The sequence below is a fragment of the Pseudomonas sp. A125 genome (assembly GCF_055409485.1).
On the sequence record NZ_JBUZVP010000005.1, the window covers coordinates 225,853 to 283,523 of the forward strand.

General features: G+C 61.6%; 38 protein-coding genes and 2 pseudogenes (2 of these 40 only partly in view). 30 read left to right on the forward strand and 10 right to left on the reverse strand.

Annotated features, from left to right (window positions below; all coding sequences use genetic code 11):
- The 11 genes from ACZRN6_RS09350 to ACZRN6_RS09400 all read left to right on the forward strand — a co-directional run.
- Positions 1–225: the final stretch of an acyl-CoA dehydrogenase family protein gene (locus ACZRN6_RS09350; RefSeq protein ID WP_464007788.1), read on the forward strand. 1,008 nt of this gene lie to the left of the window's left edge; 225 of the gene's 1,233 nt are visible here — the last part of the coding sequence; the start codon falls outside the window, past its left edge; the stop codon is at positions 223–225.
- Between the two features lie 84 nt (positions 226–309).
- Complete coding sequence (locus ACZRN6_RS09355) at positions 310–2,076, forward strand: ABC transporter ATP-binding protein (protein ID WP_464007789.1); 1,767 nt, start codon at positions 310–312, stop codon at positions 2,074–2,076.
- On the forward strand, positions 2,069–3,916 hold the full coding sequence (locus tag ACZRN6_RS09360; RefSeq protein WP_464007790.1) for an ABC transporter ATP-binding protein: 1,848 nt from the start codon (positions 2,069–2,071) through the stop codon (positions 3,914–3,916). Before ACZRN6_RS09355 ends, ACZRN6_RS09360 begins: the two co-directional genes overlap by 8 nt.
- A gap of 964 nt (positions 3,917–4,880) precedes the next feature.
- Complete coding sequence (locus ACZRN6_RS09365) at positions 4,881–6,032, forward strand: LLM class flavin-dependent oxidoreductase (protein ID WP_464007791.1); 1,152 nt, start codon at positions 4,881–4,883, stop codon at positions 6,030–6,032.
- 20 nt (positions 6,033–6,052) lie between these two features.
- Positions 6,053–7,102, forward strand: a complete 1,050-nt coding sequence (locus ACZRN6_RS09370) for an ABC transporter substrate-binding protein (RefSeq protein ID WP_464007792.1) — start codon at positions 6,053–6,055, stop codon at positions 7,100–7,102.
- 126 nt (positions 7,103–7,228) lie between these two features.
- Complete coding sequence (locus tag ACZRN6_RS09375) at positions 7,229–8,287, forward strand: ABC transporter substrate-binding protein (protein ID WP_322145537.1); 1,059 nt, start codon at positions 7,229–7,231, stop codon at positions 8,285–8,287.
- A gap of 319 nt (positions 8,288–8,606) precedes the next feature.
- Entirely contained in the window at positions 8,607–10,871 is a 2,265-nt protein-coding gene (locus tag ACZRN6_RS09380; protein WP_464007793.1) for a TonB-dependent receptor, read from the forward strand.
- 215 nt (positions 10,872–11,086) lie between these two features.
- Positions 11,087–13,549: a TonB-dependent receptor plug domain-containing protein gene (locus ACZRN6_RS09385; protein WP_464007794.1), complete on the forward strand. Its 2,463-nt coding sequence runs from the start codon at positions 11,087–11,089 to the stop codon at positions 13,547–13,549.
- Positions 13,550–13,808: 259 nt separating this feature from the next.
- Positions 13,809–14,570 carry an ABC transporter permease gene (locus ACZRN6_RS09390; protein WP_322145540.1) on the forward strand — a complete coding sequence of 254 codons (762 nt, stop codon included), beginning with the start codon at positions 13,809–13,811 and terminating at the stop codon, positions 14,568–14,570.
- Positions 14,571–14,579: 9 nt separating this feature from the next.
- Positions 14,580–15,338, forward strand: a complete 759-nt coding sequence (locus ACZRN6_RS09395) for an ABC transporter permease (protein ID WP_464007795.1) — start codon at positions 14,580–14,582, stop codon at positions 15,336–15,338.
- A gap of 11 nt (positions 15,339–15,349) precedes the next feature.
- Positions 15,350–16,138, forward strand: coding sequence for an ABC transporter ATP-binding protein (locus tag ACZRN6_RS09400; protein ID WP_322145542.1), 789 nt, complete (start codon positions 15,350–15,352; stop codon positions 16,136–16,138).
- Between the two features lie 261 nt (positions 16,139–16,399).
- Here ACZRN6_RS09400 and ACZRN6_RS09405 read toward each other — a convergent pair.
- Positions 16,400–16,711 (reverse strand): annotated as a pseudogene (locus tag ACZRN6_RS09405) (helix-turn-helix domain-containing protein); the annotation flags it as partial.
- 398 nt (positions 16,712–17,109) lie between these two features.
- Here ACZRN6_RS09405 and ACZRN6_RS09410 point away from each other — a divergent pair.
- On the forward strand, positions 17,110–18,360 hold the full coding sequence (locus tag ACZRN6_RS09410; protein WP_101269586.1) for a ribonucleotide-diphosphate reductase subunit beta: 1,251 nt from the start codon (positions 17,110–17,112) through the stop codon (positions 18,358–18,360).
- Between the two features lie 52 nt (positions 18,361–18,412).
- On the forward strand, positions 18,413–18,907 hold the full coding sequence (locus tag ACZRN6_RS09415; RefSeq protein WP_322145543.1) for a DUF1289 domain-containing protein: 495 nt from the start codon (positions 18,413–18,415) through the stop codon (positions 18,905–18,907).
- Between the two features lie 117 nt (positions 18,908–19,024).
- Here ACZRN6_RS09415 and mdeB read toward each other — a convergent pair whose 3' ends face one another.
- Positions 19,025–21,703, reverse strand: a complete 2,679-nt coding sequence (mdeB, locus tag ACZRN6_RS09420) for an alpha-ketoglutarate dehydrogenase (RefSeq protein WP_464007796.1) — start codon at positions 21,701–21,703, stop codon at positions 19,025–19,027.
- A 191-nt stretch (positions 21,704–21,894) separates the two neighbouring features.
- Here mdeB and ACZRN6_RS09425 point away from each other — a divergent pair, with 191 nt between their 5' ends.
- The 3 genes from ACZRN6_RS09425 (at position 21,895) to ACZRN6_RS09435 (ending at position 24,658) form a co-directional block, all read left to right on the forward strand.
- Positions 21,895–22,821 (forward strand): class I SAM-dependent methyltransferase, encoded by a 927-nt coding sequence (locus tag ACZRN6_RS09425; protein ID WP_464007842.1) that lies wholly within the window; start codon positions 21,895–21,897, stop codon positions 22,819–22,821.
- A gap of 149 nt (positions 22,822–22,970) precedes the next feature.
- A complete protein-coding gene (gene pcsA, locus ACZRN6_RS09430) occupies positions 22,971–23,687 on the forward strand; it encodes a phosphatidylcholine synthase (protein ID WP_322145545.1) in 717 nt (238 codons plus the stop codon).
- 191 nt (positions 23,688–23,878) lie between these two features.
- The gene (locus tag ACZRN6_RS09435; protein ID WP_464007797.1) at positions 23,879–24,658 is read left to right on the forward strand and encodes a TSUP family transporter; all 780 of its coding nucleotides are present in this window, start codon (positions 23,879–23,881) and stop codon (positions 24,656–24,658) included.
- Here the strand turns inward: ACZRN6_RS09435 and nudC are convergent.
- The 4 genes from nudC to ACZRN6_RS09455 form a co-directional block, all read right to left on the reverse strand.
- Positions 24,626–25,459: an NAD(+) diphosphatase gene (nudC, locus tag ACZRN6_RS09440; protein WP_464007798.1), complete on the reverse strand. Its 834-nt coding sequence runs from the start codon at positions 25,457–25,459 to the stop codon at positions 24,626–24,628. The two genes, ACZRN6_RS09435 and nudC, sit on opposite strands and share 33 nt — an antisense overlap.
- Positions 25,460–25,465: 6 nt before the next feature.
- Positions 25,466–26,278, reverse strand: a complete 813-nt coding sequence (locus ACZRN6_RS09445; protein ID WP_322145548.1) for a crotonase/enoyl-CoA hydratase family protein — start codon at positions 26,276–26,278, stop codon at positions 25,466–25,468.
- 223 nt (positions 26,279–26,501) lie between these two features.
- Positions 26,502–27,797: an ATP-binding protein gene (locus ACZRN6_RS09450; RefSeq protein ID WP_322145549.1), complete on the reverse strand. Its 1,296-nt coding sequence runs from the start codon at positions 27,795–27,797 to the stop codon at positions 26,502–26,504.
- 3 nt (positions 27,798–27,800) lie between these two features.
- Entirely contained in the window at positions 27,801–28,502 is a 702-nt protein-coding gene (locus ACZRN6_RS09455; RefSeq protein ID WP_323570975.1) for a response regulator transcription factor, read from the reverse strand.
- Positions 28,503–28,851: 349 nt separating this feature from the next.
- Between ACZRN6_RS09455 and ACZRN6_RS09460 the strand changes: the two genes are divergently transcribed.
- From ACZRN6_RS09460 to ACZRN6_RS09495, 8 genes are all read left to right on the forward strand, one after another.
- Positions 28,852–30,009, forward strand: coding sequence for an efflux RND transporter periplasmic adaptor subunit (locus tag ACZRN6_RS09460; RefSeq protein ID WP_464007799.1), 1,158 nt, complete (start codon positions 28,852–28,854; stop codon positions 30,007–30,009).
- Between the two features lie 17 nt (positions 30,010–30,026).
- Complete coding sequence (locus ACZRN6_RS09465) at positions 30,027–33,125, forward strand: efflux RND transporter permease subunit (RefSeq protein ID WP_464007800.1); 3,099 nt, start codon at positions 30,027–30,029, stop codon at positions 33,123–33,125.
- A 145-nt stretch (positions 33,126–33,270) separates the two neighbouring features.
- Positions 33,271–34,428: an efflux RND transporter periplasmic adaptor subunit gene (locus ACZRN6_RS09470; protein ID WP_464007801.1), complete on the forward strand. Its 1,158-nt coding sequence runs from the start codon at positions 33,271–33,273 to the stop codon at positions 34,426–34,428.
- Between the two features lie 14 nt (positions 34,429–34,442).
- Positions 34,443–37,538 carry a multidrug efflux RND transporter permease subunit gene (locus ACZRN6_RS09475; protein WP_464007802.1) on the forward strand — a complete coding sequence of 1,032 codons (3,096 nt, stop codon included), beginning with the start codon at positions 34,443–34,445 and terminating at the stop codon, positions 37,536–37,538.
- A 40-nt stretch (positions 37,539–37,578) separates the two neighbouring features.
- A complete protein-coding gene (locus tag ACZRN6_RS09480) occupies positions 37,579–38,220 on the forward strand; it encodes a DUF1345 domain-containing protein (protein WP_464007803.1) in 642 nt (213 codons plus the stop codon).
- Between the two features lie 82 nt (positions 38,221–38,302).
- Entirely contained in the window at positions 38,303–39,142 is an 840-nt protein-coding gene (locus ACZRN6_RS09485) for an AraC family transcriptional regulator (RefSeq protein WP_464007804.1), read from the forward strand.
- A gap of 54 nt (positions 39,143–39,196) precedes the next feature.
- Complete coding sequence (locus ACZRN6_RS09490; RefSeq protein ID WP_464007805.1) at positions 39,197–39,796, forward strand: LysE family translocator; 600 nt, start codon at positions 39,197–39,199, stop codon at positions 39,794–39,796.
- A gap of 125 nt (positions 39,797–39,921) precedes the next feature.
- Positions 39,922–43,758 carry an Ig-like domain-containing protein gene (locus ACZRN6_RS09495; protein WP_464007806.1) on the forward strand — a complete coding sequence of 1,279 codons (3,837 nt, stop codon included), beginning with the start codon at positions 39,922–39,924 and terminating at the stop codon, positions 43,756–43,758.
- A gap of 98 nt (positions 43,759–43,856) precedes the next feature.
- On the opposite strand, the gene ACZRN6_RS09500 is transcribed toward ACZRN6_RS09495, so the two are convergent.
- The 3 genes from ACZRN6_RS09500 to ACZRN6_RS09510 all read right to left on the reverse strand — a co-directional run bounded on the left by ACZRN6_RS09500 (position 43,857) and on the right by ACZRN6_RS09510 (position 50,519).
- On the reverse strand, positions 43,857–46,124 hold the full coding sequence (locus ACZRN6_RS09500; RefSeq protein WP_464007807.1) for an autotransporter outer membrane beta-barrel domain-containing protein: 2,268 nt from the start codon (positions 46,122–46,124) through the stop codon (positions 43,857–43,859).
- A 230-nt stretch (positions 46,125–46,354) separates the two neighbouring features.
- Positions 46,355–48,388: a hypothetical protein gene (locus ACZRN6_RS09505; RefSeq protein WP_464007808.1), complete on the reverse strand. Its 2,034-nt coding sequence runs from the start codon at positions 48,386–48,388 to the stop codon at positions 46,355–46,357.
- Positions 48,389–48,530: 142 nt separating this feature from the next.
- Positions 48,531–50,519, reverse strand: a complete 1,989-nt coding sequence (locus ACZRN6_RS09510) for a hypothetical protein (protein WP_464007809.1) — start codon at positions 50,517–50,519, stop codon at positions 48,531–48,533.
- A 276-nt stretch (positions 50,520–50,795) separates the two neighbouring features.
- Here ACZRN6_RS09510 and ACZRN6_RS09515 point away from each other — a divergent pair, with 276 nt between their 5' ends.
- The 6 genes and pseudogenes from ACZRN6_RS09515 (at position 50,796) to ACZRN6_RS09540 (ending at position 56,076) form a co-directional block, all read left to right on the forward strand.
- Complete coding sequence (locus ACZRN6_RS09515) at positions 50,796–51,809, forward strand: LacI family DNA-binding transcriptional regulator (protein WP_464007810.1); 1,014 nt, start codon at positions 50,796–50,798, stop codon at positions 51,807–51,809.
- A gap of 145 nt (positions 51,810–51,954) precedes the next feature.
- Complete coding sequence (locus ACZRN6_RS09520) at positions 51,955–52,737, forward strand: sugar phosphate isomerase/epimerase family protein (RefSeq protein ID WP_464007811.1); 783 nt, start codon at positions 51,955–51,957, stop codon at positions 52,735–52,737.
- Positions 52,730–53,698 carry a sugar kinase gene (locus ACZRN6_RS09525; protein ID WP_464007812.1) on the forward strand — a complete coding sequence of 323 codons (969 nt, stop codon included), beginning with the start codon at positions 52,730–52,732 and terminating at the stop codon, positions 53,696–53,698. Before ACZRN6_RS09520 ends, ACZRN6_RS09525 begins: the two co-directional genes overlap by 8 nt.
- Positions 53,646–53,759: pseudogene (locus ACZRN6_RS09530) on the forward strand (outer membrane lipoprotein carrier protein LolA); the annotation flags it as partial. The gene ACZRN6_RS09525 and the pseudogene ACZRN6_RS09530, both read left to right, overlap by 53 nt.
- Before the next feature lie 44 nt (positions 53,760–53,803).
- Positions 53,804–55,099 (forward strand): MFS transporter, encoded by a 1,296-nt coding sequence (locus ACZRN6_RS09535; protein WP_177088049.1) that lies wholly within the window; start codon positions 53,804–53,806, stop codon positions 55,097–55,099.
- Positions 55,099–56,076: an NAD(P)-dependent oxidoreductase gene (locus ACZRN6_RS09540; protein WP_464007813.1), complete on the forward strand. Its 978-nt coding sequence runs from the start codon at positions 55,099–55,101 to the stop codon at positions 56,074–56,076. The genes ACZRN6_RS09535 and ACZRN6_RS09540 overlap by 1 nt, the downstream gene beginning before the upstream one ends.
- 109 nt (positions 56,077–56,185) lie before the next feature.
- Here the strand turns inward: ACZRN6_RS09540 and ACZRN6_RS09545 are convergent, their stop codons facing one another.
- Positions 56,186–57,671 carry the 3' portion of a methyl-accepting chemotaxis protein gene (locus tag ACZRN6_RS09545; RefSeq protein ID WP_322145567.1) on the reverse strand. 140 nt of this gene lie beyond the right edge of the window, so the window shows 1,486 of its 1,626 coding nt (coding positions 141–1,626); its start codon lies off the right edge, out of view — the gene reads right to left on this strand; its stop codon occupies positions 56,186–56,188.

Genomic DNA, 57,671 nt, shown 5'->3' on the forward strand with positions numbered 1-57,671 from the left:
TCGTTGAAGATCTCCAGCGATATCTTCTCGTTGCTGGGGGCCAGTTCATCGTTGAGCAAATGGAACCTGGACCGGTTCTGGCGCAACGCGCGGGTGCACACCACCCATGACCCGATTCGCTGGCGTTTGCACCACGTGGGCAATTACTACCTGAACGGGATTGATCCGGGTGAGTACACAGCGATCCTCAACGCCAAAGAAACCCAGGGCGCCACCACCCGCTAGGCCAGCCCAATACATGCCCGTGGCGAGGGCGCTTGCGCCTTCGCCGCAGTTTGGGAACGATCAATAACCCCCATTGAGCTTTTCATGATCGAAAGACACCCTCTTCTGCGCAGCCTGGCGATCTACCGCGAAATGCCCTGGCGTTTCGCTCTGGTCGCCGGGCTGTTCGTGGCCATCAACCTCGGCCTGGTCTGGCAACAATGGCTGATCGGCCATGCCGTCAACGATGTGAGCGCCGGCCGCGCGGTGATCCGCCAGGCTGACGGCAGCCTCGACGCCAGCCTGGGCTGGCACTGGTTATGGCTGATGCTCGCCGTGGCCGTGGGCCGTGGCGTACTGCAATACGCGGCCAGCGTGTTGTCCCTGGTCCTCAGCCAGGAACTGCTGACACGCCTGCGCGAACGCATCCTCGCCCAGGTGCAAAGCCTGCACCTGGGCTATCACTGGCAGCACGGCATGGGCGAGATGATCACCCGCACCACCCGTGACGCCGACAAGGTACGGGACGCGCTGATCACCTTCTGGCGCCAGGTGGTGGAAACCCCGCTGGTAGTGCTGGCCACCGTTGGCCTGTTGAGCTGGTACAACCCGTGGCTGGGGCTGGTACCGCTGCTGCTGACCGTCACCGGGCTGTGGATTTTCGTACTGCAGACCGAACGCCTGGTTGAACTCGACCGCAACGTCGGCGCGGCCTACGACCGAGTCAACCAGGACCTTAGCGAAGGTATCGGTGGCGTGCGGGTGATCAAGTCCTTTGCCCTTGAGCAACGCCGTGTCCAGGGTTTTGCCGAACAGGTCGCAGTGTTCGCCGGGCTGGCCCGCCAGGCCCTGGCCTATTCCAGCTCACGCATTCCGTTGCCCCAGGCAGTGGTCGCCCTGGGCCATGTGTGGATCCTGGTCTACGGCGCCCACCTGGTGGCCGCCGGCCAACTGGGCATTGGTGAGCTGGTGACCTCGTTGCTGATCGCCACCACCCTGGTATTTCGTATCGAAGGCATTGGCCGGGTAATGCAGACCTTCGCCGATGCCCGGGCCAGCGCCGAACGCATCTGGCAACTGCTGGATGCCCCGGCGGGCATCCGCAGTGGCAGCGCCACCCTGCCCGCTTCGCCCCTGGGGCTGCGCCTGGAACACGTCAGCGTCAGCACGCCCGGGGGTGGCCGCGACATTCTGCACGACTGCTCGCTGGCCCTGGAGCCCGGCGAAATCGTCGCGCTGGTGGGCGCCACCGGCACCGGGAAAAGTCTGCTGGCCAGCCTGCTACCGCGTCTCACCGATGTGAGCGCCGGGCGCCTGTTACTCGGCAATGACGACGCGGGTTGGCAAGACATTCGCAACCTTGACCTCGGCACGCTGCGCCAACGGGTGCACGTGGTGCCGCAAGAGAGCTTTCTGTTTGCCGGCAGCCTCGCCGCCAACCTGCGCCTGACCGCACCCGACGCCACCGAGGAACAACTGCACGACGCCCTGCGCTTCGCCGCCGCCGACGACATCCTGCAGCGCCTGCCCCACGGCCTCGCCACACCGCTGGGTGATCGCGGCGTGACCTTATCCGGCGGCCAGCGCCAGCGCCTGTGCCTGGCCCGGGCGTTGCTCGGCAAACCAGACATCCTGTGCCTGGATGACGCCACCAGTGCCCTCGACGCCATCAGCGAACGCCACGTGCTGAACAACCTGCGGGAACTGCATGGCACCACGGTGCTGGTGATCTCCAGCAAGTTGTCGACCATCCTCCTGGCCGACCGGGTGCTGATGCTGGCGAACGGCAAAATCGCCGCCGCCGGGCCACACGCCGAGCTGCAACACAGCAACCCACACTACCGCGACCTGCTGGGGATCGACCATGGCTAATCCAATCGCCGGCAAAGCCTTGAGCGATATCGAAATTGAAGAAATGCTCGCAAAAAGGGCCCTCGATCGCAGCATGTTCAAGCGTTTGCTACCGCTGCTCAGGCCAATCCGCCGCTCGATTTTAGCGGTTATTGGCCTTGAATTATTGCTTGTATTCACAGTGTTTTTGCGGCCCTTGTTCGTGCGTGAACTGCTGGACCGGGGCTTGATTCAGCAGGCCGATCACTGGCTGCTGGACGAGCGCCTGGTGCTGTGGCTGGGCCTCGGGTTGGCCGCCAGTTGGCTGGTGCGGTTCCTGTTGGCTGGCGTCTCGCAGTTTGTCGCAGGAAGCGCGGCGATCCGCGTGCTCAATGCGCTGCGGGTGCAGGTGTTTGCGCATGTTCAAGGCTTGAGCGTGAGCTACTTCGACCAGACCCGCGCCGGGCGGATTATTTCCCGGGTTGACCGCGACGTGGATGCCCTCGAACCCCTGGTAATCCAGGGCCCGCCGGAACTGCTCGGGGCCTTGCTGCGCTGTGGCCTGGCGTCGGTGATGCTGTGGCGCATCGACCCGCGCTTTTTCCTCAGCCTGGTGGCCACCGTACCGCTGCTGGTGCTGGCCACGTGGAGTTTCAAGCGGATCTCCCAACGCAACTGGGCCAGCGTTGCGGAAAACCGCAGCCGCTTCACCGCGCACCTGGTGGAAAGCGTCAGTGGCGCGCGGATGCTGCAGCAGTGTGCCCAGGAGGCGCCGAACCTGCTGCGTTATCGCGGGCTGCTGGATGATTTCAACCATGCGTTGATTCGCGGCAGCCTGCGCTCGGGGTGGTTTGCGCCCTTTACCGCGCTGCTGAGTTCTGCGGGAATCGCCTTATTGCTGCTGGTAGGTGGCTATGGGCTGGCGGCGGGAGAGGTATCGGTCGGCCAGGTGGCGGAGAGTTTGTTCTACGTGTTTTTGTTCCTGGGGCCGTTGCAGGAGCTGTCGGACTTGTTTGAGCGTTACGCCACCGGCTCGGCGTCGGCGCAGCGGATTTTTCTGTTGCTCGATACCCAGGCGCAGATCACCGACAGCCCAACGCCGCGCCATCTGGGACGGGCACGGGGCGAGGTGCGGTTTGAGCAGGTGGATTTCAGCTATGTGCCAAGTGCGCAGGCGCCGGTGATCAATGGACTGGATTTGCATATTCCGGCGGGAGAGGTGTTGGCGATTGTGGGCCCGTCGGGGCATGGCAAAAGCACGCTGGTGCAGTTGCTGACGCGGTTTTACGAGGTGCAGTCGGGTGCGGTGCGGCTCGATGGTATCGATGTGCGTGAACTGACTCAGCATGCGTTGCGGCGCAATGTCGCAGTGGTGTTGCAGGACAATGTGTTGTTCAGCGGGAGCATTCTGGACAACTTGCGGCTGGCGGCGCCGTTGGCGCAAGACCCGACGCTGATCGCGGCGGCCCGGGAGCTGGGGGCGGATGAGGTGTTGGAGCGGTTGCCGCATCAGTACCACACGGAGGTTGGGCCGTTGGGGGCGCATTTGAGCCATGGGCAGCGGCAGCTTGTTTGCCTGGTGCGGGCGTATTTGGCGGACCCGGCGGTGCTGGTGCTGGATGAGGCGACTTCGGCGGTGGATATTCACACGGAGCGGCGCATTCAGCGGGCGTTGCGCAGGCTGTGCGAAGGCCGGACGGCGATCATCATTGCCCATCGGTTGGCGACAATCCGGGATGCGGACCGGATTGCTGTGGTGAGGCATGGGCAGGTCGTTGAGCTTGGAGCGCATGATGCGTTGATCGAGCGTGGGGGGGCTTATGCGGCGTTGTATCAGACGTATTTGCGGAGTGCCCGGGCGGGGGATTTGGTTGTCGGGTGATTGGGGGGGGCATATCCGTTGCTGCGGTCAGGGCCGCTATTGGTTCCGCTCTTACAGCGGCTCACTTTTGAAAAGCGCAAAAGTAAGCAAAACGCTCTTGCCCCACCACTCGGCACCTCGCCTAGGCTCGGTGTGCCCTCAGCTCCGGCATTACTCCGCGGGCCGCCGCGACGGGGCGTCCCTGCCCCGTCGCGGCTAAACCGGCGTCCTGCCGGTTTACCCGCTCCGTAATACCTGCGTTCGGCCAGCGTGGTTTAACGGGGCGCCTAAGATCAAGATCAAGATCAAAAGCAAGATCAAGAACACAGCGGCCTGAAAGCCGACCTGAGTGTTAGAAGCAACAGAAAAATCAAAAGCGGCACGGTCAAAAGTAGGAGCTGGCTTGCCGGCGATGGCATCACCTCGGTTTACCTGCAAGACCGAGTTGTCTGCATCGCCGGCAAGCCAGCTCCTACAGAAAAGCGCTTTGCTTTTAACACTCAGGTCGGCTTTCAGGCCGCCGTGCTCTTGCTTTTGATCTTGTTCTTGATCTGACTGCCCCACTCAGTCCGAGGCCGAACGCAGGTATTGCGGAGCGGGTAAACCGGCAGGACGCCGGTTTAGCCGCGCCGGGCCATGGATGGCCCGTCGCGGCGGCCCGCTTCGCGGTGCCGGAGTGAGGGAACGCCGAGCCACAGCGAGGCGCCGACAGGCGGGGCAGAGCGCTTTGGTTACTTTGCCGCTTTTGCAAAGTGACTCGCTGTAAGAGCGAAACCAATAGCGGCCCTGACCGCAACAACGGATATGTACACAAAGTGCTTCACCTACAGCACCCACTGCTGACCCAGTGTTGCTACAGACGCACCCCCCACCCCAAAAAAACCAAAAAAACCCGCCACCGTTGGCCCAAGCCCCCATGGCATGCCCGTTGCAATCCCATTATCAAAAGGTCCCCGCACCTAACGTGACTAAACCCGGAGCCCCCATGACCACTGAATTTTTCTGGCGCCTGCCACTGGGCACCGACGGCCCGCAACTCACCACCGACAATCACAACCGCGGCAACCCGGACCACCGCCCCGGCAACATCGCCCCCGGCCGCCTGCCCAACGGCCAACCCGACGACTTCACCTACATCGATTACATCGCCCAGGTCGCCAAGGCCGCCGAACTCGCCGGCTTCGAAGGCGCCCTGCTGCCCACCGGCCCCGAACCCTGGATCGTCGCCGCGGCCCTGGCCCGCGAAACCCGGCGCATCAAGTTCCTGATCGCTTTCCAGGCCACCTGGACCCTGCCCGCCTACGCCGCCCAACAAGCCGCAATCCTGCAAAACCTCAGCCGTGGTCGCGTAGAGTGGAACATCATTACCGGCGGCAATCCGGCCAGCCAACGCGCCAACGGCGACTTCCTCGAACACGACCTGCGCTACAAACGCACCGGCGAATTCCTCGACATCATCCAAGGCCTCTGGGAACACGAAAAATTCTCCTACGACGGTGATATCTACCAACTGGAAAACGGCACCCTGCCCCACGGCCTGCACCACGAACGCAAGCCCGGTGTGTATTTCTCCGGCTTCTCCGACGCCGCCCTCGACGTCGCCGCCAAACACGCCGACGTCTACCTGAACTGGGCCGAGCCCATCGACAAGCTCAAGCCACACATCGAGCGCGTGCGTGAGCTGGCCGACAAGCAAGGCCGTACCGTACGCTTCGGCCTGCGGGTAGACCTGTTTGCCCGGGAGACCGAGGAGCAAGCCTGGAAAGACCTGCGCCGCCAGTTCGACAAGCTCGAAGGCAAGAGCAGCCAGGTCGCCAAGGGGTTTACCAGCGGCTCGGACTCGGTCGGCGGCGCACGCCAGACCGCTTACCACCAGAACGTCGACCGTTTCGACGACCTGATCATCGGCCCCAACCTCTGGGCCGGCTTTGCCAAGGCCAAGCCCGGGCCCACCGTGGGCCTGGTCGGCAGCCACCAGAATATCGCCGAGCGCTTGGTGGAATACCGCGACGCCGGCTTCTCGACCTTTATCCTCGCCGGCAACCCCCACCTGGAAGAAGCCCTGCGCATTGGCCAGGAAGTCCTGCCTCTGGTGCACCAGCGCCCGGCCATCCAACCTTTGAAAGCCAGCGCCTGAACGCTGTGGGAGAACCCCTGATGACCCAACCCCTCGATACGCTCTGGTACACCCGCTGCCCCGTGCCCACAGGCCTGGGCATTGCAGTACAAAAAGGCTGGCTGCAAGACACCGTCGGCGCCCTCGGCACCGAGGTGCAGTCGCTGCGTGAGTCCGATGACAAGGCGGTACGCGAATCGCACTTTGATCACACCCTGCGCAATTCGGTGCGCCATGGCGGGAATATCCCGGCGATCTGGGCCCGTGCCCAGGGCCGGGAAACCCGGGTGATCGGGCTGTCGTGGGCAGATGAAGTGCAACTGATCCTGACCCGCCAGGACAGCGGCATCAAAACCGTCAAGGACCTCAAGGGCCGTACCTTCGGCCTGCCGGACTGGGCGGGCGCACAGATCGACTTCACCCGCGCCCAGGCCCTGCGCGGGCTGGAAAACGCGCTGTCGCTGGAAGGCCTGAAAGTCGGCGACGTAAGGCTCAAGAACTTCCGCTACGGCGGCACCTTCAGCGATACCCCGGTGCGCAATATCGCCGGCACGCCAGTCACGCAAAAAGCCAGCGAACGCAACCTGGAACTGATCGGCCTGCTGCGCGGTGAAGTCGATGCGATCTTTCTGAAAGGTGCCCACGCCGCCCAGCAGGCCCATGACTTCGGCCTGCACACGGTGATCGACACCGGCTCCCACCCGGACCCGCTGATCCGCAGCAACAACGGCACGCCGCGCACCCTGGCAGTGGACCTGAACCTGCTGGAAAACCACTTTGACGTGGCCAGCGGGATTCTCGATTCGGTGCTGCGCGCCGAACAATGGGCCCACACCCACCCGGAGGAAACCCGGCGCTACCTGGCCCAGGAAACCAACAGCAGTGAGTATTGGGTCACCGCCGCCTATGGCAACGACGCCCACTTGCGCCTGCGCACCAGGCTCGATGAACAGGCGATTGCCGCACTGCAGGACTTCACGCATTTCCTGCACCGCTGGCGCTTTATCCCGAACAGTTTTGATGTGCGTGAATGGATTGATGCACGGCCGCTGGAAGCACTCTTGAACGGCAAAACCGCGCTGGCAGGCTAACCCGTGTAGGAGCCGGCTTGCCGGCGATGACGGCCTTGAATGCGGCAATGACCTTTAGGGCCTCATCGCCGGCAAGCCGTGCTCCTACAAAGGTTTCCTATTTCATGGATTTGAACGAAGACCCTTATGAGCAAACCACTCGATACTCTCTGGTACACCCACAGCCCGGTTCCCACCGGCCTCGGCATTGCGGTGCAGTCCGGTCGCCTGGCGGAGGCTTTCCTGCCTTTTGGCACCAATATCCAGTCGTTGCGCGAGTCCACGGAGCGCGAAGTTCGCGAGGCGCATTACGACCACCACCTGAAAAACTCGGTGCGCCACGGCGGTAACATCCCGGCGATCTGGGCCTACGCCAGCGGCGTGGAAACCCGGGTGCTGGGGCTGTCGTGGAGCGACGAGGTGCAGTTGATCCTGACCACCGCCGAAAGCGGTGTGCGCAGCGTGCGCGACTTGAAAAACCGGCGCTTCGGCCTGCCGAAATGGGCCAACGTGCAGATCGACTTCACCCGCGCCCAGGCCCTGCGTGGCCTGGAAAACGCGCTCAAGCTCGAAGGCCTGGAAGTCTCCGACGTGGAGCTGGTGGACTACCCCTACGGCGGCACCTACAGCGACAACCAGGTGCAATACGTCTACAGCGCCCCGGCGAGCCTCGGAGTGAGCCGCTTCAGCCGGCGCAATAACGAACTGATCGGCCTGCTGCGCGGCGACATCGACGCGATCTTCCTCAAGGGTGCCCACGCGGTGCACCTGGCCAACGAGTTTGGCTTGCATGTGGTGGTAGACACCGGCTCGCATCCGGACCCGCTGATCCGCTCCAACAACGGCACGCCGCGCACCCTGACGGTAGACATCAACCTGTTGCAGGAGCACTTCGACGCCAGCGTGAAAATCGTCGACACCGTGCTGCGCACCGAGCAATGGGCCTGGGCCAATCCGGATGAGACCCGGCGCTTCCTGGCCCAGGAGCTCAACACCAGCGAGTACTGGGTGACCGCCGCCTACGGCGAGGATGCCCATCGCCGGCTGCGTACCACACTGGACTCGCGTTCCATCGACGCCTTGCAGGACTTCACCGATTTCCTGCATCGCTGGAACTTCATTCCACGGCGCTTCGATGTACGCGACTGGATTGATTTCAGCGTGCTGGAAAAGGTCATCGGCTCCACCTCTCGCGTAGCTGTTTGACCTCCCCCACGTAGCAGCTGTCGAGCTCCGGCGAGGCTGCGTAAACGGTGCATCTGACACACCGCAAACGCAGCCTCGCCGGAGCTCGACAGCTGCTACGGCAACACCTCCCCTGCTGCTCCAGCAGCACCTGCCACGCACTTTCTGCTGAATCCTCCACAGGTCTGTTCAAAGGCCTTTCGCGGCCTTGAAAATCTCGTTGTTAAAATTATTTATTGTTATATTTTTCAATAGCTTATGATCATGTATCTTGATTGAAATGGCCTTGGCACGATCTCTGCTCTAGCCCCTTCAAGGAAACTTTTCCGGGGGAGATTTCATGCACATGCTTAATCCGATCACCAAGGGCCTGTGGCTCGCTTTACTGCTGGCAGGCGGCACCGCCAGCGAAACTCTGTTGGCCGCCGACGCTGCCGAAAACGACGCCAGCAAAACCGAACCGTCGCTGAAGACCGTGACCGTGACCGCACAACACCGGGAAGAAACCCTGCAAGAGGTTCCGGTGGCGGTATCTGCAGTCCAGGGCACTAGCATCATTGCCGACGGCGTGCGCTCGATGGGCGATATCACCACCTTCATTCCCAACGCTTCGGCGAAGAACCCCGACGGCGACGGTCGACCACGCTGGTACATCCGTGGCCTGGGCACCGGCGACACCGGCGCCGCCACCGTGTACCCGGTGGGCATCTATGCCGATGACGTGTACCTGAACGCACCAATCGCCGGTGGCGGCCCGCTGTTCGACCTTGAACGCATCGAGATCCTGCGCGGCCCCCAGGGCACGCTGTATGGCAAGAACACCACCGCGGGCGCGGTAAACATTATCTCGAAGAAACCGACCTTCGACACCGATGGCTACGGCACCATCGGCTTTGGCAGCAAGAACGAGCGCATCGTCAACGGCGCTATCGGCGGCACCCTGGTCCCGGAAAAACTCGCGGCACGCATCTCGCTGTACTCCGAGGAGCGCGACGGTTTCCAGAAAAACCTGATCGACGATCACACCTACGGCGACGTCAACAAAAAGGCCGTGCGCCTGCAATTCTTCGCCCAGCTCAACCCGGACCTGGACGCGCTGTGGAAGATCCACAGCCGCGAGTTCAAGGGTGACGGCGCCAACGGTGCGCTGACCCTGGGGCGCTACTACAACGCAGGCTACACGCGCCCCGCCGGGCGCAACATTGCGCTGAACGTGGACGACGACTCCAAGCTCAACCATGACGGCACATCACTGACCCTCAACTGGCACTTAGGCGACTACACCCTGACGTCCATCAGCGCCTACGATTACATTCGCGGCCAATCCAGCGGTGATGCCGACTACACGCCTTACGAGGTCAACGGCACCGCCACCGCCGACAACAAATACACCCAGTACTCCCAGGAAATCCGCCTGGCCTCGCCCCAGCAGGAAACCCTGCGCTGGCTGGCCGGCGCGCACTATTTCCATGAAGACCTGGACAGCAGCGCCGGACGCTTTATCGCCCCGGGGCCCACACCCAATGGCACCGGCTCGAACCAAATCAACGGCGCCACAGACCTGCGTGACCTGGGCTACAACCACACCACCGACAGCTATGCGCTGTTCGGCAACCTGACGTACGACCTCACCGATAACTTCAGCGTCACCGGTGGCCTGCGCTGGACCCAGGAAAAGAAAGATATCGACCTCAACCTCACCCAGTTGACCCGCGCCACCGCCAACGGCCCGCTGATTCCCTTGGCTGGCGTGGGCACCAATGGCAATCGCCAGGAAGACAAGACCTGGGAAGCCTGGACTTATGACCTGACCCCGGAATACCGGATCAACGACAACGTGCGGGTGTTCTTCCGTTATGCCCACGGCTTCCGCTCGGGCGGCTTCAACACCGGGCTGTCCACCAGCCTGTCGCAGCTGACCACGGTGGACCCGGAACAACTCGACGCCTACGAATTCGGCGTCAAGTCCGAGTGGTTCAACCACCGCCTGACGGCCAACGCGAACATCTTCTACTACGACTACTCGGACATTCAGGTCAACCTGCTGACCGTCAACAATGGCGTATTGACTACCGCGTTGACCAACGGCGCCAAGGGCAAGGTCAAGGGCGCCGAGCTGGAACTGGAAGGCCAACCCACCGACTACCTGCACCTGCGGGCGGCGATTTCGTTCCTTGATAGCCAGTACACCGACTTCAAGAACACCAACCCCAACACCGGTGCGGTCACCGGTGACTACAGCGGCAACAGCTTCGTGCGCTCGCCGCGCAACGTGGTGTCGCTGGGTGGCGACTACACCATCCCGCTGGAGATCGGCGGCAAGCTGGTGGCCGGTGCCGACGTGAGTTTCCGCGACAAGGAATACTTCCTCGCCGACCGCCAGAGCAGCGCCGACAAGGACTTGAGCCAACCGCACTACACCTTGGCCAACAGCCGCCTGACCTGGTACAGCGCCGACGAAAAACTCAGCGTCACCGGGTTTGTGAACAACCTCACCGACCGCCGCTACCAGGTGCATGGCCGGCCGAACGGCGGGCTGGGTCAGTACGTGATCACTTACGGCGACCCACGCACCGTGGGGTTGAGCGTGACCAGCCGCTTCTAACCCAACCCCCCAGCCTCGTACCGGACGCTATTCGCTAAACAACGGAGATCAAATGTGGGAGCTGGCTTGCCTGCGATAGCGCTGGGTCAGCCGACCACTGTATTGACTGGGCCGACGTCATCGCAGGCAAGCCTGCTCCCACATTTGATCTTCATTGCTCGACCAGTAGCGCCGGGCTCAGGGCAGCCAACACTATTCTTCGAAAGGACCTTTCTATGTTCCAACGTACTCCGTTGGCCGGCGCCATCGCGCTGGTCATGGGCAGCCTTGCCGTGCCCGCTGTAGCCGCCGAGACGCAGCCCACTGCCAAGACCGACAAGCTCGACACCGTAGTGGTACTCGGCACCCGCCGCAGCGACGTCACCGCCCTGCAAAGCGCCGCACCGGTGGATGTTTTGACCGGGGAGCAGTTGCAGCAAACCGGTGCTGCCGATTTGTCCGGCGCACTGACGGCACTGTCGCCATCGTTCAGCTTCCCGCAGTCGCCCCAGGGTGCCTTCGCCGGGTCCATCGCCCAGGGCGCTTCGCTGCGCGGCCTGGCTTCCGACCAGGTGCTGGTGCTGGTGGATGGCAAACGTCGCCACACCAGCGCCAACATCACCCGCCAAAGCCTGGCCAATGGTCGGGGCGCGGCAGCGGTGGACTTGAGTCTGATCCCGTTGAGTGCGATCGACCACGTGGAGATCCTGCGTGACGGCGCTGCCGCCCAGTACGGGTCCGACGCCATCGCCGGGGTGATCAACATCGTGCTCAAGCAGAAGGACGACGGCGGCAACGTCGGCTATCGCTTCGGTGGCTACAACAAGGGCGATGGCCTGCAGCGCAAATACAGCGGCTGGAAAGGCTTCGAGTTGCCTAATGACGGGTTCCTGACCTTGAGCTTCGATGCCGGCAGCCAGGACCCGGCCAGCGACACCAACCCCGACAACCGGATCTTTTATCGCGGCGATACCAGCGTCAACACGCCTCGCGAGCAGAACAACCGTTATCGCACCTGGAACTGGGGCTCCAACAGTGTCTCCGACCAGTACAACTTCCTGGCCAACAGTGAAATGGGGATTGGCGAAGGGCTGACCGCCTATGGTTTTGCCACTTATTCCCACAAGAACACCGACTCCACCGGGTTCTTCGACCCGCCCACCGCGCTGTATAACAACTACGGCAGCGTTTCGTTGCAGCGCTACCCGGACGGCCGCTTGCCGGTCACCCGCTATACCCTGGAAGACTATGCCGCCACCGGTGGCCTGCGTTACGAAAACGAGCAACTGGGCAAGTTCGACCTGGCGCTGAACCACGGCACCAACATCGTCAAGTCCACCGACTACAACGCGATCAACCCCAGTTGGGGGGCCACCAGCCCATCGACGATCTACACCGGCGAGCGCAAGAACGACCAGACCAACCTGACCCTGGACTGGGTACGCGACTTCCCCACCGACTTGCTGTTCAAACCGCTGACCGTCTCGGCGGGCCTGGCCTGGCGCCAGGAGAATTACCAGTTAAGCGCAGGCGCGCCAGCGGCCTCGCAAAACGGCCCGCTGTTCAACACCGTTGACCCGGTGACCGGGCGCCGGCTCTCCGGGTACTACTCAGGGATCACGCCGGTCGACGCGGCCTCGCAGCAACGCAAGGTGCTGGGCGCCTATGTGGATGTCGAAGGTCAGGTCACCGAGAAGTTCCAGGCTGGTGTCGCGGTGCGTACCGAGCACTATTCGGACTTTGGCGACACCACCAACGGCAAGCTGTCGCTGCGCTACGATTTCACCCCGCAGATCGCCGCACGGGCCAGCGCCAGCACCGGCTATCGTGCACCGTCTCTGGCCCAGAGTGGCATGTCGTCGTTCAGTGTGCAGGTGGTGGAGCAGCCGCCGGGCAGCGGCAACTACGTCGAGGTGCAACAGCGCACCCTGCGCGCCAACAGCCCGGAGGCCCAGGCCCTGGGTGGCACGCAGCTCAAGCCCGAGGAGTCGACCAACTACTCGCTGGGCCTGGTGTGGCAGCCGCTGGACAACGCGTCGATGACGGTGGATGCCTACCGCATCAACATCAACAACCGCATCACGCTGTCCGACCAGTTGCCGGCCTCGGTGGTCTCGCCGATCTTCGCCGGAACGCCTTACGCCAACATCCAGAGCGCGGCGTTCTACACCAACATCGCCGACACCCGCACCGACGGCATCGAGCTGACCGGCAACTACAAACTGAACCTGCAGCAATGGGGCCGTGTGAACTTCAACGCCGGTTATGCGCGCAACCGCACACAAATCACCGACCTGCGCAACGTCGGCAACATCGCCGGCAACCAGATCATCGGCCGCACCACCCAAGGCTTGATTGAGCACGGTACGCCAGACTACAAACTGACCCTCAGCGCCAACTGGGCCTATGAACAATGGGGCGTCACCGTGGCCCAGCGCCGTTATGGCGAATGGAAAAGCCTCAACGCCGCCAACCCGAACCTCGACCAGACCTTCAGCCCGCAATGGGTGACCGACCTGGACGTGTCCTACCTCCTCGGCAAGGGCATCAAGCTTTCCGCCGGCGCGACCAACCTGTTCAACACCCACCCGGACAAGGCCTCCGGTGCGCAGCTGTATGGCGTGCCGATCTACTCGATCACCAGCCCGGAGGGTGCGCAGGGTGCGTTCTACTACACCAGTGTGAGCTACGACTTCTGAGATGATGCTGATGGGGTGTTGCTGGAGCAGCAGCCCATTGTTGGCCAGGCATCATTCAGGCATTCGGATGTACACCCAGCCATTGTGGGAGCTGGCTTGCCTGCGATGACGGTGGATCAGCCAGCCTCAATGTTTACTGGCCCACCGTCATCGCAGGCAAGCCAGCCCCCACATTTGGCCTTCATTGTTCTCCCCTGTTGTGTTCACTGGCACATGTCTTGCGATAGCCCTCGGGTACTTCGCTGAAATAAGACTCGCCATGCGCCCTTACCGATTACTCACCGCCCTGACCTGGCTCATCTCGCCGCTGGCCCTGCTCGCCACCTGGACGCTGGTGGCGCACCTCGGGATCTTCCCGCGCAACTTGCTGGTACCGCCGGCCCAGGTCCTGCAAACCTTTGAAGAACTGCTCGCCAGCGGCGAACTCGCTGAACACCTGGGCAACAGCCTGTCCCGGCTCGGGCTGGGCTTTGGCATCGGCTCACTGTGCGGGCTGGCCTTTGGCGTACTGATGGCCCTGTCGAAAACCGTCGAGGTGTATTGCGCCCCGCTGTTCCACACCTTGCGCCAGATCCCCAGCATCGCGCTGATCCCGATGTTCGTGCTGCTGTTCGGCATTGATGAAACCTTCAAGATCATCATCGTCGCCAAGACCGCATTTTTCCCGGTGGCCCTGGCCGCCAGCGAAGGGGTCAAGGGCATTCCCCGCAGCTACTTCGAAGTGGCCGACGTGTACCGCCTGCGCTGGCCGACCTTTGTCTGGCGCATCGCCCTGCCCGCTGCCGCGCCGCCGATCATCACCGGTTTTCGGATCAGCCTGACCCGCGCCTGGGTGGTGCTGGTGGCCACCGAGCTATTGGCGGCCGACAGCGGCCTGGGGCAGATGATCGAGATGGCCCGGCAGATGCTGCGCATCGACGTGGTGATGGTGGGCGTGGTGGTCACCGGGGTGATTGGTTTTGCCCTCGACTTTGGTTTTCGTTCACTCGAACAGCGGCTGTTTCGCTGGCAAACCCGCTAGGAGCCCGGCATGACTCTCTTGAAAAAATCCCGCGGCCTGTTGCTGCCATTGCTGTTGGTCATCGCCTGGGAATACGCCTCGCGCCAGGACGCGGCCGGCGCCTACGCCTTCGTGCCGCTGTCGGCGATCGGCTCGGCGTTGCTGGAAATGCTCGGCAACGGCGAGTTGCTGGTCAACCTGCTGGCCAGCCTGGCCCGCACCAGTGGCGGCCTGGCCCTGGGCATCCTGTTCGGCGTGGTGCTGGGGGTGCTGATGGCGCTGTCCGGCGTGGCCAACCGCTTGATCGGCCCATTGTTCCATTCGATCCGCCAGGTGCCGATGCTGGGCTGGATTCCGCTGATCGCCATGTGGTTCGGCAATGGCGAGTTTTCCAAGGTGCTGATCGTCAGCCTCGCGGCCTTTTATCCGATGGTGCTCAACACCTTCCAGGGCTTCAGCCATGTGGAGCGGCGTTATCGTGAAGTCGGCCAGGTGCTGGTACTCAGCCCGGTGCAGCAGTTCGTGCATGTGCTGTTGCCGGCGGCACTGCCAAGCATTGCGACCGGCGTACTGCATGCCCTCGCCTTCGCCTGGGTCACGGCGATCGGTAGCGAGCTGTTCCTGTCCTCCGGCGCCGGCCTGGGCAACCTGATGATGAACGCCGAAGCCGGCTCGCGCATGGAAGTGATCGTGCTCAGCGTGCTGTGCATCGGCCTGCTGGGCTATCTGATGAACCTGCTGTTTACCCGCCTCAGCCGCCACGTGCTGCGCTGGCGCTCTATTCGTTGAAGGCCATGAACATGAACGCAATTGCCCACCACGCCCTCCACACCGCCGTGCAGACCGGCGCCCTGCAGATTCGCGGCCTGAACAAGGCCTATCGGATCGAAGGCAAGCCGCTGCCGGTGTTGCACAACATCAACCTCGACGTGCGGCCAGGGGAGTTTGTCAGCATCGTCGGCGCCAGCGGCTGCGGCAAATCCACCTTGCTGCGCCTGATTGTGGGGCTGGAGGCCGAGTACGAAGGCGATATCCTGCTGGACGGCCAGCGCATCGCCGCCACCAGCCTGGAGCGCGGCATTGTGTTCCAGGACCACCGCCTGTTCCCATGGATGACGGTCAGCCAAAACATCGCCCTGGCCCTGAAAAACCACAAGTTGGCGCAGGCCGAGAAAGACCGGCAGGTGGCCGAGCACATCGCCCTGGTCAACCTCACAGGCTTTGAAAACGCCTACCCCCACCAGCTCTCCGGCGGCATGGCGCAACGTGCGGCGATCGCCCGGGCGCTGATCAACAAACCCAAGGTGCTGCTGCTCGACGAGCCACTGGGCGCCCTCGATGCCCTGACCCGGGTGCACTTGCAGCGGGAGTTGCAACGGATCTGGGTGCAACAGCGCTGCACGGTGATCATGGTGACCCACGACATTGAAGAGGCGCTGTACCTGGGTGACCGGGTGATCGTGATGGACGCGCACCCGGGGCGAATCAAACATGAAATCCACGTGGACTTGCCGCACCCCAGGGAGCGCAGTTCGTCGGTATTGCAGGGCTACAAGCAGCAGTTGCTGGAAGAGTTGGTCGGGCACTGAAGACGATGGGCATGCAAGTCCTTACACTTTGTATGGTTCTGGATATTTTATCCAGACAGCAAATGCAGCGCGCTTGTGCCCGGTTCACTTTCAGAGGTCCTTTCCATGCAACATCTTGGCAATCACACTTTCCCGAGTTACCTGGCCCGGGCCATCGTGTCGGCTGCGGCGTGGCCACGGCGGTGATTGGCCACGGCGGCGCCGATAAACAATCTGCTCCCCTTCCCTCCCTCGTCGAAGCCGTGGCGCGCTCGACGTAGGTCATTTGGCGTAGGTGTAGACCGCCGCCCGCGAGACCCCAAGGTGCGAGGCAACTGTTTCCATGGCGCGCCGGACGTCCATCACGCCTGCTTCTTTGAGCTCTTGCATCAGCAAGCGCCGGTCGGCGGCCTTGAGGGCACGCGGGGTGGTCGCCAGGCGTGCGGCGAACTGGTCGATGCGCGCACGAATGGCGTCGGCACCGGACGGGTCGAGAGACTCGGCGGGCCGGTCGCCGCTGACCGAGCCGAACTGTTCCAGCATGCCCTGCAGGCCACGGAACAACGAGAGATCGACGTTCATGCACAAGGCCGCTTGTTCGGGAGTGTGTTTTTTCATTCAGACAAAATATCCAGTACTGGATAGACCGTCAATTTACCTTTTGGAGTGTGCACGATGGATGGCCATGAGTCGGGATCGTGGGACTCAGTCGCACAAGCGCGACTTTGGTTATGGGGAGCTGGTTGGCGAATATTTAGCGCTAGCGCTGGCAGCGGCCAGGCCCTGCGACAACCGGCGCAGTCTTGTGCGTTGACCATCTTTGTTACACACCATATAGTGTGCCCACAAACAAAACAGACCACTACATAGTGTGCAGAATCGATATTTACCGACCACACTACGCGCAATAGTTCAATGCCGAGTAGCCTGCAAATTACATATTTTTGGACGGGTTCACAGGCCGTCAGAACAGACCAGGAAGGAGTATTTCAATGCTGAGTTGGGATGAAGTCGACAACGAAGACACCGGTGCAGCGGTGATCAGAGGCGCCAACGCCGGGCACGCCACCGAAGCCAACATGGACCGCCTCGACGGTGCCGGCGCTGCTGCCGCGCTCGAAGCCCGCAACGTGACCGCCAACGACTCGGCCGCGATCATCCGCGCCAAGGCTGCGCTGGACAAACTCGACGTTGCCGAAGGCCTCGCCGAGCTGGAAGGCTCCGCCGCCCGCGTCGCCGTTGACGAAAAGCGCATGATCAACTGCCGCGCCGACCTCAACCAACTTGTGCCTTTCAAGTACGACTGGGCCTGGCAGAAATACCTCGACGGCTGCGCCAACCACTGGATGCCGCAAGAGGTCAACATGACCGCCGACATCGCGCTGTGGAAAAACCCGGAAGGCCTGACCGACGACGAGCGCCGCATCGTGATGCGCAACCTCGGCTTCTTCTCCACTGCAGATTCGTTGGTCGCGAACAACCTGGTACTGGCCGTGTACCGCCTGATCACCAACCCGGAGTGCCGCCAGTACATCCTGCGCCAGGCCTTCGAAGAAGCGATCCACACCCACGCCTACCAGTACTGCATCGAATCGCTGGCCATGGATGAAGGCGAGATCTTCAACATGTACCACGAGATTCCATCGGTCGCCAAAAAGGCTGCGTGGGGCTTGAAGTACACCCGCTCGATCTCCGATCCGAAGTTCGAAACCGGCACCGTCGAAACCGACAAAGAACTGCTGCGCAACCTGGTCGCTTACTACTGCGTATTGGAAGGCATCTTCTTCTACTGCGGCTTCACCCAGATCCTGTCCATGGGCCGTCGCAACAAAATGACCGGCGTGGCGGAGCAGTTCCAGTACATCCTGCGGGATGAGTCGATGCACCTGAACTTCGGCATCGACGTGATCAACCAGATCAAAATCGAAAACCCGCATTTGTGGGATGCCGAGATGAAGGAAGAAGCGACCCAGATGATCCTGCAAGGGACTCAGCTGGAGATTGAATACGCTCGCGACACCATGCCGCGCGGTGTACTCGGCATGAATGCAGCGATGATGGAGGATTACCTCAAGTTCATCGCTAACCGTCGCCTGTCGCAGATTGGCTTGAAAGAAGAATACCCGGGCACCACCAACCCGTTCCCGTGGATGAGCGAGATCATGGACCTGAAGAAAGAGAAGAACTTCTTCGAGACCCGTGTGATCGAGTACCAGACCGGCGGCGCGTTGAGCTGGGATTGATTTAAAGCGGCCCCTTCGGGGGCCGTGTTGTTTTACCTGTCGATGCTTTTTTATGCCCAATCAAACCATCAAGACCCCCTGCGTCGGCCTGTGCTCCACCGTTTACGGGGACCTGGTCTGCCGGGGCTGCAAGCGTTATCACCATGAGGTGATTCAGTGGAACGGCTACAACGCTGAAGAAAAACAGGCGGTGTGGCTGCGCCTGGAACAACTGCTGGTGCAGGTGATGACCAGCAAGCTGCAGGTGCTGGACCCGCAACGCCTGCGCCAGCAACTGGAAGACCGCAAGATCCGCTTTGTGCCCCACCAGTCGCCGTATTGCTGGGCGTATCAATTGATCGCCCGGGGCGCGCGGGTGATGTCGAAGCTGGATGCGTATGGGTTGGCGCTGCTGCCGGAGTTTCGGGAGCGTCATCTGACGGATTTGCGCGATGCGATTGATCGGGAGTTTTTCCTGTTGTCCGAGGCGCATTACGAGCGGTACATCGCGCCGGGGTTTCTGCGGGAATCGTTTGGGGCGCCGTTGATAGCCAGTACCTTGGGATAAACACCGACTAATGTGGCGAGGGAGCTTGCTCCCGCTGGAGTGCGCAGCGCTCCCTGGATTTTGGGGCCGCTTCGCAGCCCAGCGGGAGCAAGCTCCCTCGCCACAGTTTTTGTTGTGTCAGCACACCCAGGACGCATCCCGCTCGGTCTGCAACGCGTACCGCTCTATCGCCTCTTGGCAAACCTGCCTGTCCAGACTCCCCTGCTCCACCAACGCCGTCAGCGCCGCCAGCACAATGTGATACCGGTCCACTTCAAAGAAATCGCGCAACGCCGCCCGGGTATCGCTGCGACCAAAACCATCCGTTCCCAGCACGGTATACGCCGAATCCACGTATGACCCAATCATCTGCGGCACCGCCCGCACATAGTCAGAGACCGCCACCACCGGCGCGCCCTTGGGCAAGCACTCCGCCAGGTGACTGCGCCGCGCCGGCTGTTGCGGGTGCAGGCGATTCCAACGTTCCACCTCCCGGGCCTCCCGCGCCAGTTCGCTGAAGCTGGTGACACTGAACACCTCACTCGCCACCTGCCAATCATCCGCCAGCAATTGCGCAGCCGCCTGGGCTTCGCGCACCAGCGTGCCGGAGCCCAGTAAGCGCACCTTGCCGTCGGGCTGCCCACTCAGCCGGTACAGGCCTTTGATGATCGCCGCTTCGACACCTTCCGGCAGGCTGGGCTGCGGGTAGTTTTCGTTCATCAGGGTGACGTAGTAGAACTCGTCTACATCGTGTACCAGCATCTGGCGCATGCCGTGGTCGAGGATCACCGCAAACTCGCCGGCAAACGCCGGGTCGTAGGCACGGCAATTGGGCACCGTGGCAGCCATCAAGTGGCTGCTGCCGTCCTGGTGCTGCAAGCCTTCGCCACCGAGGGTGGTGCGCCCGGCCGTCGCGCCCAGCAAAAAGCCCCTGGCACGCTGGTCGGCAGCCGCCCAGATCAGGTCGCCCACGCGCTGGAAACCGAACATCGAGTAATAGATGTAGAACGGCAGCATCCGCAGGCCATGCACCGAGTAACTGGTGGCCGCCGCGACCCAGGAACTGATGGCGCTGGCTTCGCTGATGCCTTCTTCCAGGATCTGCCCGTCGGTAGCCTCGCGGTAGCTGAGGATCGAGCCGATGTCTTCCGGCTCGTAACGCTGGCCGACACTGGAATAGATGCCGATCTGCTTGAACAGGTTGGCCATGCCGAAGGTGCGCGCTTCATCCGCGACGATGGGCACGATGCGCGGGCCAAGCGCCTTGTCTTTGAGCAGGTTGGTGAGCATGCGTACAAAGGCCATGGTGGTGGACATTTCCTTGCCGTCAGCCTGAGTGGCAAACGCGGCGTAGCCCGACACGGGCGGCACGCTCACGGCAGGCGCCTGCTGGCCACGGCTTGGCACATACCCGCCGAGGTCGGCGCGGCGTTTGTGCAGGTAGCGCATTTCGAGGCTGTCTGGCGCCGGTTTGTAGAAGCTCAGGGACTCGGTCTGCTCATCCGACAGCGGCAATTGGAAGCGATTGCGGAAGGCGATCAAGGCCTCGCGGTCGAGTTTCTTCTGCTGGTGGGTGGTCATCTTGCCCTGCCCGGCCTCGCCCATGCCGAAGCCCTTTTTGGTCTGGGCCAGGATCACCGTCGGCTTGCCGCTGACCCGGCGTGCGGCGTGATAGGCGGCGTGGATCTTGACCATGTCGTGCCCGCCACGCTTGAGCCGGTCGATCTGCTCGTCGCTCATGCCCTCGACCAGTTTGGACAACGCCTCGCTTTGGCCGAAGAAATGTTCGCGGTTATAGGCGCCGTCCTTGGCGGCGAAGGTCTGGAACTGCCCGTCCACGGTCTGCGACAAGGTGCGTACCAGTTCGCCGTCGGTATCCTTGGCCAGCAAGGCGTCCCAGTCCGAACCCCAGACCAGCTTGATCACGTTCCAGCCGGCGCCGGTGAACAAGGCTTCCAGTTCGTCGATAATTCGCCCGTTGCCACGCACCGGGCCGTCGAGCCGTTGCAGGTTACAGTTGACCACCCAGGTCAGGTTATCCAGGCCTTCACGGGCGGCCAGGGTCAGGGCCGACATGCTTTCCGGCTCGTCCATCTCGCCGTCACCGAACACGCCCCATACGTGGCGGTCGGTGGTGTTTTGCAGGCCGCGATGCTGCAGGTAGCGCATGAACCGCGCCTGGAAAATCGAGCTAATGGGGCCAATGCCCATGGAGCCGGTGGGAAACTGCCAGAAGTCTGGCATCAACCACGGATGGGGGTAGCTGGACAGGCCACGCGCGCCCGCCTTGCCGGCACCGATTTCCTGGCGATAGTGGGCCAGGTCGGCCTCGCTCAGGCGGCCTTCAAGGAAGGCTCGGGCATAGATACCGGGGGCCGAGTGCGGTTGGTAGAACACCAGGTCGCCACCCAAGCTGTCATTACGGGCACGAAAGAAGTGGTTGAAGCCCACTTCAAACAAATCCGCCGCGCTGGCGTAGCTGGCAATATGGCCGCCCAACTCCCCATACGCCTGGTTGGCGCGTACCACCATCGCCAGGGCGTTCCAGCGCACCACCGAGGCCAGCCGCTCTTCGGTGGCCAGGTCGCCGGGGAACGGCGGTTGCTGGGCCACGGTGATGCTATTGATGTAGGGCGTTCCGTGGCTGGGTTTCCAGGCAATGTGCGGTGCGCCCCCAGCATCGGCCAGCATGTCGAGGATCTCCCGCGCCCGCGCCGGCCCGGCGTTGGCCACCAGCGAGGCCAGGGCATCGCGCCATTCGGCCAGTTCTTCCTGGTCGATCGCTGTCTGACTCACTGCACTCGCGAAACCGTTCATGGGCACCTCCGGGCTTTTTTTCCAGTTTATGTCGGCACCAAGGGATTTTTTGACTGTTGTACGCCGCACCGACAATCCTTTTGAGCACAAATCACTGCCAATCGACAAATTAGGAGCACGTTGTGCTTCAACTCCCGGAAAGCCTGCAATTGTGTTTAAAATGCCGCCCGCTCAATGACCGACGTTGCCCGATGAACCCTGACGCACTCGCCACCCTGCACGCCCATCTGCTGACCGCCCTGCAAACCGCCCCCGCTGAAACCCGGCGCCTGTTTCATGGGCGCGGCCGCTGCTGGCCGGGCCTGGAGCAACTGACGGTGGACTGGCTGCAAGGCGTGGTGCTGGTCTCGCTGTTCAAGGAGCCCGAGGCCGCGGAACTTGAAGCCTTGAAGCAGATGCTGGCGCAGATCGACTGGCTGTCATACGGCGCCCATACCGTGGCGCTGCAACACCGTTACCTGCCGCAAAGCACCACCGAATGGCTGTTGGGCGAGGCTGTCGACGAACTGACCATCACCGAAGGCGGCCTGCGCTACCTCATCGACCTGGGTAAAAAGCAGAACAGCGGGCTGTTCCTCGACATGCGCTACGGCCGCCACTGGGTACGCGAACAGGCCCGAGGCCAGCGGGTACTGAACCTGTTTGCCTACACCTGCGGTTTTTCGGTAGCCGCCATCGACGGCGGCGCCGAGCATGTGGTGAACCTGGACATGGCCCGTGGCGCGTTGAGCCGCGGCCGCGACAATCACCGCCTCAATGGCCATGACCTGAGCAAGGTGACCTTCCTCGGCCACGACCTGTTCAAGTCCTGGGCCAAGGTCATCAACAGCGGCCCGTATGACCTGGTGATCATCGACCCGCCGTCGTTCCAGAAAGGCAGCTTTTTGCTGACCAAGGACTACCAGCGGGTGCTGCGTCGCCTGCCGGATTTGCTTACGGCCCAAGGCACAGTGCTGGCATGCATGAACGACCCGGCATTCGGCGAAGACTTCCTGATCGACGGCGTAACCCGCGAGGCGCCTGGCCTGCACTTTGAGCAGCGGCTGGAAAACCCGCCGGAATTTCCCGACATCGATCCGCAAAGCGGTTTGAAGGCACTGGTGTTTCGCCAAGGCTGATGCCGAAACGTCCTACGCTTGCTACGCTTAACCTACGCCGGGTGGTGAACCTTATCCCACCCTTCCCGGTCGATACCTGCACACTTTGGCCAGATTCGACGGTGTTACCCCGTCGGCTGCCCTGTTTCACCTTTTTGGAGAGCGCCCCTGTGATATCGACCCTGCATGTTGCCCGCCTCAAGGCCTGGGGCGCCCATGGTTTTACCGCCACCGGCGTGGTCCTGGCCTTCCTGGCCACCCTGGCGCTGCTCGACAACCAGCCCAAGGCCTGCCTGTTATGGCTGGGCCTGGCCCTGATTGTCGATGGGGTGGACGGCTCCCTTGCACGACGGGTGAACGTGCAGACGGTGTTGCCAAGCTTTGATGGCTCGGTACTGGACCTGGTGATTGATTACCTGACGTACGTGTTTATACCGGCGCTGTTTATCTATCGCTATATCGCCCTGCCGGACTTCACCCCGCTGTTTACGGTGTCGGTGATTCTGGTGTCGTCGCTGTTCTGCTTCTGCAACGTCAACATGAAGAGCAAGGACAATTATTTCCAGGGCTTCCCGGCCGCCTGGAATGTGGTTGCGCTGTGCGTCTACATCATCCAGCCGGATGCCTGGATCACCTTGCTTACCGTAATCGGCCTGGCGCTGCTCACGGTCACGCCGATGAAGTTCCTGCACCCGTTCCGGGTCAAGCGCTTCATGCCGCTCAATATTGCAGTCACCACCATCTGGTTGCTGTGCAGCCTGCTGCTGGTGATCGACTTCCCGTATACCAATCACCTGACCATGGGCCTGTGGTTGCTGATGTCGGCCTACTTCCTGGGGATTTGCATCTGGCGCACCGCACTGGAGTGGGTCGAAACCCATAAATAGCCAGGCGGCACGGTTGAAATATGGGAGCTGGCTTGTTGTAGTGAGCGGGCTTGCCCCGCGCCGGGCTGCGAAGCTGCCCCCTCACCACAGCAACCCCGCCCCCACATTTGGATCGCCTCGCCCCAAGGTTATGGTTAAGATACCGGCCTTTCGCGCAGCCCATTCTGCGCTTTGCCGACTAAGTATTGCCCATGCCCTTCGAACTCAGCGTTGACCTCACCACCCTGGCGATCCTCGCCGTCGTTGCCTTTATCGCCGGTTTCATCGACGCCATCGCCGGCGGTGGCGGCCTGCTCACCACGCCCGCCCTGCTGACCGCCGGCATGCCGCCCCACCTGGTGCTGGGCACCAACAAACTCAGCTCCACCTTCGGCTCGGCCACCGCCAGCTTTACCTTCTACCGCCGCAAGCTGTTCCACCCGCGCCAATGGGTGCATGCCATCGTCGGCACCCTGGTCGGGGCACTCACCGGGGCGGTCGTGGCCCATTACCTGCCTGCTGAAACCCTGAACAAGATGCTCCCGGTGATTGTCTTCGGCTGCGGGCTGTACCTGCTGTTCGGCGGTACACCCAAGGCAGCGTTGGACAACGACGCGCCGATCAAGCAGAAATGGCAGTCTACCCAAGGCTTTGGCCTGGGATTTTACGACGGCGTGGCCGGCCCGGGCACCGGCGCGTTCTGGACCGTGAGCACCATGCTGCTACACCCCATCGACCTGGTAAAAGCCAGTGGCGTGGCGCGCAGCATGAACTTCGTCAGCAACGCGGCGGCGCTGACGGTGTTCATTTTCAATGGTTCGGTCGACTGGATTGTCGGCCTGAGCATGGGTGTGTCGGTGATGTGCGGCGCGTTCTTCGGCGCCCGCAGCGCAATCAGCGGCGGCGCCAAGTTCATTCGCCCGGTGTTTATCACCGTGGTGCTCGGCCTGACAGTGCGCCTAGCCTGGCAGCACTGGTTCAGCGTGGCCTAGGCGACGGGCCAGGTAGAGGTCGATCAGGTAGCGCGCAATCGAGCGCGATGCCGGCAACGGCGGCAGCGCATGGATGTTGAACCACTGCGCGTCTTCGATCTCGTCGGCCTGGGGCACGATATCGCCACCGGCATACTCGGCGTGGAAACCCAGCATCATCGAATGCGGGAACGGCCAGCACTGGCTGCCCATGTACTGGATGTTCTTGACCTCCACCTGCACTTCTTCACGCACCTCGCGGATCAGGCAGTCTTCGGCCGACTCACCCGGCTCGGCAAACCCGGCCAGGGTGCTGTAGACACCTGTGACAAAGCGCGGCGAACGCGCCAGCAGGATCTCGTCGCCACGGGTCACCAGCACGATCATGCTCGGCGAGATACGCGGGTAGCTGCGCAGGTCACAGGCCTGGCAGAACATCGCCCGCTCCCGTGGCACCTGCACCATTGCCTGGCCGCAACTGCCGCAAAAGCGGTGTTCGCGGGCCCAGGTGCCGATTTGGGCGGCATAGCCAAGGACTTTGTACAAAGTGTGGTCACCTTGCAGCATGAACGCCCGCAGGCCCTGCCAGCCGCAGCCCGGCACATCGGCGGGGCTATTGAGTTCCAGCAGGTACACCGGCTCGCCATCCAGGTGGCCGATGCCATGCTCGGCAAACACCGACAGGTCCTGGCGCTTGAGCCATTCCCGGGGAAACAGCGGGCCGTTCTGGTCGTGTAGAAAGCCTTCGCGGCTGCGGGCCACGGCCCAGCCGCCCGGGGCGTCGTTGTCCAGCAGCGTTGTGGTAATCCAGCCTGGGGTCATGTTCAGTCAATCCACGAATTCGGGTTTCTGCTTGCTCATATGGGCCGCGATGGCCACGCGCAGGTCGTTGGATTGCAACATAGCTGAGTTCCAGGTGGCAACGTATTCCAAGCCATCATTGATCGAGTGGTCACGCATATAGCTGATCATTGCCTTGGTGCCGGTGACCGCGATCGGTGATTTGGCGGCAATTTCCCGGGCAATTTCCATCACACCGGCCAGCAGGCTTTCGTGGTCGCTGTATACGCGATTCACCAGGCCGATGCTGCGCGCCTCTTCGGCGCCGAACTGGCGGCCGGTGTAGGCCAGCTCGCGCAGCATGCCGTCGCCGACGATGCGCGGCAGGCGTTGCAAGGTGCCGACGTCGGCGGCCATGCCGATGTCGATTTCCTTGATGGAGAATTGTGCGTCTTGTGCGGCGTAGCGCATGTCACAGGCGCTGATCAGGTCGATGGCGCCGCCGATGCAATAGCCGTGGATAGCGGCGAGTACCGGCTTGCGGCAGTTGTCCACCGCATTGAACGAGGCTTGCAGTTCGAGGATCTTGCGCCGCAGCAGGCGCGCGTTGCGGCCGACGTCCTTGCCGAATTCGTTGGCCACCGAGGCCAGCATCATCAGGTCGATGCCGGAGGAGAAATGTTTGCCGGCGCCGCTGATGACCACGGCGCGTACGGCGTCGGTGTCTTCGACCCATTGGAAGATGTCGATGATCTCGGTCCAGAACGCCGCGTTCATGGCGTTGATCTTTTCCGGGCGGTTGAGCTGCACATGGGCGACGTTGCCGCTGAGTTCGACGACAAAGGCTTGGTATTCGGACATGGCAGTGATCCTTGACTGGCGGCTGGGATAAAGGCCGAACTATAACAAGGCGATGCGTGAGGGGGTAAGGCTGTGCAAACGCCAAAAGCGGGACTGAAGCACGATGAAGGTCAAATGTGGGAGCTGGCTTGCCTGCGATGGCGTTGTATCAGTTAGCAAAGATGCAAGCTGACCCACCGCTATCGCAGGCAAGCCAGCTCCCACAATGGTTTTGTGGTGTTCTTCAGCTCGGCAGCCAGAGGCGGAAGCGTGCGCCACCCAATGGCGAAGCCTGGGCCGTCAACGTTCCGCCTTGCGCCTCCAGCGCCCGCCGGCTGATGGCCAGCCCGAGGCCGAAGCCGCCGGTGGCACGGTCACGGCTGCGATCCAGCCGGTAGAACGGCTCGAAAATCCGTTCCCGCTGATCAACCGGAATGCCAATGCCGTCATCGTCCACCCAAATCTCACACCCCTTGGGACACACCTTCACCCCCACCTGAATACGGCGGTCGCAATAACGCATGGCGTTGCGCAGCAGGTTTTGCAATGCGCGGGCGGTCAGGCGCGGGTCGAGGGTGAAACGCTCCACGGCGCAGTCGAGCACCACATCCATCACGATATCGGGGTTTTCCAGTTCATCATCGACGCTGCCCAGGATGCTGTCGATAAACTCATCCAGTACCACCTCCACCCGCTCCGGGGTTTGCGCCGGGTTCTGCAAACGGCTGTAGGACAGCAATTCCAGCACCAGCTCATCCAGCTCGCGAATGTGCGCCACCAGGCCCTGCAGGCGCTCGCGGCTGGCTGGCGGCAGCTCATCGGACAGCGCCAGGGCCAGGCCGAAGTCCAGCCGCGTCAACGGCGTGCGCAGTTCATGGGAGACCGCATTGAGCAGGTCGCGCTGCTGGTTGAGCAGTTGTTCGATGTCGTTGGCCATGGTGTCGAACACCGCCGCCAGGCTGCCGATGTTGGAGCTGGGCGGGATTTTCGTGCGTGCACCCAGATTGCCCTGCCCCAGTTGCGCCGCCGTGCTTTTCAGCCGCTCCAGGTCGCGCCAGTGCGGCCGTAGCCAGAACAGCAGGCACGCCAACAGCGCCGCGCCGATCAGCACGTTCATGCTCCAATACAACAGGTTCATGTCCAGCGGGTCTGGTGGTACCGAGACCTTGACCACCAGTTGATCGTCCAGGGGTGAGCTGACGTCGTCCGCCCAGCCCCACTCGCCCAGGCGAATCACCATCTGGTCCTTTTCCAGCAGGCGTTGTTCTTCAGGGGTATAGCTGGCGTCCTGGATACGCAGCAGTTGCACTTTGAGTGGCGCAAAATCCGCCGCCAGGCGCACGGTGACATTGGCCCACTGCTCGATCGGCACCCGCTGGTATTCCTTGACGATCAGGCTTTGCATGCCTCGGGACTGCTCGATGTTGTAGCTCATGTAGCGATGTTCGAAAAGCTCGATCACCGCCCGCGGCACCAGGTAGATCGCAGCGGCGAAGGTAACGATGGTGATCAGGTACAACCGAATCAGGACGCGAAACATGGCTCAACATTCCCACTCGGAACGGCTGAACAGATAGCCCTTGCCCCACACGGTCTTGATCTTGCGCGCCTCGCCCGCGTGGTCATCGAACTTGCGCCGCAGCTTGGAAATCGCCACGTCCACCGAGCGGTCCGTGCCGTTGAATTCGATACCCCGCAGGCGTTGCAGGATCTGGTCGCGGCTGAGTACTTCGCCGGCATGCCGGGCCAGCACCACCAGCAGGTTGTATTCACCGCTGGAGAGCTCCACCGCCTGGTCGCGCCAGGTCACGGTGCGCTCCGACAGGTCGATGCACAGGTTGCCCATCAGGATCTGGTCGTTGGCCACCTGGGGTTCGGTGAGGCTGCTGCGGCGCAGCAGGGTCCGTACGCGGGCCAGCAATACGCGCGGCTCGCAGGGTTTGGTGACGTAGTCGTCGGCGCCCATTTCCAGGCCCAGCACCTGGTCGTGGCTGTCGTCGCGGGCGGTGAGCATCAGGATCGGCAGCGTGGCTGAATCAGCCCGCAGCAACCGGCAGACTTGCAGGCCGTCGAGTCCCGGCAGCATCAGGTCGAGAATCACCAGGTCCGGTGGGTTGAGCCGCGCGCGCTCACGCACGTGGTCGCCACGGTTGAGCACGCTGACGTGATAGCCATTGCGTTCCAGATAACTGGCGATCAATTCGCAGAGTGCGGCGTCGTCTTCCACCAGAAGAATGTTGGGCATGGTATTTCCAAATAATACAATTTCTGAGTAGTACGCAGCTCCAATGTGGGAGCGGTTTTGTGTGGGAGCTGGCTTGCCTGCGATGGCATCTCCCCGGTTTTACTGAATAAACCGAGGAGTCTGCATCGCAGGCAAGCCAGCTCCCACAAAAGCCCAGCTTTCACACAAACCCCACACATTAGATCTTCGGTGTCAGGAAGATCGTGTAAGGTTCGGCGGCTATGAAGGATATACGCCCGCGAGCCTGCGTGGGCCGCACCTTACATTTCTTCACACACCACCTACAGAGCTTCACAGCACTGTGGCGGGGGCGCCCGTAGGATGCGCCAGTCAATATTGGGATATGAGCATGTCGAAGAATCTGTTTGCGCCGTTTTGCCTGTTGGCCCTGACACTGGCGTTGAGCGCGTGTGGCAAGTCTGCGAGCGACGCCGCCGAGGCGCCGCTGGCCAAGGTGCGGATCGAAACCCTTGAAGCCAAGCCCCTGTCTATCACCAGCGAGCTGAGTGGGCGCATTGCTGCGCCGCGCATCGCTGAAGTGCGTGCCCGGGTTGCCGGCGTGGTGTTGCAACGGGTGTTCAAGGAAGGCCACGACGTAAAACAGGGCGATGTGCTGTTCCGGATCGACCCGGCGCCGTTCAAGGCCGACCTCGACAGCGCCCAGGCCAGCCTGCGCAAGGCCGAGGCCAATGCGTTCCAGGCGCGCCTGCAAGAGCAGCGCTACAGCCAACTGGTGGAAGGCAACGCCATCAGCGGCCAGGAATACGACAATGCCCGCGCCGCCGCCCGGCAAACCGCCGCCGATGTGGCCGCCAACCAGGCTGCCGTGCAGCGCGCCAAATTGAACCTGGGGTATGCCACCGTCACCGCGCCGATTTCCGGGCGCATTGGCCGTGCGCTGGTCACCGAAGGCGCCCTGGTGGGCCAGAACGAAGCCACGCCGATGGCGCTCATCCAGCAACTGGACCCGATCCACGCCGACCTGACCCAATCCACCCGCGAGCTGAATGACCTGCGCCGGGCCTTTCGTGCCGGGCACTTGAAGCAAGTCGGCCAGGACCAGGCCAAGGCCACGCTGATCCAGGACGACGGCAGCCTATACCCGCTGCCGGGCAAGTTGCTGTTTGCCGAAATCAGCGTCGACCCGGGCACCGGGCAGATCATCTTGCGCAGCGAATTCCCCAACCCCGACCTCGACCTGCTTCCCGGCAGCTTTATCCGCGTACGCCTGGAGCAAGCCGTCGACCAGCAAGGCATTAGCGTGCCGCAACGGGCAATCACCCGCGACAGCGCCGGGATCCCGATGGTGTTGCTGCTGGACGCCGAGCAAACCGTGAGCCAGCAACCGGTGGAGTTGGGCTCGGTGGTGAATGACCGCTGGGTCGTCACCAATGGCCTGAAGGCCGGTGACCGTATCGTCGTCGAAGGCCTGCAACACGCCCGTCCTGGCGAAAAAGTCCAGGTTGACGACAGCCCCGCGCCCATCGCCCAGGCATCCGGCCAGTAACAAAGGGATAGTTAACAATGCCGCAGTTCTTTATTGACCGCCCGATCTTCGCCTGGGTGGTCGCCCTGTTTATTTTGCTGGCGGGCGCCCTCGCCATCCCGCAGTTGCCGGTGGCGCAGTACCCCAACGTCGCGCCGCCGAAAGTCGAGATCTATGCGGTGTACCCGGGTGCCTCCGCGCAGACCCTGGACGAGAGCGTGGTCAGCCTTATCGAGCAGGAGCTTAACGGCGCCGATCACCTGCTGTATTTCGAATCCCAAAGCAGCCTTGGTTCGGCCACCATCACCGCGACCTTCCAGCCGGGCACCGACCCGGAGATGGCCCAGGTCGACGTGCAAAACCGCCTTAAGGCGGTGGAGCCGCGCCTGCCGCAAGCAGTGACGCAGCAAGGTTTGCAGGTGGAGAAAGTCTCCGCTGGTTTCCTGCTGCTGGTGACCCTGACCTCCAGCGACGGCAAGCTCGATGACGTGGCGCTCAGCGATTACCTGGCGCGCAACGTGATGAACGAACTCAAGCGCCTGGACGGTGTGGGCAAGGCCCAGCTATATGGTGCCGAGCGTGCAATGCGGATCTGGATCGACCCGCAGAAACTGATCGGTTTCAACCTGACCCCGGCGGACGTCAACGCAGCAATATCGGCGCAGAACGCCGAGGTGTCAGCGGGCAGCATAGGTGATTTGCCGGGCACCAAGACTCAGGAAATCACCGCGTCGATCCTGGTCAAGGGCCAACTCTCAACACCGGCGGAGTTTGCCGACATCGTGCTCAAGGCCAATCCGGACGGCTCCACAGTGCGCGTCGGTGACGTGGCGCGGGTGGAAATCGGCAGCCAGGAATACCAGTTCTCCACCCGCCTGAACGGCAAGCCGTCCACCGCCGTCAGCGTGCAGCTGTCGCCCGGCGCCAACGCCTTGAGCACCGCGACCCTGGTGCGGGCGAAGATGGACGAATTGGCGCGCTACTTCCCGGCCAACGTCGAATACAAGATTCCCTACGACACTTCGCCATTCGTGAAGGTCTCGATCACCAAGGTGGTGTACACCCTGGGCGAGGCGATGTTGCTGGTGTTTGCGGTGATGTTCCTGTTCCTGCAGAACATCCGCTACACGCTGATCCCGACGCTGGTGGTGCCGATCGCGCTGATGGGCACGTTCGCCACCATGCTGTTGCTCGGTTTCTCGATCAACGTGCTGACCATGTTCGGCATGGTGCTGGCCATCGGCATTTTGGTGGACGATGCAATTGTGGTGGTAGAGAACGTCGAGCGGATTATGGTCACCGAGGGTCTGTCGCCCAAGGAGGCCACGCGCAAGGCCATGGGCCAGATTACCGGGGCGATTGTCGGCATCACGCTGGTGCTGGTGGCGGTGTTCCTGCCGATGGCGTTCATGCCGGGCTCGGTGGGTGTGATCTATCAGCAGTTCTCGTTGTCGATGGCCACCTCGATCCTGTTCTCGGCGTTCCTCGCCCTGACCCTGACCCCGGCCCTGTGCGCGACCTTGCTCAAGCCGATTGCCAAGGGCGAGCACCATGAAAAAGGCGGGTTCTTCGGCTGGTTCAACCGGCGCTTCGAGCAGTTCACCGACCGTTATGAAGGCTGGGTGGCGTATGCCCTCAAGCGCAGCGGCCGCTACCTGTTGATCTATCTGGTGCTAGTGGTGGGACTTGGGGTGTTGTTCGCCCGCCTGCCCTCCTCCTTTCTGCCGGTGGAAGACCAGGGTTACACCATCACCGATATCCAGCTGCCGCCGGGTGCCAGCAAGAACCGCACGGTGCAGGTGGCCGAGCAGATCGAGGCGCACAACGCCGGCGAGCCGGGCGTGGGCGATACCACGATGATCATGGGTTTCAGCTTCTCCGGTTCGGGGCAGAACGCCGCGCTGGCGTTTACCACGCTCAAGGATTGGTCGGAGCGCAGCAGCAAGGATTCCGCCGCCGCCATTGCAGACCGCGCCAACGCGGCTTTCAGTGAGCTGAAGGACGCGATTGCCTATGCAATCCTGCCGCCGCCGGTGGATGGCCTGGGCACCTCCAGTGGGTTCGAGTTCCGCCTGCAAGACCGGGGTGGCGTCGGCCATGCGGCCTTGATGCAGGCCCGCACCGAGCTGCTGGCCGCCGCCGAGAAAAGCCCGATCCTGGCCAACGTGCGCGAAAGCGCCCTGGCCGAGGCGCCTCAGGTGCAACTGGAGGTGGACCGCAAGCAAGCCAACGCCCTGGGCATTTCCTTTGCCGATATCGGCAATGTGCTGTCCTCGGCCATCGGCTCGGCCTATATCAACGACTTCCCTAACCAGGGCCGCATGCAGCGGGTGGTGGTGCAGGCCGAGGGCGATCAACGCAGCCAGGTGGCCGACCTGATGAAGATCCATGTGCGCAACAACGCCGGGAAGATGGTGCCGCTGTCGGCCTTCGTCGAGGCGCGCTGGATTCAGGGCCCCGCCCAGTTGACCCGCTACAACGGCTACCCGGCCATCGCGATTTCCGGTGAAGCGGCGCCGGGCCACAGTACCGGCGAGGCGATGGAGGAAATCCAGCGGCTGGTCAGCCAACTGCCCGCCGGCCTGGGCCAGGAATGGACCGGCCTGTCGTTGCAGGAGCGCTTGTCCGGCTCGCAGGCGCCGTTGTTGCTCGGTTTGTCGCTGCTGATCGTGTTCCTGTGCCTGGCGGCGCTGTATGAGAGCTGGTCGATTCCAACCTCGGTGTTGCTGGTGGTGCCGCTCGGCGTGCTGGGCGCGGTATTGGCCGTGAGCTTGCGCGGGATGCCCAACGATGTGTTCTTCAAGGTCGGCCTGATTACGATTATTGGCCTGTCGGCGAAGAACGCGATCCTGATCATCGAGTTCGCCAAGGACCTGTATGACCAGGGTGAAGACCTGGTCGATGCGACGCTCAAGGCGGCACGCCTGCGTCTGCGGCCGATTATCATGACGTCCCTGGCGTTCATCCTCGGCGTGGTGCCGCTGGCGATTGCCACCGGTGCCAGTTCGGCAAGCCAGCAGGCGATCGGCACCGGGGTGATCGGCGGGATGATTACCGCGACACTCGCGGTGGTGTTTGTGCCGGTGTTCTTTGTGGTGGTGATGAAGCTGGTCAAGAAACGCCACAAGGACAGCTGATACCGCAGGGTGGCGAGGGTGCAACGCCCTCGCCACACATCCTGAAACGCAACATCACAGGTTGCGCCGTGTCTTGTAGGACCGGCTTAACTGCGTATTAACCACCCCACTCCTAGCATCCCTCCCACTTTATGGAGGGATGCTCATGTACACAAAACTGCGGTTTGCAATCGGTGCGCCGGCCCTTGCCTTGTTGCTCCTGGGCTGTACCAAGGCGCCCGATGGCGAGCTTGCGCCCTCGCCTGTAAAGGTGGCCGTCGAGACCCTTGAAGCCAAACCCCTTTCGATCAACAGCGAACTGATCGGGCGCATTGCCGCGCCACGGATCGCCGAAGTTCGGGCCCGTGTGCCTGGCGTGGTGTTGCGCCGGGTATTCACCGAAGGCAGCGACGTCACCCAAGGCGACGTGTTGTTCCATATCGACCCGGCGCCGCTGCAGGCCGACCTCGACAGCGCCCGGGCCGGGTTGCAACGTGCCCAGGCCGATGCCTCGCGCACCCGCCTGCAAGAGCAGCGCTTTCGCCAGTTGATCAACGGCAATGCCGTCAGCGCGCAGGAATACGACAACGCGCGCACCGCCGCGCAGCAAGCCAGCGCCGATGTCGCCGCGCACCAGGCCGCGCTGCAACGGGCGCGCCTGAACCTGGCCTATGCCACGGTGACCGCGCCGATCTCCGGGCGTATCGGCCGCGCGCTGGTCAGCGAAGGCGCCCTGGTGGGGCATAACGAAAGCACACCGCTGGCGGTGATTCAGCAACTGAACCCGATCCATGCCGACCTGGCGCAGTCCACCCGTGAACTCAACGACCTGCGCCGGGCTTTTCGTGCTGGGCACTTGCAGCAAGTCGGCCAGGACCAGGTGCACGCCACGCTGATCCAGGACGATGGCAGCGTCTACCCGCTGCCGGGCAAGGTGCTGTTCAGCGAAATCAGTGTCGACCCCGGCACCGGGCAGATCATCCTGCGCAGCGAGTTCCCCAACCCCGACCTCGACCTGCTGCCCGGCAGCTTCGTACGGGTGCACCTGGCACAGGCGATCGACCAACAGGGCATCAGCGTGCCGCAGCGCGCCATCACCCGCGACAGCGCGGGCGTCAGCCTGGTGTTGTTGGTGGACGCTGAGAACGTCGTCAGCCAACAGCCGGTGGAGCTGGGCGCCGTGATCAATGATCGCTGGGTGGTCAGCCGCGGCCTCAAGCACGGCGACCGGATTATCGTCGAAGGCCTGCAACACGCGCGCCCCGGCGACACCGTGCAGATCGATAACCCCGTGTTGCCTGTCGCCCAAGTGTCCGGTCGATAAAAAGGGGATCCACCATGCCGCACTTCTTTATTGATCGACCGATTTTTGCCTGGGTCCTGGCGCTGTTTATTTTACTGGCCGGCGCGTTGGCCATTCCGCAACTGCCGGTGGCGCAACACCCGAACGTGGCCCCGCCGCAAATCGAAATTGTCGCGACGTATCCCGGCGCGTCCGCGCAAACCCTGGATGATACGGTCGTGAGCCTGATCGAGCAGGAACTCAGCGGCGCCGACAACCTGTTGTATTTCCAGTCCCAGAGCAACCTCGGCACCTCGACCATCACCGCCACGTTCCAGCCCGGCACGCATCCTGAGTTGGCGCAAGTCGACGTGCAAAACCGCCTGAAGACCGTGGAGCCGCGCCTGCCTCGCGAAGTGATCGCCCAAGGGCTTCGGATCGAGCGTGTCTCCTCGGGACTGCTGCTGATCATCAGCCTCACCGCCCGCCATGGCACCCTCGACGCCACCGCCCTCAGCGACTACCTGGCGCGCAACGTGGTCAACCAAATCAAGCGCCTGGACGGGGTTGGCCGCGCACGGTTGTTCGGCTCGGAGCGCGCCATGCGCATCTGGATCGACCCGCAGAAGCTACTGGGCTTCAACCTGACGCCTGCCGATGTGAACGCCGCCATCGCCGGGCAAAACGCCCAGGTGTCAGCGGGCAGCATCGGTGACTTGCCGGGGCCCGCGACCCAGGAAATTACCGCCTCGATCCTGGTCAAGGGCCAACTCTCGACGCCTCAGGAATTCGCCAACATCGTGCTCAAGGCCAACCCAGACGGCACCACTGTGCGTATCGGCGATGTGGCGCGGGTGGAAATCGGCAGCCAGGAATATCAGTTCTCCACCCGCTTGAATGGCGAGCCTTCCACCGAGGTCAGCGTGCAGTTGTCACCCGGGGCCAACGCCCTGCGCACTGCGGCGCTGGTGCGCGAGAAGATGGACGAGTTGTCCCGCTACTTTCCCGACGGCGTGCGCTACATGATTCCCTACGACACCTCGCCCTTCGTCCACGCCTCGATCCTCAAGGTGCTGATGACCTTGGGCGAGGCAATGCTGCTGGTGTTTCTGGTGATGTACCTGTTTTTGCAGAACATCCGCTACACCCTGATCCCGGCGCTGGTGGTACCGGTGGCGTTGATGGGTACCTTTGCCACGATGCTGGCGATGGGATTCTCCATCAACGTATTGACCATGTTCGGCATGGTGCTGGCCATCGGCATCCTGGTGGACGATGCGATTGTGGTGGTGGAGAACGTGGAACGGATCATGCTCAGCGAAGGCCTGTCACCGAAGGAGGCGACGCGCAAGGCCATGGGCCAGATCAGCGGCGCGATTATCGGGATCACCCTGGTACTGGTGGCGGTGTTTATCCCGATGGCGTTCATGCCGGGTTCGATCGGCGTGATTTACCAGCAATTTTCCCTGTCGATGGCCATCTCCATCCTGTTTTCTGCGTTTCTCGCCCTGACCCTGACCCCGGCCTTGTGCGCCACCTTGCTCAAGCCCATGGCCCAGGGTGAGCAGCATGCCAGGGCGGGTTTCTTTGGCTGGTTCAACCGACGCTTCGAGCACCTGAGCAACGGTTACCAACACCAGGTGACCCGCGCCCTCAAGCACAGCGGCCGTTACCTGATGGTGTATGGCGTGCTGGTGGTGGCGATGGGGTTGTTGTTCAGCCGCCTGCCCTCCTCCTTTTTGCCGGAGGAAGACCAGGGCTACACCATCACCGACATCCAGCTGCCGCCGGGTGCGAGCAAGCAGCGCACGGTGGAGATCGCCCGGCAGATCGAAGCGCACAATGCCGGCGAACCGGGAGTGGCCGATACCACGGTGATTCTGGGTTTCAGCTTTCCCGGCAGCGGGCAAAACGCGGCGATGGTGTATACCAGCCTGAAGGATTGGTCGCTGCGTTCGGCCCGGGATTCGGCCGCCGCTATCGGCGAGCGCGCCAACCAGGCGTTCGCCCAGTTCAAGGAGGCGGTGGTGTACAGCGTACAACCCTCGCCGGTCGACGGTTTGGGCACTTCCAGCGGTTTTGAGCTGCGCCTGCAAGACCGTGGCGGCCTTGGCTATTCGACGTTGATGGCGGCCCGCGGGCAATTGCTCGACAGCGCCGCACACAGCGCCGTGCTCGCCAACGTCCGGGAAAATGGCCTGGCAGAAGCCCCCCAGGTGCAGCTGGAAATCGATCGCCAACAAGCCAACACACTCGGGGTCGCCTTTACCGACATCAGCACCGTGCTGGCCACCACGATCGGTTCGGCCTATATCAACGACTTCCCCAACCAGGGCCGCATGCAGCGGGTGGTGGTACAAGCCGACGGCGATCAACGCAGCCAGGTGGCCGACCTGTTGAAAATCCATGTGCGCAATGCGGCCGGTAACATGGTGCCGCTGTCGTCCTTCGTAGACGCGCGCTGGGTCCAGGGACCGGTGCAACTGACCCGCTACAACGGCTACCCGGCGATTGCCATTTCCGGTGAAGCGGCGCCCGGCTACAGCACCGGCGAAGCCATGGACGAACTCCAGCGGCTGGTGGGGCAACTGCCGGCCGGCATGGGCATGGAATGGACCGGCCTGTCGTTGCAGGAGCGCTTGTCCGGCTCCCAGGCACCGTTGTTATTGGGCCTGTCCCTGTTGATCGTATTCCTGTGCCTGGCCGCGCTGTACGAGAATTGGTCGATCCCGACCGCGGTATTGCTGGTGGTGCCGCTGGGCGTGCTCGGCGCGGTGCTGGCGGTCACCCTGCGCGGGATGCCCAACGATGTGTTCTTCAAAGTTGGCCTGATTACCATCATTGGCCTGTCGGCAAAGAACGCGATCCTGATCATCGAGTTCGCCAAGCATCTGTACGATCAGGGTGATGATTTGATCGAGGCCACCGTCAAGGCGGCACGCCTGCGCCTGCGGCCGATCATCATGACCTCCCTGGCGTTCATCCTCGGCGTGGTGCCGCTGGCGATTGCCACCGGTGCCAGCTCGGCCAGCCAGCAGGCCATCGGTACCGGGGTGATCGGCGGGATGATTACCGCGACGCTGGCGGTGGTGTTTGTGCCGGTGTTCTTCGTCGTGGTGATGAAGCTGGTGCGCAAGCGTCACAAGTCATAAATGCGCTATGGTGCTTACACATCCCTGATTTGTGAGCGCCATGCCCTTCCTCGCACGCACCCACCCGCGCCTGTCCTCCGCCGCCGTTTTGGGCCTGGCGGTAGGCCTGCTGGCTCCCGCCGACACGCTCATCAGCAAAATCCTCATTGGCTGGAACGCCGGGGTCTGGACCTATCTGGTGCTGATGCTGTGGTTGACCAGCCATTCCCGGGCCGACGATGTAAAACGCATCGCCGAGATCGAGGACGAGAACGCCGGGCTGGTGCTGTTCATGGTGTGCATCGCGGCGATTGCCAGCCTGGCAACCATTACCTTTGAACTGGTGGGCAGCAAGGACCTGAGCAGTTCCGAACGCCTGTTGCACTACGGGTTTACCGGGCTCACGGTGATCGGTTCATGGCTGTTGATCGGGGTGATTTTCAGCGTGCATTACGCGCGCCTGTATTACACCTGGGACGGCCCCGAACCGGCGCTGCGTTTTGCCGAGGATTTGCGCACGCCCAATTACTGGGACTTTCTGTACTTCTCGTTCACCATTGGCGTGGCGGTGCAAACGGCAGACGTCGGGGTTGCCACGCGTACGATGCGCAAGGTAGTACTGGGGCAGTCGTTGATCGGGTTTCTGTTCAATACGGCGATTCTAGGGTTCTCGATCAACATTGCCGCGGGCTTGTTTGGATGAAGCTGCACAAACCTTCTAGACACTAAACCACTGCAGGAGCGAGCTTGTTCGCTCCTGCAGTGTTCCACCCCATAGGTATTTTATGGCCGCCCACAACTGGATCGACCTGGCCCAGGACGCCGACACCGGCATCGAGACCCTGCGCGCACATTTCGAGGGCCATGCCTACGACCCGCACTGGCACGACAGCTACCTGGTGGGCGTCACGGAGCAAGGTGTGCAGCAGTTCAACTGCCGGCGCACCCGCCATAACAGCGTGCCCGGCCAGGTGTTCCTGGTGGAGCCCGGCGAGCTGCACGACGGCGACGCGCCCACGGCGGACGGTTTTACCTACCACATGCTTTACCTCGACCCGCAGTGGTTGGCGCGGGAAGTCAGCGCAGTGTTCGAAGAAGCGCCGCTCGACAGCCAGCTGGGGTTTGCCAGCACCCTGGCCAGCGACCCGCGCCTGGCCCTGGCCACCAGCCGGGCCTTCCAGACCCTGCACGGGGGTGAACTGCGCATCGTGCGGCAACAGGCGATGGACCAACTGCTCGAACGCCTCACTGCGCAACTGCACTGGCGCACCCGCTACCATGAAGACCCACGCCTGCCACGGGTGGCGCACAAGGCCCGGGAATACCTGCATGCACACCTGCAGCAAGACGTGGGCATGGATGAACTGGCGCTGGCCTGCGGCGTCGATCGCTTTCGCCTTACCCGCGCCTTCAAGAGCGCCTTCGGCCTGCCTCCCCATGCCTACCTGGTGCAACTGCGCCTGGCCCGTGCCCGGCATTGGCTGGCCAACGGCAAGCAACCTGCCGACGTGGCGATTGCCCTGGGCTTTGCCGACCAGAGCCACCTGGGGCGCTGGTTCGTGAGGGCGTATGGCCTGACGCCAGCGGCGTATCGCAAGCGCTGCTCAAATCTTCCAGACAGATAACAACACCCTTGTGAAGATTGACTCCATTGATCTGCTTATAGGAGTCGTATCCCGGTGTTCCCTTCCCTGCTGCCTTTTTTGCTGTTCGCCTTCGTAGCCTCCATCACCCCTGGGCCGACAAATATTCTTGTGTTGAGCAACAGTGCGCGTTACGGGCTGAAAGCGGCGCTGCCGATCATCCTCGGTGCTTGTGGCGGTGCGGCGGGGATTGTGCTGCTAGTGGGTTCCGGCGTTGGCCAGTCGCTGGCGCACTTGCCCCGGGTGCAGGCAGCGATGCAATGGCTGGGGGTCGCCTGGCTCAGCTACCTCTCCTGGCAGATCTTCAGCGCCCCCGCCGCGCCAATCGACCCGGCTGCCGTGCAAAAACCCCTGGGCCTGGCCGGCGCCGCCAGCCTGCAACTGGTGAACCCCAAGACCTGGATGATGGCCCTGGCGGTGGTGAGTGTGTTTGCCGGCAATGGCGATGAACGCCAGGGCCATGTGCTGTACCTGTCGCTGGCGTTCTTTGTGATCGCCTTGCCGTGCCTCGGCGCATGGGCATTGCTGGGGGTCGGAAGCAGCCGGGTGTTTCGTTCGCCCAAGGCCATGCAACGGTTCAACCGCTGCATGGCGGTCTTGCTGCTGGTCTCAAGCTGGTTGAGCGTCTGGGTGTAGACACAACCATTCGTCGGCACTGTCAGTTTTCACAGCTATCCGCTATCGGGCCTGCGGGTGTTTGATTTCCCTTGCCTATATGCACAGCCAGTGCTGTGCGTGACTTCCAGCAAGGAGTAGTCAGCATGCCCAACCCACCGATCGACCCCGATGACAATGCCTCAGTCATTGAAGACCCAGGTGTACCTGTTTCCGACAGCCCCCTGGCCCTCCTTGAGCCCGCGCCTGTGCCGGTGATCACAGCTGAAGACCTGGCCCCGCCCTATTCGGCGTTCCCGCCGGTCTCGCTTGACCTGTATCCCGATGAACCTTACGCCTATGGCCTGGGCATTCGGCATGTTCAGCCCTATGCGTATTTCGTCCTGGAAAGATGGCACACCTGGGCCATTTTCGACGCCTTTGAGTTGTACCTCAATAATGATCTTCTGGCCGATGGTCTCGTCCTGGACGACCAGGATCGTTTTGGCCTGTACGTCATCGCCGAACGCGTGCCTGAAGGTGAAGTGCAAGTGCGCGCGCGGGTACTGCGCGCAGGCAGTGGCCAGGAAAGCACCTCGCCGACGCAAAGCATATTGATCAAGACCACCCGTCCTGGCGGGATTGAGAACAATGGTGACGATAAATGGCACAGTAAACTGAGACTGAGGGTCGACGGCTTGCCCGAAAGCAGCACGATCAACATGGACACAATCAGTCGCGGGTTATACGCCGAGATTGAGTCCTATCCGAACAAACGCAAGAACGACACCATTGAGTTCTATTGGGACGGAGTTGAGGTCAGGCACCTGGTCACGGCCGCCGAGGCCGCCGGTATCCAGCCGCTCAGGGTATTTATCAGCAAGGAAAATATTCTCAAGGGCGGCCTCAGCGGCGTACTCACCCTGCGTTTCAGGGTGTTCGATGTGGTTCAGAATTACTCAGGGGAAAAATACCAGTACTCCAAGCCGTATGGGCTGATCGCCGAACTGGACCCCAGCTTGATGAGTGCGCCGTTTTTCCTGGTGGATGACGCGGAAAGCCGGCAGATCGACTACGACACGCAAAGTAATTCACTGTTTGAAATCCTGTTGCAGACCCCACGGGTGACACCGACCCCGCTGCCCGCAAACCAGGTCACGATTACCCTGACGGCCACACTGGCGGACGGCACGATCGAAGAACTGGTGCTTGATCCTGTCGACGTCAGGAACGGTCGGGAAGAGATCTTCCCGGTGGACCGCGATTTGATCGAGCGCGTCATCGGCGGCTCGTTCAGGGCTTCATTCGTCTGGCACACAGCCACTGGTGGACATCTGGGTCAGTCTGGCAGTGTCACCGTGACGGTGGTGGGTACACCGACCTCGATGCCGGCAGTGACCGTGACCCCGAGCGAGCTGGGCCTGATCAACCCGGACGATGATGCGTTTATCAGCATCCCGTCGTACCAGCCGCACGCCTACGATTCAATGGAAACCCTGATCCTCGAGCAGATTGTTCCAGGGGGCGGTGGAATGCGCTATTCCGACCCGCAACTGGCCGGGGACCAAGGTGGCACGCGCCGGGTAACCAGCGAGGTGCTGCAACGTTTCGAGGGATTAGGTGACGTCGCGGTGTACTACCTGGTCGATGACGGTGCGGATGCCCAGTTGCATGCCTACGGTGCGCTGATTGAACGCAAATCCCGGGTGCTGACAGTACGCGTCGACAAACGCCTCGAAACCATGCCGGCCCCCACCCTGCAGGGCGCGATTGACGGCAACGTTGACCCGGTTGATGTAGTGGGCGACAGCGTGCTGCTGACGCTACCCTATACGGCAACCAATAGCCGCGACCATATCCAATGGAACATTGTGGGCACGGGCGGTTCCGCCAGCGGTTCGGTGACGATCAACGGTGCGACACAGGGCCAGCCACTGGTACTGCAGGTGAGCCGTGCGGTGCTGGATAACAACTTCGATGGCCAACTGCGCATCACCTACAGCCTGCAACGCGAAACCCCCCTGCCCAAACTCACCTTGCGCTCGTTTACGACCCTCCTGACCGTGGGCCGTGGCGTGGAACTGGATGCGCCTGAAGTCGTGGAAGCCGAGCGGTACCCTGACCGGCTTGACCCGCTGGCGGCTCAATCGGGTGCAACGGTGCTGGTGAAATACCGGCGCATGCGCGAAAGCGAATCGTTTTCGGTGAAATGGGTGACGGCCGATCTGCTGGGCAGCACCGTCGAAACGGGTTGGGGCAACCCCGACACCAATGAAGTGGGGGTACCGATAGAGGCCCGTACCATTGCCAAGGGTATTCGCAACGAGCGTAACCGCATCAGTGTGCAATACACTTTTACCCGCAGCGGGTTTCTCCATGAGTCGGATATTCTGAATCTGGACCTGCTGCCGTTGAGTGGGTTACCCACACCAACCATCGACGGGGTCGGCAACAGCGTGATCCTGCCGACGAACGAGCTAATTGCTCAAGCCCGCACCCGTGTGACTGTCTGGCCTTTGGCCAATGAATGGCAGAACATGTGGCTGGATTACACGAGTACCAACGCCGACGGCAGCCCGTTCTACCTGGAAACTTTAATCGCCGCCCCTGTAGGAGAAAGCGCCACCCAGGGTGTCTCGCAACCAATACCGCTGGCGGAGCTGCAAGGCCTCAGGAATGGGTCGCACCTGACCATTCGCTTCTGGGTCAGCCTGGCCGAAAGCACTGATAAAAACACCGCAGTATTGTTTGGTGTGCGCGAGCATATTATCCAGTCGATTCCCGCCACGTTGCCGCGCCCGGCCTTTGCCAATCTGCAAGGCGCGACCTTGACCATCGACCCACAGGACTGGCAGAACAACGCCTATGTGGCGGTGGCCTATAACGAAATGACCGCGGCCCACAGTATCGCCCTCGAGTGGATTTACCCGGACGGCACCATGGCGACCATCCCGGCGCAGAACGGTAACACCAGTAAGCGCGTCGACTTTCAGATCAGCCGTGACATTCTCGCCAACAGCGTGGGCAAATTGATCGAGCTCCGTTATATGGCGACGATAGGGACGACTACTGTCCCGTCAGAGATACAGGCGCTGACCGTCAACCGTGTTCCGTCGTCGGCGCTGCCTCGGCCGCTGATCAATGGCGTCCCTACAGGCGGTGAGTTGAACCTCAATAACTTCAGCACCAATGCCACCTTGAGTGTTGCGCCTTACCCTTTGGCCGCAACGGGCCAGAAAGTCTGGGTGCAACTGACCAGGGCGGGCAGCGCGCCGTTGAATGTGCTGACAAACTACAGCCTGCTGGCGGGAGAAGTATCGACCGGCTTGGTGAACAAGGCGGTACTGCGTACATGGCTGGACGGGCTGCCTAACAACAGCACCATCACCGTAACGTGCAAGGTAACGTTTGATGGCAGCAGCGTTGAATCCACGGCCATTACGTTCCCCACTGCAACTTATACGGTAATTACTTCGCTGAGGATTGATCAGAGTCAAATGGCCCTGAACGGTTATGCCGTCAAGATCAACTGGCCGAGAACAGGGCAGGAATTCCCAGGCAATACACAAACCCGTGTAGCAAGTGGTGGGGTCTCAGGTTATACCTATGCCTCCAGTAATCCGACGGTTGCTTCAGTCAATGCAACGACCGGTTTGGTTATTGGAAACCGTAATGGCTCCGCGGTCATTACAGCGACGGACAGAAACGGGACGTCAAGACAGTACGCCGTCGCCGTGTCAAATGTTTATGAAATGCTCGTCAATGAAACAGCACAAACCAGACAAGCTCAAGTAAATTGGATGAACTCACTAAGAGGCATACCCTTTAGCGTTTTCAGGATAAATCTGGTGTATAACCCTCCAGCTCGTAGGACCAGCTATGGGATGTGCTACTTTAATGGCCCTGCTTGGTACAACTATATTGGTGCGGGCACTGGACCGTTGTTTCATTATGGCGTTCAAGGAGAACACATCACGCCGGCATGGTGTCTCAGGCTGCTTTAGTAAGACCTAAAAACAACCGGGACAGACTTATTTAACTCCCAAAAACCCACCCACAAAAAAAGGAAGCCTCGGCTTCCTTTTTTCTTTACCCCTCTTTCCTAGAAATCGTAACGCACTCCCACATTAACCCCCCACGGCTGATCCACCTTCTTGCCCTGGGCATGTTCAACATCAGCGTGCAGCTTGACGTTCTTCGACACCGACATCGCCACGCCCGCTGCCACTTCAATACGCGAACCGAACACATCGTTGTTGAAGCGCTGGTCGTTTACCTTGACCTTGTTGCTGTGGTTGAACTCATGGGCCAACGCGGTACGCAAGTAGGGCTGCAGCACCCCGCCGCTCTCCAGCTGGATATTCTTGCCACCCGTCACGCCCAGCTTGCCCACCACGGAGGCGGTGCGATCACCCTTGGCCTGCAGGCCGTTGTCCAGCTCGTAACTTTGCGCCTGGATAATCGCTGCGCTCAGTTGCGAGTACGGTTCTACAAAGTAACCGTCGTCGAGCTTGATATGCCGGCCGACTTCCGCCGATGCGCTCACGGCGTTCTGCGTGTAGTTGCCCTTGGCACGCTTGCCGTCGCTCATGGTCACGTTGACCTCGTTGTGCAAGCGGTTGAGCTTGACCACGCCGTCGAAGTACATCCCGCTCTCGTCGTCGATCCAGGTGGCATAACCCCCCAGGTAGTAGCTGTTGACCTTGCCGCTGCCGGAAGTGTTGGCGCTGATGTCGGACGTGCTGTGACCCGCCATGACACCGGCCATCCACTGGCCATCTGCGCCCGACAATGGCGCATCGGCACCCAGGCTCAGGCCGCGCTGGTTTTGCGTGTAGCCACCACCGTCCTTGTTCCCGGCTACCTCGTATTTGTTGCCGTAGCCACGCATCCAGAACCCGTTGCTCTGGCCGTCGCTGAAGCGCAGTTCACCCATGCGGGTACGCAGCAGGGACATCTCCCCGTACAGCACGGTGGGGGCCGTGTTGAACAACGCCATCACGGTTTTGGTGCTGTTGCTGGTGCCACGACGGTTAGGGTCGAGGTACCAGTCGGTGTCTTCCTTCTTCAGCCCGTAGGAATAGGCGCCCACATCCACGGTGTCGCCGTCCAGCGAGAAGTGCGCATCGCCACCCTCGGTGTGCACCACGCGAATCGGCAAGGCACTCGCCAACTCGGAGCCGGTCGCCGCCAACAGCAGGCTGTGGTTGCCCGTGGCAACCCCGTTGACGTTGAGCAAGTCGGTCTGGCCGGTGCTGAAGTCGGTGTGCATCACATAGCTGCCGTCACCCGACAGGCTGTTGACGTCCAACTGGAAGAACTCATCGGCACCGCCAAAGTGCACGGTGCCGCCGCCCATGATCAGGTCGCCGACTGAACTGTCATCCACCAGCATCCAGTGGGACGCTGAATTGACGCTCAACTCGGCAACGTTCTGCAGTTTGCCGGTGAGCCAGGAGCCATTGTTGAGCTGCAACGTGGCGGTGCTGCCGTCTTCGACCACGACGTCACCGACCAGGAAGCTGCGGTCGACGTTCATGTTGGCAGTGGCGCCGTTCATGACTTCCAGCAGCACACCGTTTGCGCCGGTCAGCGTGGAGCCATTGAGTACATGAATATCAGCAAGGGTGGATTCCCCGGGCCTGAACGAGCCGACCTGAATCGCCGAACCGGTCCTCCCCTCGACGCTCGAGCGGTCGAGGATCAGGCTGCTGGCAACAGTCGGGTCGTTATCCACGCCCATCTTCACGCCAATGTCTCCACCAACGATGCTGGTATTGAACGCACGGGCCTGGCCACTGAACAGGTCGATACCCACGCCATTATCAGCGGTCGCCTCGACACGCGAATCAGTCAGGTCCAGCACGCTGTAGGCACTGGCCGAGGCACCGCGGGTGCTGCCGGTGATGTGGCTGTTGACGACCGTGACGCTGGAACCATTGGTGTCGCCCAGGGAACGGCCCGCTATCAGCCCGGTTCCGGTGTTGTGGGTAACGTTGCTGTTGGTGATCAGCACGTTGCTGCCCGTGAGACGCACCGCGGCGACTGCCGAATCCCGCGCAACGACGTCCGAACCATCGATGCGGATGTCGGAGTTCATTGCGGTAATGTCCCGGGTGCTGCTGCCGGCATTGACAATCAGGGTTGCGGAATTGGCAGTGATTTGCAGGGTGGGCACTCCTAGAACCGTCAGGCGGGAACCTGCACGCAATTCAAAAGTGTCGGGGCGCGGGCCAGGCCGCACCGTTTCATCCGGGCCGGTCACGACACGCGCTTCGGACAGCTGCGCCATGAGCATCAGCAGTGTGACGGCCTTGGCCTTGAAGGCAAGGCTTAAGGGAGTTGGTTTGAAATTGAATGGAGCTGACATCTTTACGGACCTCTGGGTTGGCGTTCCTTTACGGAAAAAACTGGCCGGTTCCGAAAAGCGTGTGGACCCTGCCAATCAAGCGGCGACCAAGGTAACCAGAGCTGTTCCCAACATCTGTAGGACTAATCCTAAGGTGCTGTACTGAAAGTGAATGCAGTTTGTACGCGACCCAAAGGCAAAAATGCCAAAGAGGAGCAAGGCTCCTCTTTGGCAACAGGCTTCAAACAGTATTAAGGAAGCGGGACGTCAGTGCCGTCGCAGTACAGGCCATTTGTTCCACCTATCCGAACCCCGCGAATAAGAGGATGCGCTTCATCGGAAGGTAATGGTCCTTCAGGCAGGCTGATGGTGTACCAGATCCGCGCGGAGCCGGCCAGCCTTGCACCCGAGTTGGGCTGGATGGGTTTGTAGATGGTCGCATAGGGCCCCAGGAGCAGCTCGAACCCCGAATTGATCATGGCTTGCGTGAGCGGTATGGAGTCCACACGACCCACTGCTGCCACGACCGGTATCGTTCCTGCATCGTCGCTGTAACCCTGCGAGTTCAGCGTAACCACCATCCTCAGTTCAAAGTGCTCCGAAGACGGGATAAACACCACTACGTTCCCGGGAGGAGTATCAGGCCTGAACGAAGCGCAGTTGATCGACCCCGCTACCGACAGATGTCGTACTTGCGGCGCGGCAAGCTCTTTGAAGTTGGCGTTCACTGTCACCGTCGTGTCAGGTGAAAACTGACGGTTGGTGCTGGCCCCTTGGGCAATGGTGTAGAACACCGTCTTGCGGCCATTGCCGTGACGCTCAATGAAGCTCCACGGGATTGAGAGCGTAATCACCTGGCCAGCCGATGCGCCTGTCACCAGTTGGGTAGCAACGAGTTCGCCCGAATAGAAAAGGCGGATCGTAAAGTCGCTGGCATCCGGCGTGGGTGCCGTACTCCATAACGTTACCCGGGCGATCGCGGGCCGGTTGGCGTGGTCGCGCTCCAGCACGTCGTCGGGGCCCTCGGTACCGGTTGCGTCTTCCCCGTTCACGACTACGGGCAGCAGGTCATCGTTGATCGGGTCCGGGCCAATGGGAGTGGGGCCGACAACAAACAAGTCCAGGTTGACGGTGGTGGTCGGTATCGCCGGGTAGTCGACAGATCGCCGCCGCACCACATAGGAAACCGTCAACGGCAATAGCCCTCGAGTGGCGCCATAGAGATCTTCCAATACCCTGTACGGAACGTGAACCTCCGCCGGGAACCGGCTGCTGCCCAGCGGCTGGGCATCCAAGTCAACGGTGGCGATGCTCGTCGTCAGTGTGACAAGGATTTCATCTCCATCGGCGTTGCGCAGAAAGTTCGTATATTCAGGAATACGCACGATCATGCCGCCGTCCAGCCCTACATCCTCCCGATCAATCAATTCGTCGCTGGGGGGAGAGGTTCGGGCAACCAGCGGTGCCAGGAGGTTCTCAGGGGCCGGAAACAAACCCACGTCCAGGCTGTAGGAAGCAGAAAGCCGCGCCGGGTTTCCTGCTGCGTCGAACAACTCATACCGCAAACTGCGCAGGCCATCCGGGCTGGCGTCAACCACGGATAATGGCAATGGGAAGCTCAAGTCCGCAGGCAGAGTCCAACGTGGCGAAGGATCAGGCGGGCTGGGGGCATAGGGCTCATCGGAACCATTATAGTAAAGATACGCCCAATCGCCCGCAGCGCGACCTTGCGCCACATAATCCGGGATCGTAAACACTGCGGACTCATTGGGCTTGCCTTCAAAGTAGTCACGGTCGACAGGTGTGGGCAGGTCGCCAGCTGGTATAGGCCCCGGCGGCGCACCGGGGAAGCTGGCATACGGTGGTGACAGGTCAACGATAACGACCTGCGGAACTGATCGGGTGTCGTTGTCAGGACCAGCAACGTAAACTTCGTACATGATCTCGTACCGCCCTGCGGGCCGCCGACCTTGAGCGATGTTCACCGGTACCTCAGCCCCTGGGTTAACAACGGTAAACGAATAAATGGGATCGCCCCACTCGCTGTCATCGAAATTTTTCCACCAGACAGTGACAGTATCGGGAGCAGCCGGATTGGTACTGAAGTCAGGCCATCGTGGAATGAAGAAATTCATATTCTCACGCAGGTTGAATTCCCGTGAGATCAATCCAGGAAAGCCAGGCACCCCACCTTCAAAACGACCATCAGGCAAATTCAAGACACCCGGATCGGCACTTCGATTCTTTGCATAGTTACGGATAAAGTCGATCGTTTCCTTTTTCATTACTTGTCTCCAGATAGTAAGACGAATCACATCACACACACTTCCCTATCGTTGACATAGCCGCTCGCGCCGCGAGACAAAGCGCTTGCACGCCTATCACACGCTGACTATTCCCTGCACAACAACGAGTACACTCAGTTTTTTAATCTTCGACCAACGTTGCCTTTCCATCATTAGTGCAACTAATGACATCACCCGGCTTACAAAACCCACCCCCTGAAAAGGTCAGGTCGATACGGATATGTCCGGTCCCCTTGACGTCTGGCCGGGAGTCACCCACCTTGCCCAGGTTGCGCCACACTTCGAAACTGGCGATAGCTGAACCGTAGTTGCGCGCAGGCTCCAGGGTCCGGTCGAACGGTCCCACCACAATGTTAATGCCGTTATCAATATGGGGTTGCAGCACCTGGATAGTTTCGTTGTATTCAGCGCCAGCAATAGGCTCTTCCCAGCTATTACGCCCATAGCATTTCCAGTAGAAATGCACTTGATCGTTAAGTTGCAGGCCGATATTGCCCGGAATCAAACAATGCACGCCATATAACGGAGAAGGCGAAGAACAACAGACCAGATACTCGTTAGTCAGGGTGTGCTGAACTTGCGGAGGGGTAAAATCAATCAGCGCCGTCACATCGACATCCACAAAAGTTGGCAGTGACTGTTGTTCGTTGACCCCATTACTGGTGAGGTAATGGACCGGCAACAGTGGATTGACCGTCCCCTCGATCAGGCTCCAGGGGATATCGGTAAACCACACCAGCTGCCCTCCTACCTCACCCAACTGCACGCGATGGCTGGCCACCGGCCCAACATTGTTCCAGAACAGGCTGAGCAATTGACCCGCGACCGGGCCTGCAAACAAAGAAACAAATGCCTGGGCATCCAGCCCACGATCCAGATGATTGAGCTGATTGGGAGTCCTGGAGCCGCGCCCTATCACCGTGACTCTGGCCAGGTCCGGGTTAAGCAATGCGGGCGCGTTGGAATGATCCTGGCCGGCAATCGTCAGGTCGACATTGAAACGTTCCGATAAGGAACGAAATGGAGGCTGGGGGCTGCGAATGATTTCGTAGCGCACCACCGCTGCTTCGGGAACCAGTACAGGCTCAATGCCCCTGAGGGTCAGCCATGGAATTTCCACATCACACGGGAAGCCCAGTACCGGCTGCGGGACTGTCGGACGGGCATTCCAATAGGCGATTACCTGGTCCCCCGGCGCCCAATCGTCGTAGGCGGGGTCAATGCGCATGAACACGCCACGACGTGCATCATCGCGCTTGATCAGGCTGTCGTCGTACGCTGGTGGCCGAATTTGCGGACGCGGCAAGTTGCTCGGCAACGGCGTAAGTGCCAGCTGAAACAGCAGTCCGGCGCTCTGGCTGCTGAAATTACCCGCCTCGTCAAAAATGCGGTAGAAAATATAGGCGTCACCGTTGTTCAACCTGCGAAAAATATCGGGGTCCACGTAAGCAATCAGCGGGTCGGAGGTTGACGCAATCACGTACTCAGCGTCTGGCGCGCTTAACGGCGGGTTATCCCGGTTGGACACGTAGAACTCAAGCCGGTCATTGGCCGCGCGCACGGTATAGAACGGAATATTCAACCCCACTGGCACGTTATCGAGCAGGTATTGCTCATCGACGTTCGGGGTCGGGGCAACGACAAAATCCACAGTATCCAGTGGGTTCAGTAACTCAGGCGAGTCCAGATCGATGGTGAGTGTTCTTCTGGGAATCAACTCACTGACGCCGCCAAAGGAATCCTCAACCGAGTAGTAAAGTTGCGCGGTGCCGGAGCCCTCATCAGTCAATCGTGACAGGGGCACCTCCAGTGAGATAACCGCGGCCAGAGGGGGTGGCGGGCCAAACACCTGCCGCGAATCAACCACCTCATCGACACCCGCCCACACCCAGTGAAGGCGCACGGTGTGCGGCTCATCCAAAGGCTCGGGTGGCGGGTTCCACATCGGGATGTTGACCTGCAGCGGGCCCTGCAGGCGCGAGCGCGGGATCAGGCCCCGAGGGTCACCACTGTCGACGCCGGGTATGTCCATCGGGTCCAGCAACACGGTGCCCCCGTCGTCCGCGCCCAAGGGTTTGATCAGGTAAGTGGATTCAGTGACGTCAGACATGGGTTTAATCCTCAACAGGGTGAACAGTGGCCGGCCGGCAGGCAGCGTGTGTATACCAAGTGGCGTTGAGAGAATTAAGCGCCCGATTTCTTCGTCCGGATACTGTCAGAATTAACAGGTGGGCCCCTCCATTCGTCGCTTTTGCTCGGCCTTGCTGCCAGGGCGGTTACTGAGCAGCTCTTGACGAAATTTCCTACTTGGTGTTTCCTGAAACCGGTTTCAGCGATTGATTTCGCCTTGGAGCCCAGATAAATCCAATAAGAAAGGCCCGCCGCCGTGACTACTTTTTCCGCCGCCCAACGCAGCCGCGTGACCATGCTTGACGTCGCCGAGCGCGCCGGTGTGTCCAAGGCCAGCGTGTCGCGTTTTATCGGCGACGACCGCGCCCTACTCTCCGATGCCATCGCCCTGCGCATCGAACAGGCCATCGACGAACTGGGCTACCGCCCCAACCAGATGGCCCGCGGCCTGAAACGTGGGCGTACCCGCCTGATCGGCATGCTGGTGGCCGATATCCGCAACCCGTATTCGATTGCCGTGATGCACGGCGTGGAAACCGCCTGCCGCCAGCACGGCTACAGCCTGGTGGTGTGCAACACCGACCGCGATGACGAACAGGAGCGCCAGCACCTGGCCGCCCTGCGCGCTTACAACATCGAAGGCCTGATCGTGAACACCCTCGGCCATCACCGAGACCTTTTGCTGGAACTGCAACGGGAAATTCCCCTGGTGCTGGTGGACCGCAAGGTCGAACCGCTACACAGCGACCTGGTGGGGCTGGATAACCCGGTGGCCGTACGCATGGCCGTGGAGCACCTCGAACAGCAAGGCTACCGCGACCTGCTGTTGGTCAGCGAAGCGCCCGATGGCACCAGCTCAAGGTTGGAACGGCTGGACAGTTTCAAGGCGGAGATTACCAACCGTCCGACGTTGACCGGCGCCGTACTGGAGTTGGACGGCGAACTGGAACAGCATCTGCAAAAGTTTCTAGGCAAATCCGGCCCCAAGGCGTTGTTCTGCGCCAACGGAATCGCGGCACTGGCGTGTACCCGCGCATTGAAAAATCTAGGCTGCGACCTGTTTGATGACGTAGGCCTGATCGCCCTGGATGACCTCGACTGGTACCCGCTGGTGGGCAACGGCATCACCGCCCTCGCCCAGCCCACCGAGGCCATTGGCGCCAGTGCGTTTGACTGTTTACTCAAGCGCTTGCGCGGCGATAGCCAGCCCCCACGCCCCCTGGACTTCTTGCCGCAACTGATCATTCGAGGCTCCACCAGGTGCCCGTAGCAGCTGTCGAGCCCGGGCGAGGCTGCGTTTGCGATGTGTCAGGTACACCGCCGACGCAGCCTCGCCCGGGCTCGACAGCTGCTACGCCTGGTTCAATTCAACATTTTTCGAATAAAAATGAAACCGGTTTCAGAGGTACACAACAATGCATAAATACCCCGTCTCCATCAGCCTTTCCAGTTACGGCGCCGACCTGGTCCGCCAGCAAGGCCAGTTGAGTTTCGTCGAGGTGCTGGCTGCCGCCGGCGCGCAACGCATCGAATGGCGTGAAGAGCTGTTGACCACCGAACAGCCCGCTGAACTGGCCCAAGCCGCGGCGGATCACCACCTGGAATGCGTGTTTTCATCGCCCTTGGAACTCTGGGTTGCCGGCCGCTCCCAACCCAACGCCGAACTCGCCGCCACCCTCGACCGCGCCCAGGCATTCGGCGCCCGCTGGCTGAAAGTCTCCCTGGGCTATTTCACCGACACCAACGACCTGGACAGCTTGAGCGCCCTGCTCAACCGCCATCCGGTCAAGCTGCTGGTGGAAAACGACCAGACCCTGCACGGCGGGCGCATCGAGCCGATGCAGCGGTTTTTCAACGAAGTCGAACGCCTGGCCCTGCCGGTGAAGATGACCTTCGATATCGGCAACTGGCAATGGCAGGACCAATCCGCGATCACCGCTGCACGCCTGCTGGGCCGGCATGTGGATTACCTGCACTGCAAGGCCGTGGCCCGCCGCGCCGACGGCAAGCTGGTGGCACTGCCGCCGGGCGCTGCCGACCTGCATCTGTGGGAACAACTGCTGGGGCACATGACTCAAGGTATTACCCGGGCCGTGGAATTTCCGCTGCAAGGTGATGACCTGGTGCACGTCACCGCGCAGCAGGTTGCCGCCCTCGCCGTCCTCGGCCAGCCCCGCGTGGAGAACGCACATGTCTGAGATCGATATCCTGTCGTTTGGTGAAACCATGGCGATGTTTGTCGCCGAACAGACCGGCGACCTGGCCCAGGTTGCGCAGTTTCACAAGCGCATTGCCGGCGCCGACAGCAACGTCGCCATCGGCCTGTCACGCCTGGGTTTCAACGTGGCGTGGTTGAGCCGCGTAGGTGCCGATTCCCTCGGGCGCTTTGTGGTGGACACCCTGCAAAACGAAGGCCTGGACTGCCGGCATGTGGCGGTCGATCCGTTGCACCCCACGGGCTTTCAGCTCAAGTCCCGTGAAGAAGCCGGCGATGACCCGCAGGTGGAATACTTCCGCCGTGGCTCCGCGGCCAGCCATTTGTCGGTGGAGGCGATCCAGCCCGAGCTGTTGCAAGCCCGGCATCTGCACGCCACCGGCATTCCGCCGGCGCTGTCGGACGCCACGCGCGAGCTGTCGCGCGAGTTGATGACGCAAATGCGCGCAGCCGGGCGCAGCGTGTCCTTCGACCCGAACCTGCGCCCGTCCCTGTGGGCAAACGAGCAACGCATGATCAGCGAAATCAACGCCCTCGCCTGCCTGGCGGATTGGGTGCTGCCGGGCTTGAGCGAAGGCCGCTTGCTCACTGGCTTTGAAGACCCGGCCGACATCGCCGCGTTCTACCTGGACCAGGGCGTGGAAGCCGTGGCCATCAAGCTCGGCCCCCACGGCGCGTATTACCGCACCCAGCTGGACCAGGGGTTTGTCGCCGCCGTGCCGGTGGCCAAGGTGGTCGACACGGTGGGCGCAGGCGACGGGTTTGCCGTGGGCATGATCAGCGCGCTGCTGGAAAATTTAAGCTTCAGCGAGGCCGTGCAGCGCGGCAACTGGATCGGCAGCCGCGCGGTACAGAGCCGTGGCGACATGGAAGGCTTGCCGTTGCGTGAAGATCTCCCCGCCTACTGTAGGAGCGAGCTTGCTCGCGAAGGTCGTCAACGATGACGCAGGACACCTGAATAAACGCGGCGCCCTTACGTTTTTCGCGAGCAAGCTCGCACCTACACAACTACCTGTTGCCACAACTACAACAAGCTCAGGAGCAACCCCATGGAACCGTTGAAACTCGCCACCCGCCGTTGGTGGTACATCATGCCCATCGTGTTTATCACCTACAGCCTGGCGTACCTGGACCGCGCCAACTACGGCTTTGCCGCCGCCTCCGGGATGGCCGAAGACCTGATGATCACCCCGGGCATGTCGTCATTGCTCGGTGCGCTGTTCTTTCTCGGCTACTTTTTCTTTCAGGTGCCGGGCGCGATCTACGCGCAAAAACGCAGCGTGAAGAAGCTGATTTTTGTCAGCCTGATCCTCTGGGGCGGCCTGGCCACCCTGACCGGCATGGTGTCCAACGCCTACATGCTGGTCGTGATCCGCTTCATGCTCGGGGTGGTCGAAGCCGCCGTCATGCCGGCGATGTTGGTGTACCTGTGCCACTGGTTCACCCGTGCCGAACGCTCCCGGGCCAACACCTTCCTGATCCTCGGCAACCCCGTGACCATGATGTGGATGTCAGTGGTCTCGGGCTATCTGGTGCAGCATTTCAGCTGGCGCTGGATGTTTATCATCGAAGGTTTGCCAGCGGTGATCTGGGCGTTTATCTGGTGGAAGCTGGCGGATGAAAAACCCGCCGATGCCAAATGGTTGAGCGCCCAGCATAAAAAAGACCTGGAAACCGCCCTCGCCGAAGAACAGGTGGGCATCAAGGCGGTGAAGAATTACGCCGAGGCCTTCCGCTCGCCCAAGGTGATCATCCTGGCGCTGCAGTTTTTCTGCTGGAGCATTGGCGTGTACGGCTTTGTGCTGTGGCTGCCGTCGATCCTCAAGGCCGGCTTGAAAATGGACATGGTGGAGGCCGGCTGGCTGTCGGCGCTGCCGTATCTGGCGGCGGTGATCGGCATGCTGGTGGTGTCCTGGGGCTCGGACAAACTGCAAAAACGTAAACGCTTTGTGTGGCCACCGTTGTTGATCGCCTCCATCGCGTTTTATGCGTCCTACGTGTTGGGCGCCGAGCACTTCTGGTGGTCATACACCTTGCTGGTGATCGCCGGGGCCTGCATGTACGCGCCGTACGGGCCGTTTTTCGCAATTGTGCCGGAGATCCTCCCGGCCAACGTCGCCGGCGGCGCCATGGCGCTGATCAACAGCATGGGCGCCCTCGGCTCGTTCGGCGGCTCCTACCTGGTGGGTTACCTCAACAGCAGCACCGGTTCGCCCGGGGCCTCGTACCTGCTGATGAGCGGTGCGTTGCTGGTGTCGGTGGTGCTGACGATCTTTCTCAAGCCGGGCGCCAGTGACCGCGAGCGCGCCCCGCTGCATTCCCTTGAATTGAAGGTAAAGACCTGATGAAAAAGTCTGTCGTGCTCTACAAGAAACTCTCTGCGCCGCTGATGGCCCGTCTGCATCAGCAGGCCGAGGTCACGCTGATCGAGGCGCTGGATGAAAGCGGCCTGGCCAAACTGCGTGAGGCCTTGCCGACCGCCCAAGGGTTGCTCGGTGCCAGCTTGCGCCTGGATGCAAAATTGCTGGACCTGGCGCCGAAGCTTGAGGCCGTGGCGAGCGTGTCGGTGGGTGTCGACAACTACGATATCGACTACCTGACCGAGCGCGGCATCCTACTCAGCAACACCCCCGACGTACTGACCGAAACCACCGCCGATACCGGTTTTGCGCTGATCCTGGCCACCGCCCGGCGGGTAGTGGAACTGGCCAATCTGGTGCGCGCCGGCAACTGGAACCAGAACATCGGCCCGCTGCATTTTGGCAGCGACGTGCATGGCAAGACCCTGGGCATTATCGGCATGGGGCGCATTGGCGAAGCGTTGGCCCAGCGCGGGCATTTCGGTTTCGGCATGCCAGTGATCTACCACAGCCACACGCCAAAGCCTGCGGTGGAGCAACGCTTCGGTGCCGAATACCGCAGCCTGCCTGATCTGCTCCAGCAAGCCGATTTTGTGTGCCTGACCTTACCCTTGACCGCAGAAACCGAAGGTTTGATTGGCGCTGAAGAGTTCGCGCTGATGGGCCCGGAGACGATCTTTATAAACATCTCCCGGGGCAAGGTGGTGGACGAGCCGGCGCTGATCGAGGCGTTGCAACAGCGCACGATTCGCGCGGCGGGGCTGGATGTGTTTGTGCGCGAACCACTGGGGCATGATTCGCCGTTGTTGCGCTTGAGCAATGTGGTGGCGACACCGCATATCGGCTCGGCCACCCATGAGACGCGGGAGGCGATGGCCGCGTGTGCAGTGGACAATCTGCTGGCGGCGCTGGCCGGTGAAAAGCCGAAGAACCTGGTGAACCCAGCCGCCTGGAAACACTGACTACTGTAGGGGCTGGCTTGCCTGCAATGGCATCAACGGGGTGTACCTGATACACCGAGGCGTCTGCATCGCAGGCAAGCCAGCTCCTACATTTGGTTTGTAGTGCCTGTTAGATGACGAACCTGGCTACCATCGCGTTCAAATCCACCGCCAGGCGCGACAGTTCATGGCTGGCCGCGCTGGTCTGGTTGGCGCCCGCTGCCGACTGGGTCGCCAGGTCGCGGATGTTCACCAGGTTGCGGTCCACTTCGCGGGACACCTGGGCCTGCTCTTCCGAGGCGCTGGCGATCACCAGGTTGCGTTCGTTGATCAGGCTGATGGACTGGGTAATCTGCTCCAGGGCCACACCGGCAGCCCGCGCCATTTCCAGGGTGCTTTGGGTGCGCTGGTTGCTCTGCTGCATCGAGTTCACCGCCTCGCCGGTACCGCTCTGGATGCCGGCGACCATTTTTTCGATCTCCTGGGTCGACTGCGCCGTGCGATGGGCCAGGGCGCGTACTTCATCCGCCACCACCGCAAAACCCCGCCCGGCTTCACCGGCGCGCGCCGCTTCAATCGCAGCGTTAAGGGCCAGCAGGTTGGTCTGCTCGGCAATCGCGCGAATCACATCCAGTACCTTGCCAATGTCACGGCCCTGAGTGGCCAGGCCTTCGATCAATACCGAGGTGTTTTGCACATCCTGGGTCATGGTCTGGATCGCGCCGACGGTTTCCACCACCCGGTCGCGCCCTTCCCGCGCGGCCTGGTTGGACTGGCCGGACGCCTCGGAGGTGGACACCGCATTGCGCGCCACTTCTTCCACCGCAGCGGTCATTTCGTTGACCGCCGTGGCGGCCTGGTCGATTTCGTTGTTCTGCTGCTGCAGGCCTTTGGAGGCTTCCTCGGTGACGGCACTGAGTTCTTCCGCCGCCGAGGCAAGCTGCGTGGCCGAACCGGCGATGTGCTGGATGGTCTGGCGCAGGTTGGTTTGCATGGCGGCCAATGCGCCGAGCAGGCGGGCCGGCTCGTCCTTGCCGTCGTCCGTGATCACTTTGCTCAAGTTACCGCCCGCGATGACTTCGGCCGCCTCCAGGGCTTTGCGCAGCGGGGTGACGATGCTGCGGGTCAACAACCACGCCAGCAGCACGGTCATCAAGGCCGCAAGCACCGAAACCGCGATGATGCCCGTGATCGCGTCACGGTAGCTCTGCCCGGCCTCGTTGCCGGCCTGGGTGGCATCGGCCGCGTTGATGGCGATCAGTTTGTTCAACTGCTCGCCCATCAGGTCGGTACCGTCCTTGATGCGGCTGTTGATCAAGGCTCGCATCTCATCGACCTTGTTCTGCTGGGACAAGGCGACCATCTCGGACTGCGCCTGGAGGTAATTATCGAGCGTGGCGACGAACGTCTTGTACAACGCCTCCTCTTCAGCCCCGGCAGGCATGACGGCATACGCCGCTTGCGCAGTCTTGACCTTGTCCACCAGAACGCCCATGCGGGTCTGGGCTTCCTGCAGGGCCGCGGGTTCGCGGTTTACCAAGACGCGAAACGACAAGATGCGCAGGCGCAGGACGTTTTCGGTCATGGTCGCCAAATACCCCACGCTGGGCAGTTGG

Coding starts and splice junctions, on each gene's coding strand:
- ACZRN6_RS09510 (WP_464007809.1), bottom strand. CDS start 50,519: ATGTCTGACGTCACTGAATCCACTTACCTGATCAAACCCTTGGGCGCG.
- ACZRN6_RS09415 (WP_322145543.1), top strand. CDS start 18,413: ATGCCCAATCAAACCATCAAGACCCCCTGCGTCGGCCTGTGCTCCACC.
- ACZRN6_RS09365 (WP_464007791.1), top strand. CDS start 4,881: ATGACCACTGAATTTTTCTGGCGCCTGCCACTGGGCACCGACGGCCCG.
- ACZRN6_RS09450 (WP_322145549.1), bottom strand. CDS start 27,797: ATGTTTCGCGTCCTGATTCGGTTGTACCTGATCACCATCGTTACCTTC.
- ACZRN6_RS09400 (WP_322145542.1), top strand. CDS start 15,350: ATGAACGCAATTGCCCACCACGCCCTCCACACCGCCGTGCAGACCGGC.
- ACZRN6_RS09390 (WP_322145540.1), top strand. CDS start 13,809: ATGCGCCCTTACCGATTACTCACCGCCCTGACCTGGCTCATCTCGCCG.
- ACZRN6_RS09470 (WP_464007801.1), top strand. CDS start 33,271: ATGTACACAAAACTGCGGTTTGCAATCGGTGCGCCGGCCCTTGCCTTG.
- ACZRN6_RS09410 (WP_101269586.1), top strand. CDS start 17,110: ATGCTGAGTTGGGATGAAGTCGACAACGAAGACACCGGTGCAGCGGTG.
- ACZRN6_RS09370 (WP_464007792.1), top strand. CDS start 6,053: ATGACCCAACCCCTCGATACGCTCTGGTACACCCGCTGCCCCGTGCCC.
- ACZRN6_RS09475 (WP_464007802.1), top strand. CDS start 34,443: ATGCCGCACTTCTTTATTGATCGACCGATTTTTGCCTGGGTCCTGGCG.
- ACZRN6_RS09360 (WP_464007790.1), top strand. CDS start 2,069: ATGGCTAATCCAATCGCCGGCAAAGCCTTGAGCGATATCGAAATTGAA.
- ACZRN6_RS09380 (WP_464007793.1), top strand. CDS start 8,607: ATGCACATGCTTAATCCGATCACCAAGGGCCTGTGGCTCGCTTTACTG.
- ACZRN6_RS09465 (WP_464007800.1), top strand. CDS start 30,027: ATGCCGCAGTTCTTTATTGACCGCCCGATCTTCGCCTGGGTGGTCGCC.
- ACZRN6_RS09395 (WP_464007795.1), top strand. CDS start 14,580: ATGACTCTCTTGAAAAAATCCCGCGGCCTGTTGCTGCCATTGCTGTTG.
- ACZRN6_RS09355 (WP_464007789.1), top strand. CDS start 310: ATGATCGAAAGACACCCTCTTCTGCGCAGCCTGGCGATCTACCGCGAA.
- ACZRN6_RS09540 (WP_464007813.1), top strand. CDS start 55,099: ATGAAAAAGTCTGTCGTGCTCTACAAGAAACTCTCTGCGCCGCTGATG.
- ACZRN6_RS09505 (WP_464007808.1), bottom strand. CDS start 48,388: ATGAAAAAGGAAACGATCGACTTTATCCGTAACTATGCAAAGAATCGA.
- ACZRN6_RS09460 (WP_464007799.1), top strand. CDS start 28,852: ATGTCGAAGAATCTGTTTGCGCCGTTTTGCCTGTTGGCCCTGACACTG.
- ACZRN6_RS09520 (WP_464007811.1), top strand. CDS start 51,955: ATGCATAAATACCCCGTCTCCATCAGCCTTTCCAGTTACGGCGCCGAC.
- ACZRN6_RS09525 (WP_464007812.1), top strand. CDS start 52,730: ATGTCTGAGATCGATATCCTGTCGTTTGGTGAAACCATGGCGATGTTT.
- ACZRN6_RS09425 (WP_464007842.1), top strand. CDS start 21,895: ATGAACCCTGACGCACTCGCCACCCTGCACGCCCATCTGCTGACCGCC.
- ACZRN6_RS09480 (WP_464007803.1), top strand. CDS start 37,579: ATGCCCTTCCTCGCACGCACCCACCCGCGCCTGTCCTCCGCCGCCGTT.
- ACZRN6_RS09495 (WP_464007806.1), top strand. CDS start 39,922: ATGCCCAACCCACCGATCGACCCCGATGACAATGCCTCAGTCATTGAA.
- nudC (WP_464007798.1), bottom strand. CDS start 25,459: ATGACCCCAGGCTGGATTACCACAACGCTGCTGGACAACGACGCCCCG.
- ACZRN6_RS09535 (WP_177088049.1), top strand. CDS start 53,804: ATGGAACCGTTGAAACTCGCCACCCGCCGTTGGTGGTACATCATGCCC.
- ACZRN6_RS09445 (WP_322145548.1), bottom strand. CDS start 26,278: ATGTCCGAATACCAAGCCTTTGTCGTCGAACTCAGCGGCAACGTCGCC.
- ACZRN6_RS09435 (WP_464007797.1), top strand. CDS start 23,879: ATGCCCTTCGAACTCAGCGTTGACCTCACCACCCTGGCGATCCTCGCC.
- ACZRN6_RS09485 (WP_464007804.1), top strand. CDS start 38,303: ATGGCCGCCCACAACTGGATCGACCTGGCCCAGGACGCCGACACCGGC.
- ACZRN6_RS09385 (WP_464007794.1), top strand. CDS start 11,087: ATGTTCCAACGTACTCCGTTGGCCGGCGCCATCGCGCTGGTCATGGGC.
- ACZRN6_RS09375 (WP_322145537.1), top strand. CDS start 7,229: ATGAGCAAACCACTCGATACTCTCTGGTACACCCACAGCCCGGTTCCC.
- mdeB (WP_464007796.1), bottom strand. CDS start 21,703: ATGAACGGTTTCGCGAGTGCAGTGAGTCAGACAGCGATCGACCAGGAA.
- ACZRN6_RS09500 (WP_464007807.1), bottom strand. CDS start 46,124: ATGTCAGCTCCATTCAATTTCAAACCAACTCCCTTAAGCCTTGCCTTC.
- ACZRN6_RS09455 (WP_323570975.1), bottom strand. CDS start 28,502: ATGCCCAACATTCTTCTGGTGGAAGACGACGCCGCACTCTGCGAATTG.